65 protein-coding genes (1 of these 65 only partly in view) are annotated in these 57671 nt (G+C 33.3%); 51 read left to right on the forward strand and 14 right to left on the reverse strand.

Translation table 11 applies throughout. The annotated features are described in order from the left end of the window. The 10 genes from B4N66_RS04495 to B4N66_RS04540 all read left to right on the forward strand — a co-directional run. Positions 1-455, forward strand: partial view of a glycosyltransferase gene (locus tag B4N66_RS04495; RefSeq protein WP_291092661.1) — the 3' end only. The gene continues 484 nt to the left of window position 1, outside the view; 455 of the gene's 939 nt are visible here — the last part of the coding sequence; the start codon falls outside the window, past its left edge; it ends in the stop codon at positions 453-455. 149 nt (positions 456-604) lie between these two features. Continuing rightward, on the forward strand, positions 605-961 hold the full coding sequence (locus B4N66_RS04500; protein ID WP_291092663.1) for a hypothetical protein: 357 nt from the start codon (positions 605-607) through the stop codon (positions 959-961). Positions 962-1058: 97 nt separating this feature from the next. Next, positions 1059-1844, forward strand: coding sequence for a class I SAM-dependent methyltransferase (locus B4N66_RS04505; protein WP_291092664.1), 786 nt, complete (start codon positions 1059-1061; stop codon positions 1842-1844). Between the two features lie 46 nt (positions 1845-1890). Then, positions 1891-3150, forward strand: coding sequence for an oligosaccharide flippase family protein (locus B4N66_RS04510; RefSeq protein WP_291092665.1), 1260 nt, complete (start codon positions 1891-1893; stop codon positions 3148-3150). Further along, positions 3147-4400 carry a hypothetical protein gene (locus B4N66_RS04515; RefSeq protein WP_291092666.1) on the forward strand — a complete coding sequence of 418 codons (1254 nt, stop codon included), beginning with the start codon at positions 3147-3149 and terminating at the stop codon, positions 4398-4400. The genes B4N66_RS04510 and B4N66_RS04515 overlap by 4 nt, the downstream gene beginning before the upstream one ends. Then, positions 4393-5511, forward strand: a complete 1119-nt coding sequence (locus tag B4N66_RS04520) for a glycosyltransferase family 4 protein (protein WP_291092667.1) — start codon at positions 4393-4395, stop codon at positions 5509-5511. Before B4N66_RS04515 ends, B4N66_RS04520 begins: the two co-directional genes overlap by 8 nt. 39 nt (positions 5512-5550) lie before the next feature. Continuing rightward, positions 5551-6657: a DUF1972 domain-containing protein gene (locus tag B4N66_RS04525; RefSeq protein WP_291092668.1), complete on the forward strand. Its 1107-nt coding sequence runs from the start codon at positions 5551-5553 to the stop codon at positions 6655-6657. Further along, positions 6599-7927: an O-antigen ligase family protein gene (locus B4N66_RS04530; protein WP_291092669.1), complete on the forward strand. Its 1329-nt coding sequence runs from the start codon at positions 6599-6601 to the stop codon at positions 7925-7927. The genes B4N66_RS04525 and B4N66_RS04530 overlap by 59 nt, the downstream gene beginning before the upstream one ends. A gap of 1 nt (position 7928) precedes the next feature. Then, entirely contained in the window at positions 7929-8912 is a 984-nt protein-coding gene (locus tag B4N66_RS04535) for a UDP-glucuronic acid decarboxylase family protein (RefSeq protein WP_291092671.1), read from the forward strand. Positions 8913-8915: 3 nt separating this feature from the next. Beyond that, positions 8916-10283: an undecaprenyl-phosphate glucose phosphotransferase gene (locus B4N66_RS04540; RefSeq protein ID WP_291092672.1), complete on the forward strand. Its 1368-nt coding sequence runs from the start codon at positions 8916-8918 to the stop codon at positions 10281-10283. Here the strand turns inward: B4N66_RS04540 and B4N66_RS04545 are convergent. Genes B4N66_RS04545 through B4N66_RS04555 form a run of 3 tightly spaced genes read right to left on the reverse strand, consistent with a single transcriptional unit; the run spans position 10280 to position 13877 of the window. Then, entirely contained in the window at positions 10280-11464 is a 1185-nt protein-coding gene (locus B4N66_RS04545; protein ID WP_291092673.1) for a glycosyltransferase family 4 protein, read from the reverse strand. The two genes, B4N66_RS04540 and B4N66_RS04545, sit on opposite strands and share 4 nt — an antisense overlap. After that, on the reverse strand, positions 11464-12549 hold the full coding sequence (gene wecB / locus B4N66_RS04550) for a non-hydrolyzing UDP-N-acetylglucosamine 2-epimerase (protein WP_291092674.1): 1086 nt from the start codon (positions 12547-12549) through the stop codon (positions 11464-11466). Before wecB ends, B4N66_RS04545 begins: the two co-directional genes overlap by 1 nt. After that, positions 12546-13877 (reverse strand): phenylacetate--CoA ligase family protein, encoded by a 1332-nt coding sequence (locus tag B4N66_RS04555; RefSeq protein ID WP_291092675.1) that lies wholly within the window; start codon positions 13875-13877, stop codon positions 12546-12548. Before B4N66_RS04555 ends, wecB begins: the two co-directional genes overlap by 4 nt. A 149-nt stretch (positions 13878-14026) precedes the next feature. Here B4N66_RS04555 and purD point away from each other — a divergent pair, with 149 nt between their 5' ends. Beyond that, positions 14027-15298: a phosphoribosylamine--glycine ligase gene (gene purD / locus B4N66_RS04560; RefSeq protein ID WP_291092676.1), complete on the forward strand. Its 1272-nt coding sequence runs from the start codon at positions 14027-14029 to the stop codon at positions 15296-15298. Positions 15299-15326: 28 nt separating this feature from the next. Here purD and B4N66_RS04565 read toward each other — a convergent pair whose 3' ends face one another. Continuing rightward, positions 15327-15557, reverse strand: a complete 231-nt coding sequence (locus tag B4N66_RS04565; protein WP_291092678.1) for a DUF6341 family protein — start codon at positions 15555-15557, stop codon at positions 15327-15329. Positions 15558-15603: 46 nt separating this feature from the next. Here B4N66_RS04565 and B4N66_RS04570 point away from each other — a divergent pair, with 46 nt between their 5' ends. Further along, on the forward strand, positions 15604-16545 hold the full coding sequence (locus tag B4N66_RS04570) for a hypothetical protein (RefSeq protein WP_291092680.1): 942 nt from the start codon (positions 15604-15606) through the stop codon (positions 16543-16545). Here B4N66_RS04570 and upp read toward each other — a convergent pair. Next, positions 16540-17193: a uracil phosphoribosyltransferase gene (gene upp / locus B4N66_RS04575; RefSeq protein ID WP_291092682.1), complete on the reverse strand. Its 654-nt coding sequence runs from the start codon at positions 17191-17193 to the stop codon at positions 16540-16542. The genes B4N66_RS04570 and upp overlap by 6 nt on opposite strands. Positions 17194-17262: 69 nt before the next feature. Between upp and B4N66_RS04580 the strand changes: the two genes are divergently transcribed. Next, the gene (locus B4N66_RS04580; RefSeq protein WP_291092684.1) at positions 17263-17868 is read left to right on the forward strand and encodes a DUF4254 domain-containing protein; all 606 of its coding nucleotides are present in this window, start codon (positions 17263-17265) and stop codon (positions 17866-17868) included. A 10-nt stretch (positions 17869-17878) separates the two neighbouring features. Beyond that, on the forward strand, positions 17879-18919 hold the full coding sequence (locus B4N66_RS04585; protein WP_291092685.1) for a glycosyltransferase family 9 protein: 1041 nt from the start codon (positions 17879-17881) through the stop codon (positions 18917-18919). 27 nt (positions 18920-18946) lie between these two features. Here B4N66_RS04585 and B4N66_RS04590 read toward each other — a convergent pair whose 3' ends face one another. Next, entirely contained in the window at positions 18947-19255 is a 309-nt protein-coding gene (locus B4N66_RS04590; RefSeq protein ID WP_291092686.1) for a hypothetical protein, read from the reverse strand. A gap of 57 nt (positions 19256-19312) precedes the next feature. Further along, positions 19313-20365 (reverse strand): ferredoxin--NADP reductase, encoded by a 1053-nt coding sequence (locus tag B4N66_RS04595; protein WP_291092688.1) that lies wholly within the window; start codon positions 20363-20365, stop codon positions 19313-19315. Between the two features lie 124 nt (positions 20366-20489). On the opposite strand from B4N66_RS04595, the gene B4N66_RS04600 reads away from it, so the two are divergent. The 16 genes from B4N66_RS04600 (at position 20490) to atpG (ending at position 33987) form a co-directional block, all read left to right on the forward strand. Further along, positions 20490-20825, forward strand: coding sequence for a PadR family transcriptional regulator (locus tag B4N66_RS04600; RefSeq protein WP_112085181.1), 336 nt, complete (start codon positions 20490-20492; stop codon positions 20823-20825). Between the two features lies 1 nt (position 20826). Further along, the gene (locus B4N66_RS04605; protein ID WP_291092691.1) at positions 20827-21459 is read left to right on the forward strand and encodes a hypothetical protein; all 633 of its coding nucleotides are present in this window, start codon (positions 20827-20829) and stop codon (positions 21457-21459) included. Then, entirely contained in the window at positions 21450-22154 is a 705-nt protein-coding gene (locus tag B4N66_RS04610; RefSeq protein ID WP_291092693.1) for a hypothetical protein, read from the forward strand. Before B4N66_RS04605 ends, B4N66_RS04610 begins: the two co-directional genes overlap by 10 nt. Before the next feature lie 75 nt (positions 22155-22229). Beyond that, positions 22230-23702 carry a DUF5687 family protein gene (locus B4N66_RS04615; RefSeq protein WP_291092697.1) on the forward strand — a complete coding sequence of 491 codons (1473 nt, stop codon included), beginning with the start codon at positions 22230-22232 and terminating at the stop codon, positions 23700-23702. Between the two features lie 38 nt (positions 23703-23740). Further along, entirely contained in the window at positions 23741-24436 is a 696-nt protein-coding gene (locus tag B4N66_RS04620) for an ABC transporter ATP-binding protein (protein ID WP_291092699.1), read from the forward strand. Positions 24437-24598: 162 nt separating this feature from the next. After that, complete coding sequence (locus tag B4N66_RS04625) at positions 24599-27448, forward strand: tetratricopeptide repeat protein (protein ID WP_291092701.1); 2850 nt, start codon at positions 24599-24601, stop codon at positions 27446-27448. Between the two features lie 2 nt (positions 27449-27450). Beyond that, entirely contained in the window at positions 27451-27858 is a 408-nt protein-coding gene (locus B4N66_RS04630; RefSeq protein ID WP_291092703.1) for a bactofilin family protein, read from the forward strand. Between the two features lie 16 nt (positions 27859-27874). Further along, the gene (locus B4N66_RS04635) at positions 27875-28051 is read left to right on the forward strand and encodes an AtpZ/AtpI family protein (protein ID WP_324522812.1); all 177 of its coding nucleotides are present in this window, start codon (positions 27875-27877) and stop codon (positions 28049-28051) included. A 3-nt stretch (positions 28052-28054) separates the two neighbouring features. Beyond that, positions 28055-28441 (forward strand): hypothetical protein, encoded by a 387-nt coding sequence (locus tag B4N66_RS04640; protein ID WP_291092708.1) that lies wholly within the window; start codon positions 28055-28057, stop codon positions 28439-28441. Between the two features lie 133 nt (positions 28442-28574). After that, positions 28575-29657: a F0F1 ATP synthase subunit A gene (gene atpB / locus B4N66_RS04645; RefSeq protein WP_291092710.1), complete on the forward strand. Its 1083-nt coding sequence runs from the start codon at positions 28575-28577 to the stop codon at positions 29655-29657. 41 nt (positions 29658-29698) lie between these two features. Further along, a complete protein-coding gene (gene atpE / locus B4N66_RS04650; protein WP_023578147.1) occupies positions 29699-29899 on the forward strand; it encodes an ATP synthase F0 subunit C in 201 nt (66 codons plus the stop codon). Between the two features lie 84 nt (positions 29900-29983). Continuing rightward, on the forward strand, positions 29984-30475 hold the full coding sequence (locus B4N66_RS04655) for a F0F1 ATP synthase subunit B (protein WP_248436452.1): 492 nt from the start codon (positions 29984-29986) through the stop codon (positions 30473-30475). After that, complete coding sequence (atpH, locus tag B4N66_RS04660) at positions 30475-31008, forward strand: ATP synthase F1 subunit delta (RefSeq protein ID WP_291092981.1); 534 nt, start codon at positions 30475-30477, stop codon at positions 31006-31008. Before B4N66_RS04655 ends, atpH begins: the two co-directional genes overlap by 1 nt. Positions 31009-31014: 6 nt before the next feature. Continuing rightward, entirely contained in the window at positions 31015-31452 is a 438-nt protein-coding gene (locus B4N66_RS04665) for a hypothetical protein (RefSeq protein WP_129463690.1), read from the forward strand. A gap of 22 nt (positions 31453-31474) precedes the next feature. Next, complete coding sequence (atpA, locus tag B4N66_RS04670; protein ID WP_248436453.1) at positions 31475-33052, forward strand: F0F1 ATP synthase subunit alpha; 1578 nt, start codon at positions 31475-31477, stop codon at positions 33050-33052. A gap of 77 nt (positions 33053-33129) precedes the next feature. Then, positions 33130-33987, forward strand: a complete 858-nt coding sequence (atpG, locus tag B4N66_RS04675; protein ID WP_291092718.1) for an ATP synthase F1 subunit gamma — start codon at positions 33130-33132, stop codon at positions 33985-33987. Between the two features lie 91 nt (positions 33988-34078). Here atpG and B4N66_RS04680 read toward each other — a convergent pair whose 3' ends face one another. Next, positions 34079-34510, reverse strand: a complete 432-nt coding sequence (locus B4N66_RS04680; RefSeq protein ID WP_291092720.1) for a hypothetical protein — start codon at positions 34508-34510, stop codon at positions 34079-34081. A 311-nt stretch (positions 34511-34821) separates the two neighbouring features. On the opposite strand from B4N66_RS04680, the gene B4N66_RS04685 reads away from it, so the two are divergent. From B4N66_RS04685 to B4N66_RS04725, 9 genes are all read left to right on the forward strand, one after another. Continuing rightward, positions 34822-37161 carry a S9 family peptidase gene (locus tag B4N66_RS04685; protein WP_291092722.1) on the forward strand — a complete coding sequence of 780 codons (2340 nt, stop codon included), beginning with the start codon at positions 34822-34824 and terminating at the stop codon, positions 37159-37161. After that, positions 37162-37593 carry a GNAT family N-acetyltransferase gene (locus B4N66_RS04690; RefSeq protein ID WP_291092724.1) on the forward strand — a complete coding sequence of 144 codons (432 nt, stop codon included), beginning with the start codon at positions 37162-37164 and terminating at the stop codon, positions 37591-37593. Then, a complete protein-coding gene (locus B4N66_RS04695) occupies positions 37593-38012 on the forward strand; it encodes a hypothetical protein (RefSeq protein WP_291092725.1) in 420 nt (139 codons plus the stop codon). Before B4N66_RS04690 ends, B4N66_RS04695 begins: the two co-directional genes overlap by 1 nt. Positions 38013-38051: 39 nt before the next feature. Further along, the gene (locus tag B4N66_RS04700) at positions 38052-39506 is read left to right on the forward strand and encodes a lipopolysaccharide biosynthesis protein (protein ID WP_291092983.1); all 1455 of its coding nucleotides are present in this window, start codon (positions 38052-38054) and stop codon (positions 39504-39506) included. Between the two features lies 1 nt (position 39507). Beyond that, positions 39508-39942 (forward strand): dUTP diphosphatase, encoded by a 435-nt coding sequence (gene dut / locus B4N66_RS04705; protein ID WP_291092727.1) that lies wholly within the window; start codon positions 39508-39510, stop codon positions 39940-39942. A gap of 86 nt (positions 39943-40028) precedes the next feature. Then, positions 40029-41039: a sugar nucleotidyltransferase gene (locus B4N66_RS04710; RefSeq protein WP_291092728.1), complete on the forward strand. Its 1011-nt coding sequence runs from the start codon at positions 40029-40031 to the stop codon at positions 41037-41039. Positions 41040-41080: 41 nt separating this feature from the next. Further along, the gene (locus B4N66_RS04715) at positions 41081-42430 is read left to right on the forward strand and encodes a tetratricopeptide repeat protein (protein ID WP_291092729.1); all 1350 of its coding nucleotides are present in this window, start codon (positions 41081-41083) and stop codon (positions 42428-42430) included. Further along, positions 42430-43203: a DUF4292 domain-containing protein gene (locus B4N66_RS04720; RefSeq protein ID WP_291092730.1), complete on the forward strand. Its 774-nt coding sequence runs from the start codon at positions 42430-42432 to the stop codon at positions 43201-43203. Before B4N66_RS04715 ends, B4N66_RS04720 begins: the two co-directional genes overlap by 1 nt. Positions 43204-43213: 10 nt before the next feature. Next, on the forward strand, positions 43214-44452 hold the full coding sequence (locus B4N66_RS04725) for a murein hydrolase activator EnvC family protein (RefSeq protein ID WP_291092731.1): 1239 nt from the start codon (positions 43214-43216) through the stop codon (positions 44450-44452). A 41-nt stretch (positions 44453-44493) separates the two neighbouring features. On the opposite strand, the gene B4N66_RS04730 is transcribed toward B4N66_RS04725, so the two are convergent. Then, positions 44494-45003: an acyl-CoA thioesterase gene (locus tag B4N66_RS04730; protein ID WP_248436476.1), complete on the reverse strand. Its 510-nt coding sequence runs from the start codon at positions 45001-45003 to the stop codon at positions 44494-44496. 108 nt (positions 45004-45111) lie between these two features. Then, the gene (locus B4N66_RS04735; RefSeq protein ID WP_291092732.1) at positions 45112-46065 is read right to left on the reverse strand and encodes an SPOR domain-containing protein; all 954 of its coding nucleotides are present in this window, start codon (positions 46063-46065) and stop codon (positions 45112-45114) included. A gap of 215 nt (positions 46066-46280) precedes the next feature. On the opposite strand from B4N66_RS04735, the gene dprA reads away from it, so the two are divergent. Next, a complete protein-coding gene (gene dprA, locus B4N66_RS04740; protein WP_291092734.1) occupies positions 46281-47384 on the forward strand; it encodes a DNA-processing protein DprA in 1104 nt (367 codons plus the stop codon). On the opposite strand, the gene B4N66_RS04745 is transcribed toward dprA, so the two are convergent. Both B4N66_RS04745 and trpS read right to left on the reverse strand, forming a co-directional pair. Then, the gene (locus B4N66_RS04745) at positions 47385-47816 is read right to left on the reverse strand and encodes a hypothetical protein (RefSeq protein WP_291092736.1); all 432 of its coding nucleotides are present in this window, start codon (positions 47814-47816) and stop codon (positions 47385-47387) included. Position 47817: 1 nt separating this feature from the next. Continuing rightward, positions 47818-48789, reverse strand: coding sequence for a tryptophan--tRNA ligase (gene trpS / locus B4N66_RS04750; RefSeq protein ID WP_291092738.1), 972 nt, complete (start codon positions 48787-48789; stop codon positions 47818-47820). 135 nt (positions 48790-48924) lie between these two features. Here trpS and B4N66_RS04755 point away from each other — a divergent pair, with 135 nt between their 5' ends. After that, positions 48925-49665 carry a lysophospholipid acyltransferase family protein gene (locus B4N66_RS04755; protein ID WP_291092740.1) on the forward strand — a complete coding sequence of 247 codons (741 nt, stop codon included), beginning with the start codon at positions 48925-48927 and terminating at the stop codon, positions 49663-49665. 87 nt (positions 49666-49752) lie between these two features. On the opposite strand, the gene B4N66_RS04760 is transcribed toward B4N66_RS04755, so the two are convergent. Both B4N66_RS04760 and B4N66_RS04765 read right to left on the reverse strand, forming a co-directional pair. Then, positions 49753-51093, reverse strand: a complete 1341-nt coding sequence (locus B4N66_RS04760; protein WP_291092741.1) for an ammonium transporter — start codon at positions 51091-51093, stop codon at positions 49753-49755. Between the two features lie 112 nt (positions 51094-51205). Then, entirely contained in the window at positions 51206-51445 is a 240-nt protein-coding gene (locus tag B4N66_RS04765) for a hypothetical protein (RefSeq protein WP_291092742.1), read from the reverse strand. 211 nt (positions 51446-51656) lie between these two features. Between B4N66_RS04765 and B4N66_RS04770 the strand changes: the two genes are divergently transcribed. The 10 genes from B4N66_RS04770 to B4N66_RS04815 all read left to right on the forward strand — a co-directional run bounded on the left by B4N66_RS04770 (position 51657) and on the right by B4N66_RS04815 (position 57573). After that, positions 51657-52229 carry a Crp/Fnr family transcriptional regulator gene (locus B4N66_RS04770; protein WP_291092744.1) on the forward strand — a complete coding sequence of 191 codons (573 nt, stop codon included), beginning with the start codon at positions 51657-51659 and terminating at the stop codon, positions 52227-52229. Positions 52230-52308: 79 nt separating this feature from the next. Continuing rightward, positions 52309-52698, forward strand: coding sequence for a VOC family protein (locus tag B4N66_RS04775; RefSeq protein ID WP_248436485.1), 390 nt, complete (start codon positions 52309-52311; stop codon positions 52696-52698). A gap of 13 nt (positions 52699-52711) precedes the next feature. Continuing rightward, positions 52712-53083, forward strand: coding sequence for a DoxX family protein (locus B4N66_RS04780; protein ID WP_291092745.1), 372 nt, complete (start codon positions 52712-52714; stop codon positions 53081-53083). 170 nt (positions 53084-53253) lie between these two features. Then, positions 53254-53676: a VOC family protein gene (locus tag B4N66_RS04785; protein WP_291092746.1), complete on the forward strand. Its 423-nt coding sequence runs from the start codon at positions 53254-53256 to the stop codon at positions 53674-53676. Continuing rightward, complete coding sequence (locus B4N66_RS04790; RefSeq protein WP_291092747.1) at positions 53677-54024, forward strand: nuclear transport factor 2 family protein; 348 nt, start codon at positions 53677-53679, stop codon at positions 54022-54024. It abuts the gene before it with no gap. 4 nt (positions 54025-54028) lie between these two features. Beyond that, positions 54029-54469, forward strand: a complete 441-nt coding sequence (locus B4N66_RS04795; protein ID WP_291092748.1) for an SRPBCC domain-containing protein — start codon at positions 54029-54031, stop codon at positions 54467-54469. A gap of 30 nt (positions 54470-54499) precedes the next feature. Next, positions 54500-54892 carry a DUF1801 domain-containing protein gene (locus B4N66_RS04800; protein ID WP_291092750.1) on the forward strand — a complete coding sequence of 131 codons (393 nt, stop codon included), beginning with the start codon at positions 54500-54502 and terminating at the stop codon, positions 54890-54892. Positions 54893-54900: 8 nt separating this feature from the next. Further along, on the forward strand, positions 54901-55323 hold the full coding sequence (locus tag B4N66_RS04805; RefSeq protein ID WP_291092751.1) for an SRPBCC family protein: 423 nt from the start codon (positions 54901-54903) through the stop codon (positions 55321-55323). Between the two features lie 98 nt (positions 55324-55421). After that, on the forward strand, positions 55422-55868 hold the full coding sequence (locus B4N66_RS04810; RefSeq protein ID WP_248436489.1) for an SRPBCC domain-containing protein: 447 nt from the start codon (positions 55422-55424) through the stop codon (positions 55866-55868). A 148-nt stretch (positions 55869-56016) separates the two neighbouring features. After that, positions 56017-57573: a T9SS type A sorting domain-containing protein gene (locus B4N66_RS04815; RefSeq protein ID WP_291092753.1), complete on the forward strand. Its 1557-nt coding sequence runs from the start codon at positions 56017-56019 to the stop codon at positions 57571-57573. Positions 57574-57671 lie beyond the last annotated feature (98 nt).

A 57671-nucleotide genomic window follows, 5' to 3' on the forward strand; every position in this document is an offset into this window, starting at 1 on the left:
TTTTGTCAAGACGAGCAATTAACAGAGCATATTCTATCAGCAAAGCAATTCCATACAGAAAAGCTTTATATGCAAATAGCGGTTTAAAAATGGATTCACTTGCTTACACTCAAAAGAGGCTTTTAGATTTTAAAAGCACAAAAGAGAAAAGTGTTTTCAGAAATAAAATGGCTTTGAATTCTATTATTATCTACACTAATTTAGCTTTCCAAATTGCAATAGGTATTACCTTTTTATTGTTTAGTATTACGCTTTTTTCAGGAATTTATGCCTTTATAGTTTATTTCAGTGATCAAAAACCTATTGAAGGATGGACAACAACCATGCTTTTAATGTCGAGTAGTTTCTCAGGACTGTTTTTTATACTAGCAATAATAATAAAATATTTGTCGCTAATAGTAGAATTGATTTATAGTAAAAAGACTTATTTAGTTGAGTCGGTTGACCGTATTTGATTTTTTAAAAAACTATTGAAAATCAAATGGATAAAAGAAAAAATAATAGTATTGGAAAATAGTTGTCAAAATAATTTTTCAATTGAAAAAAAGAAATATTTTTGCACTGAAAAAAAGAAATATTTTTTGCACTGAAAAAAAGAAATAAAATGAAAAAATTAATTTACATAGTTTGTTTAATAGTAATTGTTGGTTGTAAAGAAGAAGTTAAAAAAGAAACAAATTCACCAATAGTTGAAGATGAAAAAACAATCGTTTTGAGTAATTATTCAGACGAGAATTGGAATAATGGAGTGGCAATTGAATTGAATATGTTCTTGGTTGATCTTACAGATACTAATCGGGAGTTATTAAAAGATATTAAAGAGTTGGAATTAGTTGATGGAACAATTGTAAAAGTTACCGGAACTACTGTTGCAGATCCCTTTATTCAAATAAATACGGAAGAAAAAGCAGATTTGTACAAAGAAAAAGCATCGTATCCTAATGTTATTTTTATTAGATAGAATTTTTATTAAATAAAAGCTTTAGCCACCTTATTGGTGGCTTTTATTTTATAAAAAAATATAAAGACCTATATTTGAAAAATATTAAGAACGTTATATGAACTGTAAAATTTGCAACAACAAGTCCGAAAAAATATTCAATGCCAAGGTACTTTATAAGTACGATGTCGATTATTTTCAGTGCACGGCGTGTGGGTTTGCACAAACGGAAGAACCGCATTGGTTACAAGAGGCTTATATCAGTTCAATGAATCTCTCCGACACAGGGGTAATGTACCGAAGTGAGAGAATGTCAAAAATTACAACCTCCATCATTTGCCTTTTTTTTAATAAGAAGGGTTTTTTTTTAGACTATGCGGGTGGTTTAGGAGTTTTTACACGAGCTATGCGTGATATAGGGTTTAATTATTTTTGGCATGATCCTTATACAAAAAATGAATTGGCAAGAGGGTTTGAAGGCGAATTAAACCGGAAATATGATGCGGTAACCACATTTGAAAGTTTTGAACATTTTGTAGAACCTATAGAAGAGATTGAAAAAATATTAGAACTTACAGACACTATAATTCTAACTACCGACTTAATTTCAATTCCGGCACCAAAGCATACAGACTGGTGGTATTATTGCTCGGAACACGGCCAGCATTTATCGTTTTATTCAATTAAATCATTTGAAACTATAGCCAAAAAATTTGACTTATATTATTACAATGCTATGAACATACATGTTTTAAGCAAGAAAAAACTAGGGTTATTTGGTTCTCTATTATTTAAGTTACCTATTGCTAAACACTTATTATATCTTGGGTTTTTTGTTTTTAATCCTTTTTTAAAATCAAAAGCATTTGATGATATGAATAGTTTTTACCAAAAAAAGCAGTAGTTTCGCAGTTAATCTTACAGTAACCCGTGAGGTTAATTGAATTCGCATGAGTATTTTTACAAAAAAAAAGGCGTACGATTTTTCTATTTATGGTTTTGGACAACTAATTAATTTAGCCAGTCCATTAATCGTAATTCCTTTTTTAATAACTACTTGCGGAGAAGAAGGTCTTGGTAAAATTGGTGTTGGGTTTTCGATGGCATTAATCCTAAATGCAATAATTGACTACGGCTCCTATATCATTGGTGTTCGCGAAATTGCCATACACAGAGAAAATCCAACTGTTTTAAATGAAAAAATTAATGCGATTTATGGATCAAAATTTATACTGTTGATATTTGTTTTGACCCTTTTTAGCCTATTAATTTTTATAGTACCTTTTTTTTCAAGAGAAAAAGAAATGTTTTTTTTAAGTTTAGTTATTGTCGTTGGTCAGTGTTTTAATCCAGCATGGTTTTTTCAAGGGATTGAAAATTTCAAATGGATTTCTTTTATTAACATACTTTCAAAAACTATTTATTTAGCAGGAGTTTTTTTCTTTATCAACAAAGAATCTGACTTTATATACGTGAATCTTTTTTTTGGATTAGGTTTATTAATTTCAAGTTTGATAGGTTTTTTTTGGTTAATCCATAGTTTTAAATTTAAGATTACACTATCCAATTTAAAGAAAGGAAAAACAATTATAAAAGAAGAATTTTCATTTAGCGTTTCTCAATTTTTTCTATCCATTCACCAATATTTTCCCATCGTGATTGTTAGTTATGTGTTAGGCGATTTTGCTGCAGGACAATACAGAATTATAGATCAGTTACTTTCCCTTTTCAAAACATACCTCAATATGATTTTTTATTTTGTTTATGCCAATATTTGTCACGAATTAAATAAAAGTTTACAAGGCGGACTAAAGGTTTGGAAACAGTATAACGGATTGAATTTCCTACTGCTCTTTGTGGTTTCGTTGGTTTTCTTTTTTAATTCCGATTACATCGTTTCCTTTTTTAATATTGATAGTAATGAAATAGCTCCAGTTTCTTTTTTATTAAAAATAGGTTTATTAATTCCATTTTTAATTTCATTATCTCAACCACTAAGACAATTAATTTTCGCGTTTTCAGAAAACAGATTTTATGTTAGAGTTACCATTTATAGCACTTTGCTAAATGTAGTTTTAATGCTAATTTTTTCCTATTTTTACGGACTTATCGGAACATTATACTCAATATTATTTGTTGAATTTATCGTTTTGATTTTATATTCTTTTATCCTTAAAGACCGATTTAACAGTCAAAGTACTATTTCATGAAACTAACCTTTTCTAAAGAGTTTCCTTACCAGTTTCTGTTTGCATTATGTATCATTTTGCCATATTTTAACGTATATGAAGTTACTTTTTTAGTTTGGTTAACCACTCTTTTCTTAAGTATTAAGAAGAAATATTCTATAATTGTTTTAAAATATGTTTTCTCATTTTCTGCCATTATAATTATTGCTTTTATAGTTGGCTTGAACAAAGATTACCCCCTATTTATCAAAATAAGAGATTTTACCTATCTTGTTAAACCAATTTTGGGAATTTTAATTGGCTATCAACTTTGTAGAAATCATAACTGCAAACCCTTTCAAACAATTATAGTTACAGGATTAATTATAGCAATTGTTCATTTAATTATTGTTTTTTCAAGTGTCCTGCTTTATAATGTTCGTAATATTCATCAATTAAGACATTATGGAGGTTTCTTTAGTGATTATGAAGTTTATGCTTTAGTAATTGTGCTTTTTTATAAAAAATTTGAACTCCAATTAAGTCGAAAGGAGTTTTTTACAGTGGCTATAATTATTGGTTTATCCAGTTTTTTATATCTTTCAAGAACTAACTTTATTCAGTTTGCTATATTGATTTTAGCAATGAAAGGTTATTTTGTTTTAAATAAAAAATCGTTAACTGTTATTGGAGCTTTTCTAATTGCAGTAATAATTGGTTATAGCTATATTTATAGCATGAATCTTTCTAGAAATGGAACAGGAATGGAAGCACTTTTGTATAAGATTAAAAATGCTCCGATAGAAGCATTTAAAACAAAAGTTGACAAGGATGATTGGCAAGATTTTAATGATAATTATCGATCATACGAAAATATAATTACAGTCAGACAAGTCAAGAGCGAGGGAATAACCGGGATTCTATTTGGTAAAGGGATGGGTTCAACAATTAAACTTGGAAAAAAAGTTTGGACAAATGACGGTACCTATATTACAAAAGCAGCAATTTTACACAATACATATTTTACCATATTTTTGAAATCTGGATTAGTTGGAGTATTCTTTTGTTTTTATTTTATTTATTTATTATTAAAACAAAACAAAACAGATATTGAATTGGTTAAAAACATTAATTTATTGTTAATTGGAACAGGTGTCTTTTTGGTTTTAGCAAATTGGGTTTTACTTGGCTTGTATTTAAAACTTGACAACAAATCAATTTTACTCGGATTCATTCTAGCCTATAAAGAACTAATTTTAAAAGAAGAAAAAGCTTTAAATAAACATGAGTAAAAAAAGTATATTCATTGACTGTCATATTTTTGATGGTGGTTTTCAGGGAACAAGAACATACATTCAGGGACTGTATTTGGAAATGATAAAAAACAATGATATTCATTTTTTTTTTGCAGCTCACGACATAGATAATCTAAGTTCAATTTTTGGGTTTCAAAACAATATAACCTATCTGAAATATAATTCCCAAAGCAAATTTTATAGGTTATTGATAGATATACCCATGTTAATTAAAAAGCATAAAATTGAATATGCTCATTTTCAGTATGTAGTTTCACCTATTAAATCATGTAAATATATAGTTAGTTTACATGATGTTTTATTTTTAGATTATCCTTCCTATTTTCCATTTTTTTACAGATTTTTTAAAAGGATCCTTTTTAGATTTAGTGCAAAAAAATCTGACATAGTGCTAACGGTTTCAGAATATTCTAAATCAAGAATTAAGCATCATTTTAATGTTGAAAGAATATATGTCACACAAAATGCAGTTGAAAATGTTTTTTTTGAATCTTTTGACAAAAAAAATGCCATAAATGAAGTGTACAATAAATTTAATGTTTTAAACTATTTTCTATTTGTTAGTAGATGGGAGCCAAGAAAAAATCACCTTTTACTTTTAAAAGTTTTTGTAGAAAAAAGATATTATCAAAATTATAATCTAGTTTTTATTGGTAATCACGCTTTAGATGATAAAGAATATAAAAAATATTTTAATTCGCTTTCTGATGAAATAAAAGCTACTGTTTTTAAATTCAGTAATATAAGTTTTCAGGATTTATTGCTTTTTAACAGAGGTGCTACTATCTCTGTGTATCCATCAATTGCAGAAGGTTTTGGAATACCTCCACTGGAATCAATAGCTTGTGAAGTCCCAACAGTGTGCTCAAACACTACAGCAATGGCTGATTTTTATTTTAACCAAGATTGTTCTTTTAATCCTTTAGATGCTAATGGGTTGGTTCGAGCTATTGAAAATGCTTTGAATGAAAAGAATATTATGAAGAAAAAGAAAGCTGTTTTAGAAAGATATAATTGGTGTTTTGCGGCAAATCAATTTCAAAATGCTTTAGAAGAAAATAGTAGCAAGCGAAAAAAAGCGAAATAATTTTTTTACATTTGTTAAAAAATTTTACCAAAAAGCTTGATGAAAATAGCAATACTCGGCACCCGAGGCATACCAAACTATTACGGAGGATTTGAACAATTTGCAGAATTTTTTTCAGTATATCTGGTTCAAAAAGGGCACGAGGTATATTGCTATAACTCGCACAATCATAAATTTCAGGAAAAAACATTTCATGGTGTAAACATCATTCACCAACACGATCCTGAATACAAATACGGTACTTTTGGTCAGTTTATTTACGATTATAATTGCATAAAAGATTCTCGTAAAAGAGATTTTGACATTATTTTACAATTGGGCTACACCAGTAATTCCATTTGGTATTTTCTTCTTCCAAAAAAGCCAATTATTATAACTAATATGGATGGTATCGAATGGAAACGTTCCAAATATAGCCGACCGGTGCAACAATTCTTGCGTTTTGCAGAACGATTAGCAGCAATTAGTAGTGATTATTTGGTTTCTGACTCATTGGGAATTCAAACTTTTTTAAAGAAAAGATACAAAAAAGACTCTACCTATATCGCTTATGGAGCTCATCCGTTTACCAATCCAAATGAAGCTATTTTAGAGCAATATCACGTTGAAAAAGAAAATTTCAACATGATTATGGCCCGATTTGAACCCGAAAATAACCTTCAAATGGTGTTAGATGGGGTTGTAAAAAGTAAAGACGAAACACCAATTCTTGTTATCGGTAACCACAACACCAAATACGGAGAATATTTAAAAAATAGATACCAAAATAATGCTTCCATCCGATTTATGGGAGCCATTTACAACTTGGAACATCTTAATAACTTACGCTATTTCTCAAAACTTTATTTTCATGGTCATTCAGTGGGCGGAACAAACCCATCTTTGCTAGAAGCAATGGCGTCCAAAGCATTGATTTTAGCTCACAACAATGATTTTAACAAAGGAATAATCAAACAAAACGGTTATTATTTCGCTAATGCCGAAGAGGTAAAAAATTTACTGCTCACTATCAAAAAAAATGATAACTTGCAATTTATTCAAAACAACTTTGAAGCCATAGTAAACGAATTTAATTGGGATAAAATAAATGGAGAATACCTCAGTCTTTTTGAGCAATGTATGGCACGATCTAAAACAGGAAAATAAAGAACATTTTTCATTTATTCCTTTTTTACTTTTACTTTGTACCATTTCAATGCCATTAGGTATAAATAATGTATTTTTAGGTATATTTTTGTTCTCTGTTCTTTTTAAATTCAAAACTTTTAAATTTCAGTACTCACTTTTAGTAGTTAGTGCACTTTTCCTTTTAATGGCAATCTCCTATTTCTGGAGTATTGATGCTAAGGCAACCCTAAAAGCTATTCCCAAAGAAATTGGGTTGTTACTCATTCCAATGTGCTTCATGATTATGAAACCGTTTACAAAAGAACAACGACAAAAAATAATTAAATACTACAGTTATGCCATTGTACTCTATGTAGTTTTTTACTTAATTAAGGCCATTGTAAGGTTTTTGATGACCGGCGATACAAATGTGTTTTTTTATCATGAATTAGTAACCAAAGAGGTAAACGCCATTCACGTTTCAGTATATGTATCTATTGCATTTTTTTACTTTTTTATAAAAGAAATCAAATCTAAACTAGAAACAAGTTTTGCTTTATTACTTTTTGTATTTGTATTTCTTTTGTCTTCCAAAAACATCATTATTGTTTTTATTCTTTTAGTTTTAATTGAGTTTTTCTTTTTTTCAAAAAGCGGTCATAAAATGAGATTGCGAAATTTAATTGTACTTGGATTGATTGTCAGCTCGTTTTTATTTATTGGAAAAATCAAGGATAGATTTAAAGCAGAATTTCAATCAAACACAGAAAAAAGCATCAGCCATACAGTATTAGACATAGATAAAAGTTTAGAAGGTATAAATGTATTAAGTATTAAAGAAGCTTGGACAAACGAAAAGTTTTCACCCAACGATTTTTTCCCTGGAACGGCTTTCAGGGTATATCAAGCGAGAATGTTTCTTGAACTTTTTCAGGAAGAAAGTGTTTTTTGGAAAGGATATGGTTTAAATGCTTCCTATAAAAAATTGGAAGAAAAAGCAATTCAATATGATGTTTTTAGAGGAAACGAAAGCCAAGAAGGTTATCAAACAAAGAACTTTCACAACCAATATATTCAAAATTTTGCAGAATTAGGCGTATTTGGTTTTTTGATTTTAATAATTTTAATTGCTTTAAACTTAAAAAACGCAACAAAAAACAAAGATTTTGTTCAAATTGCTTTCGCAATTCTGATGATAAGTTTATTTTTGACAGAATCTTTTTTGTGGAGACAAAGAGGCGTGATGTTTTTTACATTGTTCTTTTGTTTGTTTAACTCAAAAGAGTATTTGCCCCTAAAAAAAATGTAATATGAAAAGAATACTAATAACAGGAGCAGCCGGATTTTTGGGCTCGCATCTTTGTGACCGTTTTATCGCGGAAGGATATTATGTTATCGGAATGGATAATTTAATTACCGGTGATTTAAAAAATATTCAACATTTATTCAAAGAGAAGAATTTTGAATTCTATCACCACGATGTTACAAAATTTGTATTTGTTCCCGGTAAATTAGACTATATTCTTCATTTTGCATCACCAGCTAGTCCGATTGATTATTTAAAAATTCCTATTCAAACTCTAAAAGTAGGGTCATTAGGAACACACAATCTGCTTGGTTTAGCTCGTGTAAAAAGAGCAAGAATTCTAATTGCTTCCACTTCTGAAGTGTATGGAGACCCACTAATTCATCCACAAACAGAGGAATATTACGGAAACGTGAATACTATTGGACCCAGAGGAGTGTATGACGAAGCTAAACGCTTTCAAGAATCAATCACAATGGCATACCACACTTTTCATGGTTTAGAGACTAGAATTGTCCGAATTTTTAACACCTATGGTCCAAGAATGCGATTAAACGATGGTCGTGTAATTCCGGCATTTATTGGCCAGGCTCTTCGTGGAGAAGATTTAACTATTTTTGGTGACGGAATGCAAACCCGATCTTTTTGTTATGTAGATGATCAAGTAGAAGGAATTTACAGACTACTTTTATCAGATTATAATTTGCCGGTAAACATTGGAAATCCAGACGAAATCACTATCAAGGATTTTGCAGAAGAAATTATAAAACTAACAGGAACAAAGCAAAAAGTGGTTTATCTCCCTTTACCAATAAACGATCCTTTACAAAGACAACCGGATATTACAAAAGCTAGGGAAATACTAGGATGGGAACCAAAAATTTCTCGATCAGAAGGGATGAAAATCACTTATGATTATTTTAAAACCCTTTCAACCGATGAACTTTTAAAAGAAGAACATAAAGACTTCTCAGGATTCATTCATTAAAAAATGGTAGCAGCTCAAAAAGGAAGATATTCTAAATACATCCGACCAATAAGTGTTTTGTTAGACTTATTTGTTGTGGTTTTTTTATCTTTACTTTTATTTGAAGAACTACGTGTAGATTTTTTTCTTTTTGAACCGTATTTAATAATTACTTGGTTAATAATTTCATTTTTTGTAGGTTTTTACGAAGTATATCGGTTTACAACTCCGGTGGAAATACTCTCCAAAATTCTTAAACAATTTGTTGTTTTTTGTTTAGTAATCATAGCTTATTTTCCTTTTGCTAAAGAATCTATTTTTAGCGGAAAAGCCATTGCTATTTTTATGACAATTAGCTTTGTTCTTGTTGTTTTATTAAAGTATTTACTTTTTTACTATCTAAAAAAATATAGAATCATTACTGGTAGCAATTACCGAAATGCCATCATTATTGGCTATACCCAAGAAGCTAAAAACCTAAAAGAGCTTTTTGAAAAGCGAAATGACTACGGATATCGGTTTTTTGGTTATTTTTCAGATAAAAAAACAAACGAAGAAGTAAGAGGAAAAGTAGCAGATATCAAAAACTATGTAATTGAAAATAAAATAGATGAAATTTATTGTTCACTTAATGAAATTACAAATGAACAATTAAAGGATTTAGTTGAATTTGCAGACGAAAATAACATAACAATAAAATTTATTCCGGACACTAAACAAATTTTTTCTAAAAATCTTAAAATTGATTATTACGAAATGTTTCCGGTTCTTTCTTTGCAACGAACCTTATTGCACGAACCAACAACCAAAGCTTTTAAAAGAGTGTTTGATATATTGTTTTCACTTTTTGTTATTGTTTTTTTGTTGTCTTGGTTAATGCCAATTTTAGCAATTTTGATTAAATTAGAATCAAAAGGACCTGTTTTCTTTAAACAAGGAAGACCTGGTTTAGATGAAGAAGAATTTTTTTGTTACAAATTCAGATCAATGCAAATTAATCAAACAACAGAAAGAGAAGCTTCTAAAAATGATCCTAGAGTAACCAAAATAGGCCGTTTCTTAAGAAAAACCAGTTTAGACGAAATGCCACAATTTTTTAATGTTTTGGTCGGTGATATGTCGGTTGTTGGTCCTCGACCACATCTTTGGTCACAAAATAAAGCCTATGGTAATAAGGTAAAAAAATACATGGTTCGTCATTATGTGAAACCGGGAATCACTGGCTTGGCTCAAGTGAAAGGTTTTAGAGGCGAAATTGAAACCGATGAAGACATGATTAACCGTATCAAATTTGATGTATTTTACATCGAAAATTGGTCTTTTGTGTTAGATATTAAAATCATCATTCAAACGGTAGTAAACATTTTTAAAGGAGAAGAAAAAGCATACTAAAAAACTTTTTTTGAAAGTAAATCCGCTATTTGTTTATCTAAATTGAATGAAGTTTTAGAGTTTTGAAATAAATCAGTTTTCATTTCACTAAAATTCTCTTTTGGCAATTCAGAAATGAGTTCAAGTTCTTTATTTAAAGCTTCATAATCGCCAACAGGTGCAATCCAGCCCATATTATTTTCTTTCACAATATCTTCTCCCTCTCCTCCTCCAAAATATAAAACAGGAAAACCCAGCGAACCATATTCAAAAATTTTTGAAGGAACAGATCCGTAGATTCTCGCTTTTAAAGGAACCAAAGCAATATCAAACGTTGTAAGTTTATTTAACAATTGATTTCTTTCCATCATACCGTGAAAAATGATTTTCTTTTCCGAATTATTTTTAATGAAATCTTCAATTTGCTTTTTTTCTGCTCCGTCACCAAAAATGTGAAGTTCTATATTTAAATTATTCAATTTTAGCTGTTTGCACAATTCAAAAACACCTTGAGCTACGCCTAAAAGTCCCGCATAAAAAATTTTAATCGGTTCATCTGAAGTAGATGATAACGTAAATTCAGATGTTTTGTGGTCCGGAAAGTTTCGATATAAAAAACAACTTTTTTCAGGGACAATCGATTTCACGTGGTCAATAATTTCTTTTGATTGACCTAAAATCAGTGTAGATTTTCTATAAATAAATCGTTCTAAAAAGCACGAAACTTTATGTGACAATGAATTTGCTTTCATCGCTCCCAATTCGATTGCCGCCAATGGCCATAAATCGGAAACATTTAAAATGATTTTTTTCGATTTGAATGAAAGTATAAAAACAGAAATAAATGATAACAGTAAAGGTGGTGATTGAACAATTACTTTTTTAGGTGTTTTTTTTAGCAACAAAAAGAAAAAAAGACAAACTGAAAAAGATAAAATGGAGAAAATTCGAATGATAAAATTTTTACTATTGCTGGGATAAATCCACAATCTTTTGACATTGATATCTTGACGCATTTCTGTTACTGAAAACTTTCCTTTATATTCAGGAAAAAGCTCTCCTTTTGGGTAATTTCCCAACGGACAGACCACTGTAACGTTATACTTATTTTGATTTAATTTTAAAGCCAACTGCTCAATTCGATTAGCAGCAGCCCCTTTTTCCGGCGGATAATAATTGGATATGATTAGGATTTCTTCCATTACTTTTTCAAAAGTATTTCAACAATTCGTTCAGATGCTTTTCCATCCCATAATTCAGGAATTCCCGATTCTTTTTTACCGTTTTTCAAAAAATCAGCATACACATTTCTTAATTTTTCGATTGATGTTCCAACCAACGTATTAGTTCCAATTAATTGTGTTTCAGGTCTTTCTGTATTATTTCGTAACGTAAAACAAGGAATTTTTAAAACCGTTGTTTCTTCAGAAATTCCACCACTATCCGTTATCACCGCAAAACTATTTTTAATCAAAAACATAAAATTCAAATAACCTTGAGGTTCTACAAATACTATGTTTTTTAAATTCAATTCATAATCGGCCAAAATTGTTTTCGTTCTGGGATGGATTGGAAAAATTATTTTTTTGTCTTCAGCCATTTCATCAATTCCTTGCAATAAGTCAATCAAGGATGCCGCTTCGTCAACATTGGAAGGTCGATGCAGCGTAAGAACCACATAATTATTCTGTTCCAATTGATATTCGTTCCAAAACGAGGGAGCAGAAATTCGGTTGAGATTTTGATATAAAGTGTCAATCATCACATTTCCCACAAAATGAATATGATCAGGGTTCGCTCCATAAATTTTTAAATTTTCGGTTGCGGTATTTGAAGTTGTAAAAAAATAATCGGTAATGCTGTCTGTTACGATTCTATTAATTTCCTCCGGCATTGTCATATCTCCGGAACGAATTCCGGCTTCTACGTGACAAACTTTTACATTCATTTTTTTGGCCACAATCGCACAAGCCATTGTTGAATTTACATCGCCAACCACCAAAACTAAGTCACACGGGTTTTGAATTAGTTCCTGCTCAAAAGCAACCATTATCGCTGCAGTTTGAACCGCTTGCGAACCGCTTTTTACATCCAAATTACAATCAGGTTTTGGAATGTTTAGTTCTTCAAAAAAAGTATCACTTAAATTTTTATCATAATGTTGACCAGTGTGCACCAACCGATGAGAAATGTTTTTTCCTTCCGATTTTTTCTTTTCAATTGCTCTGATAATAGGTGCAATTTTGATGAAATTAGGTCTCGCACCGGCGATTATTGTAATCTTCATAAATTCTGATTTACGAGTGATTTGAATTGTTTTAATTTTCCGCTTTTGCTGCGTTGCAATTTTTCTTTTCGAATAAAGGTAAATGTCAAACCTTCTTCAAGATAATCGGTTAATTTTCTTTCGAAATAGACTATTCTTTCCTTAGATAGTGGCTTTTCACTAACATATTCAATCTCAAAAACATTTTTTTCTGTTTGGGTAATAACAAATTCTTTCAAATTTCCGTCTTCTTCCATCACGGTCTTTGTAATGGAATAAAAAGTCATTCCCGGAGCCTTCTTTCCACTAGGTAAAAAAGCAAAATCATTTGTTCTCCCGGTTAATTTTTTTAAAATTATTTTTTTGGAAGATTTTTTTTCAAGAATACCAATATCGCCAATTTTATAACGAATAAACGGATGAGCCTTGTTGTACAAAGAAGTCACAACGATATTTCCTTCTTCTCCAAATGGTACCGGATTATTTTGATCATCTAAAATTTCTACAAACAGATTTTCATTATTTACAATCCATTCATCTTCCTTATTTTGAAAAGCAATGATGTCAAGTTCAGAAGCACCATATTCGTTTACGACAGGAACACCAAGTTGCTTTTCTAATAAAATTTTATCATCATCAAAAAGCATTTCCGAAGTAACAATACAAACTTTTAAAGTAGGACAAATAGTTTTTAAAACGATACTTTCTTTTTCTAAATATTTAGCCATCATCACAATAGAACTAGTATAACCATTGATGTAATGAAATTTTTTTGATTTAAAAGTAGCTACAAATTTTGCCAATGCTTCATCCGATAAATCAAAAATGGGAAGACGGTATCGATTACTTAAAAAATCTTTTAATTTAACTTTATACTTATTCAAAAACTCCAAAGGATAGCCATAAAATCGTGCTTGATAAGCTTTGTTCAAATCTAAACCATACCAACCAAAACGATGATAAATTGAACTCCAAACCAAGGCATGACAGAATTTATCTTTAGCAAAATCAAACGGATCGCCACTTGAACCGGAAGTTCGATTTATGTAAACATTTTTGATGTTGTAATCAGAAGATAATCTTTCAGAAAGCGGTTTTTGAAAATCAGTTTTGGTTAAAACGGGTAAATCTTCCCAATTTTCCAACTTAAAATCAACGCTTTTATTTTTTACTAAATTTTGATAAAATATATTTTTGGACAAATGATAGGATACAATTTCTATCCTTTTTTGATTTGTAAAAGCCTCAAATTCATTTTCTGGAGTAGCAACAATCGTATTAAAATAAGCTTTTGCTTTTTCTAACGGAAAACCATTTAATTTAAGAGATAAATCAAGAATATTAAACACTGTAAACTATTTTGTTCAAAAATAGCAAAACCATCAACCGAAAACCAAAATTGGACACATTTTTTGCCACTTCGTTTTAACTTCTGTTCAAAACGAGTTATTTTTGCACAACTAAAACTGAATTTGTTCAGCTCAAACAACAACACAACATGACAATTTTACTTCTTGGATCGGGCGGTCGCGAACATGCGTTGGCTTGGAAAATGCTTCAAAGCTCAAAATGCTCCAAACTTTTTGTGGCACCCGGAAATGCGGGCACGGCTTCAATTGCAACAAATGTTTCAATGCAACCAACTGATTTTGAATCGATTAAAAAGTTTGTATTAGAAGAAAAAATTGAAATGGTTGTCGTTGGTCCGGAAGATCCATTAGTAGCAGGTATTTTCGATTTCTTTAAAAACGATGATGATTTAAAATTAGTTCCGGTTATTGGTCCATCACAAGAAGGAGCAAAATTGGAAGGAAGTAAAGAATATGCCAAAGAATTTCTAATCAAACATAAAATTCCAACTGCGGCTTATGATAGTTTCACTGCTTCAACAGTTGAAAATGGATGTAAATTTTTAGAAACTTTATCGCCACCTTATGTTTTAAAAGCAGATGGTTTAGCGGCCGGAAAAGGAGTTGTGATTTTAAATGATTTGGACGAAGCGAAAACCGAATTGCGAAATATGTTGGTGCATCAAAAATTTGGAAACGCAAGTTCAAAAGTCGTTATCGAAGAATTTTTAGACGGAATCGAACTAAGTTGTTTCGTTTTAACCGATGGCAAAAATTATAAAATTCTTCCCACAGCCAAAGATTATAAACGAATTGGCGAAGGCGATACAGGTTTAAATACAGGCGGAATGGGAGCCGTTTCGCCCGTTCCTTTTGCAGACGCTGTGTTGATGGAAAAAATCGAAACACGTATCGTTAAACCAACAATAGAAGGTCTTCAAAAAGACGGAATCGAATACAAAGGTTTTGTTTTTATCGGTTTAATTAATGTGAAAGGCGAACCAATGGTGATTGAATACAATGTTCGAATGGGCGATCCGGAAACCGAAGTGGTTATGCCAAGAATAAAATCAGATTTAGTTGAATTGTTTTTGGCCGTAGCCAACGAAAAATTAGACGAAGTTTCAGTTGAAATCGATTCTAGAAGTGCCACAACAATTATGGTCGTTTCAGGTGGTTATCCCGAAGATTTTCAAAAAGGTAAAACCATTACCGGAATTGAAAATGTGCAAGATTCCATCGTTTTTCATGCCGGAACAAAATTTGATAATGGGAATATCGTTTCAAACGGAGGTCGTGTTCTAGCAATAACTTCCTATGGTAATGATTTTAATGAAGCCATAAAAAAATCTTACCAAAGTATAGAAAAACTACATTTTGATAAGATGTATTATAGAAAAGATATCGGGTTTGATCTTTAAAAAAATAAGAATTTACAAATTTTAACTCCTATTTAAAAAAAGAATGAGCCGTTGTATCTTGGTTTTCTTCGTTGTTGTCTTTGTGAATTTTTAATTGTTTTGCCCAGTAAACTAAAGCAACAAAACAAATAATCATGAATAAAAAGTTAATGATGTTTGCACCAAACCAACTTGATAATTCTAATCCTCTCAAAGCGTCCAATGGAGCAAAAAGTATATCAACAAACAAATATTGAATTCCTTCAAAAAAGTCTTTCATGGGATAAAGTATTATATTTACAGTCACAAAAGTATAAAATATCCTTATGATTGCAAGCGTTTTTAGTAAATCAAGACCATTTAATTATATTTTAGTTACCGTTTTATTGGTTTTGTGTTATTTTATCTATCAATTTCAATCTGCCGGAACTGCTTCTGGTGCTTCTTTTTCATGGTTTGAAGTTATTCAAAAGGGTGTGATTTTATTACTTTTAGTTGCTTCACTTTTTATCACAAATTTTATCGCAAAACGAAACGGATTAAGCAAAGACAATAGTTATTCGGCACTCTTTTTCGTTTCATTTCTGTTATTTATTCCTTCTGCGTTTGATAACTTCAAGATCGTACTATCATCTTTTTTTATTTTACTAGCCATGCGAAGGTTGATTTCGATGAAATCATTACTCACTCCAAAAGAAAAAATATTCGATGCTTCGCTGTGGATTTTCATAGCCGCATTGTTTCATTTTTGGAGTATTTTGTTCATTTTTATAGTTTTTGTTTCCATTATTTTCCACGTTTCAGGCGATTATCGAAATTGGGTACTACCGTTTATCGCTTTTTTTACGGTGGGAATTCTTTTTATATTCTTTTCGTTATTAATTGATAAAGAATGGTTAGATGTGGTGTGGAATCAAACAGGAACTGATTTTGAATTTTATTATTTAGAAAAATCAGCAAGCAACGCAGCCTTGGTTTTGTATGCACTTTTTTCAGTAGTTTTTTTACTTTCAATGATTTTCACCATGTCTAAACGCCCAATAATTATGTTGGCATCCTATAAAAAAGTGATTTTTATCTCTTTAATAAGTGTGCTGATTTATATAATTTCTCCCGAAAAGTCTAATTCATTACTTCTTTTTGGATTGATGCCAATTTCAGTTTTGGCAACAGGATTTATTGAAATTAATAAAGATTCGGTTTTAAAAGAAATTGTGACTGCAACTGTTTTAGCTTGTGGTGTTCTGCTTTTTATTTTCCAACTATAATTTTACGCCATAAGCCAAATCGCCCGCATCACCTAGACCGGGAACGATGTAATTTTTCTCATTTAATTTCTGATCCAAAGCCGCAACCCACAAATGACAATTGGCAGGAAGATTTTTTTCTAGATAAGCAATGCCTTCAGGAGCAGCAATGACGACCGCAATATGAATTTCTTTCGGTTTTTGTTCCAAATGCAATTTATTCAAAACCGCCACAATCGATTGACCGGTGGCTAACATTGGATCAATTAAAATTAATGTCTTATTTTCAAAAGAAGGTGCGGCTTGGTATTCAACCAAAATATCAAAATAGTCATCATTGTTCGGATGATGACGATAAGCCGATACAAAACCGTTTTCGGCATTATCAAAAATATTCATAAAACCGGTGTGCAACGCCAAACCTGCTCTCAAAATGGAGCATAAAACCACATGATCTTCTAAAGCGGTTGTTTTCTTGATGCCAAGTGGCGTTTGTACTTCAATATCAATATAAGGAAGAGTTTTACTCAACTCATACGCCATGATTTCGCCAATTCGTTCAATATTTTTTCGGAAACGCATACTGTCGTTTTGCACGGAAACATCACGAATTTGTGCCAAAAAATGATTAAGAATGCTATTTTGTTCCGAAATATAATGAAGGTGCATAAACGTTTTAGTTTTGAATTAGTTTGATAAAGGTATAAAAAGTATATTTGTATTTTAAAATTTAATAGTATGTTTTCACAACTTGCCTTTTCTGTTTTTGAACAAAGTATAGCCGATTATCACTTGCATGATAATGTATATCAACCGGTTAACAACCCCTATCCAAAGGATAAAATCGAGCATTTATTATATGCAAAAAATTGGGTTGACACGGTGCAATGGCATTTTGAAGATATTATCCGTGATCCGCAAATTGATCCGGTAGCTGCTTTGGATTTAAAACGAAAAATTGACGCTTCCAATCAAGTTCGTACTGATATGGTGGAATATATTGATAGTTATTTTCTTCAAAAATACAGTTCTGTTTCGGTTAAACCGGAAGCAAAAATCAATACCGAAAGTCCTGCTTGGGCAATCGATAGACTTTCTATTTTGGCTTTAAAAATTTATCACATGAGCGAAGAAGCTAATAGAATTGAAGCTTCCGCAGAACACAGAGCCAAATGTCAAGAAAAATTAAACATTTTATTGGAACAAAAAAGCGATATGTTTTCGTCCATTGATCAATTGTTGAAAGACATCGAAAGCGGTGATAAATTCATGAAAGTGTACAAACAAATGAAAATGTACAATGATGAAGAATTGAATCCGGTTTTGTATCAAAATAAAAAATAGTCATCAATTGATGTCTAAACCAAAACATATATTGGTAATAAGGCTTTCAGCCATGGGAGATGTCGCTATGACAGTGCCTGTGTTGAGAGCCTTAGTGTTACAAAATACAGAAGTAAAAATCACAGTCGTATCCCGACCGTTTTTTAAACCGTTTTTTGAAGGAATTCCGAATGTTGATTTCTTTGCAGTTCATTTACAAAATCGCCACAAAGGATTTTTCGGATTACTTAGATTATTTTCGGATTTGAAAAAATTGAAGATTGATGCTGTCGCCGATTTGCATAATGTTCTTAGATCTAAAGTTGTCAGAGTCTTATTCGCTTTAAGCGGAAAAAAAGTAGCGTTCACAGACAAAGGAAGAGCAGAAAAAAAAGCCTTAACAAGTTTGACAAACAAAGTTTTTAAACCCGTAAAATCAATGGTTGAAAGACATACGGAAACGTTTAAAGAACTTGGGTTTTCAATTGATTTAACGAATCCACAATTTCCAACTAAAGCTGTTTTGTCAGATGAAATTCTAAAAATTACCGGAAATAAAAATCAGAATTGGCTCGGAATTGCACCTTTTGCTCAATATCAGAGTAAAGTTTATCCCTTAGATTTAATGCAAAAAGTGATTGATGAATTGGCTACAAATAATTCAATCAAAATTTTCCTTTTTGGTGGTGGAAATGAAGAAATTCAGAAATTAAACCAACTTCAAAATAATCATTCTAACGTAATCGTCTTAGCCGGAAAATTGAAATTCAATCAAGAATTAGAAGTGATTTCTAATTTAGACGTAATGCTTTCTATGGATTCAGGAAATGCACACATTGCTGCGATGTTGGGTGTAAAAGTCATCACACTTTGGGGAGCTACACATCCTTATGCCGGATTTTCTCCATTTAATCAGCCGTTGGAAAATTGCCTTGTTTCTGATAGAGAGAAATTTCCGCTTTTACCAACATCCATTTATGGAAATAAAAAAGTGGAAGGTTATGAAGATGTGATGCGAAGTATTTTACCGGAAAAAATAGTGTTCAGTGTTCATTCGTTGCTGGGAATTTAGTTTTCAGTCGCAGTCACAGTTTTCAGATTACAAGTAAATTTTATTGTCTTTGCAAATTTCTAAAATGTATGTTTTTAGATTTGAAATCGCTTCAGCATAATTAGGAGCTTCAAAACCAAATCGTTCATGTTCAAGTTGCTCTTTTTCCATTGCGTTGCAACCTTTGATTACCTCGCGAATCATATCGAGCATAATCAATTCTTTGTTGTTGGTCTTTTCAAATTTAAAATCTACTAATTCATCTTCCAAACGGTCACAATACTCCAAAAGCTCTTGCACTTCCGGTTCATCCAAAAGGTCTTGAGCTTTTTTAAATATCTCCAGTTTGTTTTTCATTTTAATTGATTTCTATTCGCAATCAAAGTAACCAACAACCGACAACGGATAACCGATTTAAACATCATCATAATCCACAAAAATTTCACTCGATGTCGGATGAGCTTGACACGTTAAAATCAACCCTTCGGCAATTTCACCATCAGTTAAAATGGTGTTCTTTTTCATTTCGGCAGTTCCTTTAGAAATTCGAGCGATACAGCTGCTGCAAATACCACCTTGACAAGAATACGGAGCATCTAAACCTTGTTTTAAAGCGGCTTCCAACAAGGATTGTTTTTGCGACATTTCAAAAGAAGTTTCATCACCATCAACTAAAACAGTAATTTTTGTGTGACCTTCCAACGATTTTTTAATTTCATTTTCTGACGATGAAGCCGAGAATAATTCGAATTTAATATCTTTTTCTTTGACGTTATTTTCTTTTAAAACATTGCTCACAGTGTTAATCATTTCTTCCGGTCCGCAAAGGTAAAATTTGTCAAATTCCTTTTCTTTATGCTTGTTTTTCAAAACAAAATTCACGGTTGATTTTTCAATTCTTCCAAACAATTGATCATCGGCTTTTTGTTGGCTAAAAACATAATGCACGAAAAATCGTCCGACATATTTCAACTGCAAATCGTGCAATTGGTTGTAAAAAATGGTTTCATTACTCGATTTATTTCCATAAACCAGTACAAAAGTACTGTTAGGTTCTTTTTCCAAAACAGTTTGCAAAATCGACATTACTGGAGTAATTCCACTTCCGGCGACAAAAGCAGCATAATTTTTTAATCGTGCGGCATCGGGTTCAAATGTGAATTTTCCTTCGGGAGTGCCAACTTCTAGCACTTTTCCAACCGTTAATTGCTCATTCGCAAACTTAGAAAAATAGCCATTTTTGATAGATTTAATGGCAATTCGCAACTCACCACTTTCCGGTGTAGAACAAATGGAATAGGCACGACGAATTTCGTTTCCGTCTAAAGTGAGTTTTAAGTTAATATATTGTCCGGCCACAAATCGATAGTTGGCTTGAAGTTCAGCAGGAACTTGAAATAGAACAGAAACGGCTTCCGGTGTTTCACGAGTGATTTCTTTGACCGCTAATTTATAGAAAGTTGACATGGATTAATTTTTTACAAAGGTAATAAACCACAGTTTTTGAAAACAGCATATTTTTTAAAAATTTATACATAAGAGTTTTATGTATAAGAAAGTTATGTATATTTGTGTTTCAAATTTGCATTAAATGAAAAACTCATCACTATACAAAGGAAGTCTTAACACAATAATAATGAAGCTTTTGGAAGAAAAGGGCAGAATGTATGGCTATGAAATCACGCAGAAAGTAAAAGCCATTACATTGGGTGAATTAAACATTACTGAAGGTGCTTTGTATCCCGCGTTGCACAAATTGGAAGCCGAAGGTCTGTTGGAAGTGGAAGTAGAAAAGGTAGATAACCGCTTGCGGAAATACTACAAACTTACTGAAAAAGGTAACAAAGAAACCGTAAACCGATTGGCTGAGTTGGAAGAATTTATCAAGAATATGCAAAACATTGTTAATCCGAAATTGAGTTATTAAGATGAAAACATTAACCACACAAAATCTCAAATTCATTGATAATTATCTCAAAAAAAGTGAAATTATTTATGACGATATTCGTATGGAACTCACCGATCATATCGCTTCAGCTGTTGAAGAAAAAATGCAAACTGAAAACATTGATTTTTATGATGCTTTTAAAAGTTTTATGATTTTGAATAAGAAAGAACTTTTAAAAAAATTCTCCGGTAGCGGATTCAAATCTTTTGAACCTATTAAAAGTTTTGGACTGTTTTTATTGAAACCTCATGTGATTTTATTTGCTGCTTTTTTCTTTTTTGGAATTTTCTTTTTTCAGCTTCAAATTGATAAATCTTATTTTGTTAAAGAGTTTCATCATTATTGGCTTTTGTGTTTATTTATGTTTGGAATTTTCCATTTCAGTTATTTTAATTTTATAAAGAAGAAAAGATTTTTTGCTGTTGAACAATCTTTTTTTGTTCTTTCAATTATTTATTATGTTTTTATTCCTTTTTCAAACCCAACTCACGTAGAAGATTATAATCTTATTTTCTGGACTGATATTTCAATACTTTTTTTCTCGATAGCTTTTCTATTATTTTATGTTAATCGTATCAAAAAATACTATAACAATAAGCATATATGGAACTAAAAGTCAACCAAGAGCAAATAGATCGTTTATACCGATTCACTCGTGAACATTTTGTAGAACATTACGATTTGCAAACCGAATTGGTCGATCATCTTTCCAATGCCATTGAAGAAGAATGGAAAGAAAATCCGAAATTATCATTTGAAGAAGCCTTGCAAAAAGAGTTCAAAAAGTTTGGTGTTTTTGGGTTTATGGATGTGGTAGAAAAGAGGCAATCGGCTTTAAGTAAAAAATATCATTTACTAATTTGGAAACATTTTAAAGAATTTTTTACCATTCCAAAAATTATTATTACTATTTCATTTGTGGTTGGCTTATTTTATTTTTTTAAATACATTTTCTTTTATGAACTTATGGGAATCGGAATGATTCTTTGGTTTGTTTTGTTGATAGCTGCCTTAGTTTATGAGAAGCGAAAAATGAAAAAACGTAAAAATCAAACCGGAAAAAAATGGATGTTTGAAGAAATTATTTATGGATATGGCTCTTTTTCAGGGGTCTTTGCTTTGCCTCTTCATTTAATTAATGTTTTTTCAAATCATGGAAACGGATTGCCAAATGATTATGTTCTTTTTGGAATTAGTTTTTTCTTGGTTTCGGTGTTTTTAGCAACTTTTATAGTTACAAAAATTATCCCCTCCAAAGCCGAAGAATATCTAAAACAAACGTATCCTGAATATGCTTTTTCAAATTAAGATGTAACAAAACGTTAAAAGTGTAGTCAAACATTCAAACCATAGTAGATAAATAACCACCAAACGAACCAACTTATGATAAAACGTTTTCTCTCACTCGAATGGAAGTCTTTTATAAGATCTGCATCTTTTCAAGCCAACTTGGCAATTAAAATTTTAATGATTTTTGGAGCCTTGTATTTTATGGTAATGTTCTTGGCGTTAGGAGCAGGTTCTTATTATATTATCGAAAAAGCTACAGAATCTGAGCCATTTCAATTGATAAACCGATTTATACTTTATTATTTTGTATGCGATTTGGTTTTTCGGTTTTTTCTACAAAAAACACCGGTTATGAATATTCGACCGTTGTTGTACATCAACATCAAAAAAGATACAATTGTCAATTATACGTTAGGAAAATCGGCGTTATCTTTTTTCAACATAATGCATTTGTTCTTTTTTATTCCGCTTGCTGTAGTTTTATTGATTGAAGGATTTGATGTTTTAGGAGTAATCACGTGGCTGGTTGGAATGATTGCAATGGTATTAATCATCAATTTTTTAAACATTTTGATCGACAAAAAAGACGCTGTTTTTTATGCTGTAGTAGTCATTTTTGCAGTTTTAGGAGCTTTACATTATTATGATTTATTTGACGCAACCAATTATACTGTTCTGTTTTTCAAAGGATTGTATGATTATGTTTGGATGGTAATTGTACCAATTGCGACTTTAATTTTAGTTTATAAAATTGTACACAGTTTTTTCAAAAGTAATTTATACCTCGATGCCGGATTATCAACCACACACGATATTGCCAAAACGCAAAATTTCGAATGGCTTGATCAATTTGGAACGTTAGGAACATTTCTTAAAAATGATATTCGTTTAATCACCCGAAATAAAAGAGCAAAATCGGTGATTATTATGAGTGTTTTGTTTCTTTTCTACGGACTTTTGTTCGGTTCTGGTGCAATTGAAGTGTATGATGGACCGGTTTGGCAAGTGTTTGGAGGGATTTTTGTCACCGGTGGATTCATGTTCAGTTTCGGGCAATTTGTGCCGAGTTGGGATAGTTCGTATTATAATTTAATGATGAGTCAAAACATTCAATACCGCGAATATTTGAGTTCAAAATGGTGGTTAATGGTCATTGTCACACTAATTGCAGCCGTTTGTGCCAGTTTCTACCTTTATTTTGGATGGCAATCGTACTTATTGATTTTAGTAACAGCGGTTTACAATATCGGAATTAATGCCTACATCGTTTTGTTAGCAGGTGCTTTTACCAAAACACCGATCGATTTAATGAGTAATAAAAATGCATTTGGCGACAAAAAAGCATTCAATTTTAAAACGTTGTTGTTAGTTATTCCGCAAATTCTGGTTCCGTTGGGATTATATTATTTAGGAATTTTGTTTTTTGATGAAGTCATCGGACTTGGATTTATCGCTTTAGCCGGAATTTTAGGATTTGCTTTTAAATCAAAAGTGTTCAATTGGATTGAAAATATCTACAAAACACAGAAATACGAAACCATCGCAGCATACAAACAAAAAAACTAACCATTTACCCATTACCAATCACCCATAACCATATAATTATGATACAAGTAAAAAATCTTACCAAAACATACAACGGAACAACCGTTTTAAACATAACTAATTTAGACATTCCAAAAGGTCAAAGTTTTGGATTGGTGGGAAACAACGGTGCCGGAAAAACCACTTTTTTCAGTTTGTTATTAGATTTGATTCAGCCTTCAACCGGAATGATTACAAGTAATTCGATTCAAATTAGCCAAAGCGAAAAATGGAAACCATTCACTTCTGCTTTTATCGATGAAAGTTTCTTAATTGGTTATTTAACACCGGAAGAATACTTCTATTTTATTGGCGAACTCCGCGGATGGAACAAAGCCGACGTAGATAGTTTTTTAGTGAAATACGAAGATTTTTTTAACGGAGAAATCTTAAAAAACAAAAAATATTTACGCGATCTTTCCAAAGGAAACTCTAAAAAAGTGGGGATTGTTGCCGCTTTAATCGGAGAACCGGAAGTGATTATTTTAGACGAACCATTTGCGAACTTAGACCCTACCACGCAAATCCGATTGAAAAAAATCATCAAAGAATTAGCCGATGATACGAATGTGACCATCTTGGTTTCCAGTCACGATTTGCAACATACGGTAGAAGTTTCAAACCGAATTGTCGCTTTACAAAAAGGCGAAGTTGTTCTCGATTTAGTTCCTTCCTCAGAAACTTTAAAAGAATTAGAAGCGTTTTTTGCTGCCTAAATCAACAAAATAACACATCATTTCACGTTAATTTTTTCGTGAAATGATGTTTCATTGCAAAAAAACCGCAATATTTTTCTCTATTTCAAAAAGAAACGTATTTTTACCCTTGCTATATACTAAAATCAGTAGTTTTTAGTTATGCCTTTAAACGTTTTTATTTTGAAATCCATTACTCTAAAATATTTTATTTTCTTTATCGCCGCTACTGTTCTGATAGCTTGTTCTACCAAAAAGGATAAGTTTATGAACCGTAATTTTCATGCGGTCAACACAGAATACAACGTCTTGTTTAATGGTGAGTTGGCTCTTCAGGCCGGTTTAAATGAAGTTCGAGACACCTACAAAGACAATTTTTGGGAAATTCTTCCGATAGAACGTATGCAAACGGAAGAAGAAGCAATCTTACCCGGACAAAAAGCCAAAAATGCCAATTTTGAAAAAGCAGAAGAAAAAGCAACTAAAGCCATTCAAAAACGTTCCATGCTCATTGGCGGAAGTGAAAAAAACCCTCAAATGGATGAAGCTCACTTACTACTCGGTAAATCAAGATATTACGACCAACGGTTTATTCCGGCTTTAGAAGCGTTCAATTATATTTTGTATAAAAGTCCGGCCAGTGATAAAATTTATGAAGCTAAAATTTGGAGAGAAAAAACCAATGTTCGACTTGAAAGTGATGCGTTGGCGGTTAATAATCTTACCAAGCTTTTAAGTGAAATTAAATTTAAAGACCAAATTTTTGCCGATGCCAATGCTACTTTAGCCCAAGCTTATTTAAATTTAGAACAAAAAGATAGTGCTATTTCTAAATTGAAGTTGGCCACAAAGTTTACTAAAAAAGACGAAGAAGAAGCCCGATACAAATTCATTTTAGGACAATTATTTGAATCGATTCAAGAAAAAGACAGTGCTTTTGCGTATTATCAATCGGTTATTGATATGAAAAGAAATTCGCCAAAACGATATACTATTCAGGCTCACGCAAAGCAAATTCAGCAGTATGATGTTACCAAAGGTGATACGATTGTTCTTTTTGAAAAATTCAAAAAATTGTTAGAAGACAGAGAAAACCGTCCGTATCTTGATGTTTTATATCATGAAAAAGCATTGGTTTATGAACGACTGAAACAACCGGATAATGCGGTAAAAAACTATAATAAATCACTAAAAGCACAATCATTAGACAATTATTTGTTGGCTTCAAATTATCGAAATTTAGGTGAAATCTATTTCTACAAAGCCAAATACCAAACCGCGGGACATTATTATGATAGTACTTTAGCTTTACTAAAACCAAGAACGCGTGAGTTCAATGCCTTTAAAAAGAAAAGGGATAACTTAGATGATGTTATCAAATATGAAGGAATTGCTCAACGTAACGACAGTATTTTAAATGTAGCTTCACTTTCAGTCGCTGATAAAATTGCATTTTTTGAAGATTATATTACTAAACTTAAAAAGAAAGAGGAAGAAGCTGAAAAGTTAGCCTTAATTCAAGCTGAAAAAGCTGAAATAGCCGCCTCAAATCTTCAAAATTCTAGAGATCTTTCTATCAGCAATCGAAATAGTATTGGTAATCCGGCAGTAAATTCTGCTGGAGCCGGATTTTCAGGAGATTCAAAATTCTATTTCTATAACCCAACTACTGTAGAATTTGGAAAAAGAGAGTTTGCTAAAACATGGGGAAAAAGAAACCCTGATGGAAATTGGCGATTGTCTTCCAATAGGTTGACACAATCTACAAAAGAAGAACCCGAAGAACAAAAAGAAGAAGAAGTTGTAGCAGCAAAAGAAGCTGATCCAAAATATTCACCTGACTTTTATATTTCACAATTACCAACCGCAAAAGTAGAATTGGATAGTATTGCCAAAGAAAGAAACTTTGCATATTATCAATTGGGTGTGATTTATAAAGAAAAATTCAAAGAATATCAATTAGCTTCAGACCGTTTAGAGATTTTATTGCGAAGCAAACCCGAAGAACGTTTGGTATTACCGGCAATGTATAATTTGTTTAAAATTTACGAAATCACTGATCCTGCCAAAGCTTTGGCAATGAAAGACAAAATTATTACGCAGTTTCCGGATTCCCGCTATGCACAAATACTTTCAAAATCGGGAACTTCTGCAGAAAATTTGATTGACGATCCTGAAATTGTGTATAAAAATCTTTATAAATCCTATGAAAAGGGAGAATATAGAGAAGTTTTTGCTAACACAGATTTTGCAATAGAAAAATTCACCGGAGATGAAATCATGCCAAAATTAGAGTTGCTAAAATCTAAAATTGTAGCTAAAATTAAAGGATTGGCAGAATATAAAAAAGCATTAAATTATGTAGCCTTAACCTATCCAAATTCAGATGAAGGAAAAGATGCCGAAGAGTTATTGTATGATAACATTCCGTATTTAGAAAGTTTATATTTTGATCAGGTGGAAGCAACCAGTTATAAAGTACTTTATTATGCTGATAATTTAGAAGATAAAAAAGTAAAAACGTTAATTGAAAAGATTACGAAATTCATCAAAGAAAGAAATCAATCGCAATTAACCACTTCGATCGATTTGTATACGATGGATAAAAACTTCTTTGTAATTCATGGATTGCGAGATGAAGAATATGCCAAAGGAGTTGTTTCTATTTTAAAAGAGTTTAAAGATTATAAAATTACAGAACAAGCCATCGTTATTTCTTCTGAAAATTATAAAGTGGTTCAGATGAAAAAGAATTTAGAAGAATACCTCGATCCGAGTTTGCGAGTTGTTCCGCCACCGTATAGTCCAAAACCTAAAAGAGCAAAACAACAGCAAGAACGACCACAAGTGGTTATTCCAACACAAAACCCAAAATTACCACCTACACAAAGTAGTGGAAGTATGCAACCCCCATCGGGTAACGATCCACAAACTGCACCCAAAAGCAATACGAGGGATAGCAGAAACAACACGCAAGAAGCCAGATCGGCTATTATGCCACCTTCTGAAGGTGAAAGACCAAAAAAAGGATAGTTATGTTTAAAAAAGACTCTAAATCATATACAGACTTACTCGGAAAAACGAACAGAATTGTAGAGGGAACAATTATAAAAGGTGATATTACTACATCTGCAGATTTCAGATTAGACGGTCATTTAATTGGAAATTTTCACTCCAAAGGAAAAATCGTGATTGGACCAGGCGGAATTGTAAAAGGAGATATAGTTTGTAAAAATGCTGACATTGAAGGTAAGTTTGAAGGGAAAATACAAGTAAGTGAAATCTTAAGCCTCAAATCAAAAGCAATAATTCATGGTGAAGTGATTTGTGGAAAACTAGCCGTAGAACCCGGAGCAGAATTCAGTGCTTCCTGTGTCATGAAGCCCAACGTGAAAACTTTACCACCGCAAAATGAATCAGGAATCGAAGAAAAAACCGCTTAATAAATGGTTGGTTTTAATGAACATTCCATTTCAAATGGGCGTGATTATTTTTGCCGGAGTATATTTTGGTAATTGGCTCGACGAAAAACAACAAAATAAAAATTCACTTTATACTATTATTTTTTCATTGTTAGCTGTTTTTATAGCTTTGTACAATGTGATTCAACAAGTGAAAAATCTTAATAAAGAATAATGTATGAAAGAAAAATTACTGCCTTTTATCAAACAATTCATACCCTTTTCCGTCCTTTTGTTTGTTTCTCAATTACTAATTACTCGTTTTTTGTTTGCCGAAACACCTTTTTATTATTCGCTATATAGCATTTATGCTTTCCATTTTATACTCACTTTTTTGTTGTATTTGTTTCTAGTTTTTGTCAATGTCACTTTTTTTGATAAAACCGGATATACTTTTCTAGCCACCGGAATTCTGAAGATGGTGGCATCGGTAGTGTTTCTTCTTCCATTAATTCAATCTGATTTTGAAGATAAAATTCCGGATGTTGGAGCTTTTTTTATTCCCTTTTTTCTTTTTTTATTATTTGAAACCATTCATTCTGTGCGACTATTAAACGCAGAATGATTGAGTAATCCGTAAAAAAGGACCTTCAATTACACCTTTATTTAAAAATTGTGTTTATATATTTTCGTTTATTAATAAAATATGTACCTTTGCACGAAATTTTAACGACATTAAATTCTGCTAAATTTTAAAAATGAGAATAGCAAAAAGTACCATTCAGTTCATTGCGGTTTTATTAGTATCACTGTTACCGATTTCCGGTTTTGCAGGAGGATCACATTCAGAAGATAAAGAGTTTAATGCCACAGACTTAATCAATTCGCATATTGGTGATTCGCATGAATTTCACATTGCCGACTGGGATGGTCATCCAATCACATTTTATTTACCTGTTATTTTGTGGACAGAAAACGGATTGAAAGTGTTTTCATCCTCAAAATTTCACCATGATAACGAAGGGATAGAAGTGGTTGAAATTGATGGAGAAAAATTCGTTCGTTACAAAGAAGTAATTTATTATGCTGATAAATTTGCTGAAATTACTGATGAGTCAGACAAAAGCGGATTAAATTTTGCCGCAAGACCGTTGAACTTTTCAATTACCAAATTGGTTTTCTCGATGTTGATGTCAGTTATCATATTGTTTTTATTGTTTACGGCAGTTGCTCGTTCATACAACAAAAATAAAATGGCTCCCAAAGGATTAGCCGGTTTCTTAGAACCATTGGTTTTGTTCGTTAGAGACGATATTGCGATTCCAAACATCGGACATAAAAATTATGCAAAATACATGCCGTATTTGTTAACCATCTTTTTCTTTATTTGGATTAACAACTTAATCGGATTAATTCCTTTCTTCCCGTTTAGTTCTAACTTAACCGGAAATATTTATTTCACTTTCGTTTTAGCATTCATTACCTTTTTAATCACTACATTTAGTGCTAATAAAAACTATTGGGGACATATTTTTGCTCCACCGGTTCCAAAAGCATTATACCCGATTATGTGGCCGGTAGAGATTATCGGAATGTTTACTAAACCTTTTGCATTGATGATTCGTCTTTTTGCTAACATTACAGCGGGACACATTATTATATTGAGTTTAATTTCATTAATCTATATTTTCAAAACAGCATGGATTTCTCCTGTTTCGGGAGCATTTGTATTGTTCATGAGTGTCTTGGAAATGTTGGTTGCGGCTCTTCAAGCGTATGTATTTACCTTGTTGTCTGCCTTGTTTATCGGTCAAGCTGTAGAAGAGCACGACCACCACTAAAATTGAGTTTTTTTAATTATTAACTATATAAATTTAACATTATGGTATTAGCTGGAATCGGTGCTGGATTAGCTGTTATTGGAGCAGGAATCGGTATTGGAAAAATTGGTGGATCTGCTATGGACGCTATGGCAAGACAACCAGAAGCTGCTGGAAAAATTCAAACTGCTATGATTATTGCTGCTGCTCTTATTGAGGGTGTTGCACTTTTCGCAGTAGTTGTTGCTTTAATTGCAAAGTAATTTTCAAAAAAAAGAACACGTTTCGCAACGGTTGGTTGCGAAACTGTTTTTAAAAAAGTAAAACAATTTTAATCTATATAAAACATGAACTTAACTTCACCGGAAAGTTTAATTTTTTGGACAACGATCATCTTTGTGGTTTTCTTTTTCTTAATGAAAAAGTTTGCTTGGAAGCCTATTTTAGGAGCTGTTAAAAGCAGAGAAGAATCAATCAACAATGCATTAGCTGCTGCTGAAACAGCAAAATTAGAAATGCAAAACTTGACTGCTTCTAATGAACGTTTATTAGCCGAAGCCAGAGCAGAAAGAGATGCTATGATGAAAGAAGCTCGTGAAATCAAAGAAAAAATGATTAACGATGCAAAATCTGAAGCTCAAACGCAAGGCGAGAAAATGATTGCTCAAGCAAAATCAGCTATTGAAAGCGAGAAAAATGCAGCCATGGCCGAATTGAAAAATCAGGTTTCAACGTTGTCAATTGAGATTGCAGAAAAAGTATTAAAAAGCGAATTAGCCAACACAGAAGCTCAAACCAAATTGGTAGAGAAAATGTTAGGCGATGCTAAATTAAATTAATCCGTATGTCAAGAGCTGCGATTAGATATGCCAAAGCAATTATAGAAAATGCTGTTTCCAACGGAAGAGCCGATGCGGTGAATCAAGATATGAAATTGATTAACGAAACGGTAAATTCTAATGAGGAATTAAAGCTTTTTTTAGTTAGTCCTGTTGTAAAACCGGAAGCAAAATTTGATGCCTTGTCTGAAATATTTGCATCCGTTCAAAACGATACCAAAGGATTATTTTTATTGCTAAAAGAAAACAAACGTTTCGAGATTTTAGGAGAAATCGCAGAGCAATATAATGCTCAACACGATGTGTTAAACGGAATCGAAGTGGCAAAAGTGACCACTGCTTTCCCAATCAATTCAGATTTAGAAGCAAAAGTTTTGGCAAAAATAAAAGAGTTTTCAAATAAGAAAATTACGTTAATCAACACAGTAGATCCATCCATCATTGGAGGATTTATTTTGAGAATTGGCGATCAACAATACAATGCATCTGTAGCAAACAGATTGCAACAATTAAAGAGAGAATTTTCAAACTAATTTGATATGAAAAAAATTATTACAATTCTATTTTTATTCTTTTCTTTTTTAGGGTTTTCTCAAAAGGTAAAATTCAAAAAGGGAGATGTTATTGTTGATGATGTTGTTTGGATGAAATATACAGACTGTGGGACTTTTGATTCAACATGTTCATTATATAATTTAAAAGACGAAGAAATTATTTTTTTTAAATATATATTTATTGAAGGAGCTGTTCCAAAAACACAAGCTAATCCTCAAGGAAGATTTGGTTATGTTGAAGTAAATTTCATTGGTTTGAAGAAAAGTTTTGAAATTCAGGAAACAAACAAGAACATTATAGAAATTTTATACAAATCCAAAATTTTTAATTCTGAAGGAGATTTAGACGAAGAAAAAGTAGATCGGTTAGTACAAAAATACGGAAGCGATTTTTCACCTCGATTTAAGAATTACGGAAATTAATTAGATAAAAAATAATTAAACAATGGCGGAAATTAAACCTGCTGAAATTTCAGCAATATTAAAAAAACAATTATCTGGTTTCGAATCAGGTGCATCGTTAGAAGAAGTAGGAACAGTACTTCAAGTGGGTGATGGTATTGCTCGTGTTTACGGGTTATCAAATGCTCAATACGGAGAGTTAGTACAATTCGACAACGGATTGGAAGCAATCGTATTAAACTTGGAAGAAGACAATGTTGGGGTAGTATTGTTAGGTCCTTCAACAGGTATTAAAGAAGGTTCTACCGTAAAAAGAACACAACGTATCGCTTCCCTAAAAGTAGGTGAGCAAATGGTAGGTCGTGTCGTTGATACATTAGGAAATCCAATCGATGGGAAAGGACCAATCGGTGGAGATCTTTATGAAATGCCATTGGAAAGAAAAGCTCCCGGAGTAATTTTTCGTCAACCGGTTACTGAACCGTTGCAAACAGGAATCAAATCAATTGATGCGATGATTCCGGTTGGAAGAGGTCAACGTGAGTTAGTAATTGGTGACCGTCAAACGGGTAAAACGACCGTTTGTATCGATACCATTTTAAATCAAAAAGAATTTTACGATGCAGGTCAACCTGTGTTTTGTATCTATGTAGCCATTGGACAAAAAGCGTCAACGGTTGCAGGAATCGCTAAAACATTAGAAGACAAAGGAGCAATGGCTTACACGGTTATCGTGGCAGCAAATGCTTCAGATCCTGCACCAATGCAAGTATATGCTCCGTTTGCCGGAGCAGCTATCGGAGAATATTTCCGTGATTCAGGTCGTCCGGCTTTAATTATCTATGACGATTTGTCTAAACAAGCAGTTGCTTACCGTGAGGTTTCTCTTTTATTAAGAAGACCACCGGGACGTGAGGCTTATCCTGGAGACGTTTTCTACCTTCACTCAAGATTATTAGAAAGAGCAGCAAAAATTATTGCTGATGATGATATCGCTAAAGACATGAACGACTTACCGGATTCTTTACGTCCAATCGTAAGAGGTGGTGGTTCATTAACCGCTTTACCAATCATTGAAACACAAGCGGGTGACGTTTCGGCGTATATCCCAACCAACGTAATTTCGATTACAGATGGTCAGATTTTCTTGGATGGTGATTTATTTAACTCTGGGGTTCGTCCGGCAATTAACGTAGGTATTTCGGTATCACGTGTAGGAGGTAATGCTCAGATTAAATCAATGAAAAAAGTATCAGGTACGTTGAAATTGGATCAAGCTCAATTCCGTGAGTTGGAAGCGTTTGCTAAATTTGGTTCAGATTTAGATGCGGTTACATTAAACGTAATTGAAAAAGGTAGAAGAAACGTTGAAATCTTGAAACAAGCCGTAAACGATCCGTATACAGTAGAAGATCAAGTTGCAATTATCTATGCAGGTTCTAAAAACTTGTTGAGAAATGTTCCTGTAAATAAAGTAAAAGAATTCGAAAGAGATTACATCGAATACTTGAACAACAAACACAGAGATACATTAAACGCTTTAAAAGCCGGTAAATTCTCAGATGAGATTACTGATGTTTTAGACCGTTCAGCGAAAGAAGTTTCAGCAAAATATAATTAATTAGTCAATTAGACAATGTGTTAATTAGACAATTAATTGACACATTGATAAATTGACACATCGACTCATTATAGAAAATGGCAAATTTAAAGGAAATCCGTAATAGAATTAGTTCCGTTTCATCCACGATGCAAATCACATCGGCGATGAAGATGGTTTCTGCCGCAAAGCTAAAAAAGGCTCAAGATGCCATTACAGCCATGCGACCTTATGCCGAAAAATTAACCGAAATTCTACAAAGTTTAAGTGCTTCGATGGAAGGCGAAATTGGTGGAGAATTCACAACTCAACGTGAGGTAAAAAAGGTTTTAATTGTGGCCATCACTTCCAACAGAGGTTTGTGTGGTGCTTTTAATACCAATGTTATCAAACAAGTGAAAGTATTAGCCGATTCGTATGTGGGTAAAAAAGTAGATGTTGTTGCCATTGGTAAAAAAGGAAATGATGTTTTAGGAAAAACCTGCTCTGTTATTGCCAATAAAAGCGAAGTTTTTGATGCGTTGACTTTTGATAATGTAGCAAGTATTTCTGAATTATTAACAGAAAAATTCATTTCAGGCGATTACGATAAAATCGAAATTGTGTACAACCAATTCAAAAATGCGGCGACACAAATCGTTCAAACAGAACAATTTTTACCGTTAGCTCCGGTTGTTGGTGCTGCTGTAGCAAGTTCAGATTATATTTTTGAACCATCCAAAGAAGAAATTGTGTTAACCTTGATTCCAAAATCATTAAAAACACAATTATACAAAGCCATTCGTGATTCATTTGCTTCTGAACACGGAGCTCGTATGACCGCAATGCACAAAGCAACGGATAACGCAACCGAATTGAGAAATCAGTTGAAATTAACTTATAACAAAGCCCGTCAAGCAGCGATTACTAATGAAATTTTAGAGATTGTTGGTGGAGCAGAAGCGTTGAAAGGATAATCAAAATATTTTAATGCAAATTAAAGCTGTCTTTATGGACGGCTTTTTTTGTGGGATGGATTTTCGAAAAAGTAATCAATTTTGGACTTTACTAATTATTCAACATTATTTGAGCGTTATTAATAGCAGCTTTCATAGTGTGAGATATTTCATTTTTTTGACCTAGATAAAACATATACTTATCATCTTTTTTTATTGGAGCAATAATTTTATTATCAACTTCAATAATAAATGGACTTCGATTCAATTCTCTAGAAAAAACTATATCAATAATTTTACCTTCGATTACTTCATCATTAAAATTAAATTTGACTGATTTAATAGGTGACTTTGAAATATTTTCTCGTTCTGTTTTGTTGTTTAGATATAAATAAACTTCTTCATTTTTATTAATATAAAAAACAAAGTTTTTAATATAATATACATTGTTTTCAAGAGTTGTGAAAACAAATTCATTTGTACTTTCACTACATCCTACAAGAAATAAAAGTAAAAATATTTTAAGATAATGTTTACTATTCATAATTCTAGGCTCAATTGAATAAAATAATCAAACTGAAAAACTATTAATAACAGTTTAGAAAGTTAATATATCAAATCTACAAAATTATTTCATAAACTAATGTAGTATTTCTTTTTACGATGAAGTCTGAACAAAACGTTACAAACATAAGAATTAAAAAAAAACGCAATAACCTCCAAATAAGATTAATTCATTTTTCTTTGTTGTAACAGAAGCGTTGAAAGGATAATCAAAATAACATATATTTAAGAAAGTCACGTAAATAGCGTGACTTTTTTATTTTATATCTTTGAGAATCTAATTTTTTAAAGATGAAATATTACTTTTCTTTTTTTGCATTTATTCTGATTCAAATTACTTTTTCCCAAACATTATCCCTTTCAGAAATCATGAAAGGCGACGAATTTATCGGACATCAACCCGAAAATCACCGTTGGTCGATTGATGGTTCTGTGATTTGTTTTGATTGGAATCCGAAAAACGAAAAAGGAAACAGCACTTACTTCTGGAAAAAAGGAATGAAATCACCGGAATTACTTCAAAAGGATATTTCCTTTACGGAAGAGAATTTCGACAATCAAAAGCAATTTAATGAAGTGTATTATACCCAAAATGGTAATTTGTTTTCGTATGATAAAAAGGCAAAAACCCATAAAAAAGTAATTGTTTCATCGGGTCGAGTTTCGAATGTTCATCGAAGTAATAATCCAAAATTGATTTTCTTCCAACAAAATAATAACATTTTTCAATTGAATTTGACTGATTTTTCGATGATTCAACTCACTAATTTCAAACAAGGAAAAGACTCGGAAAAGAAAGAAAAAGAGAACTTTTTAAGCAATCAACAAAAAGAATTATTTCAATTTGTAAACGATCAGGAAGCTTTAAAAGAATGGAATAAATCAAAATCCGAATCAGATGAAAAAGCATTTCCAAAAGAATTTTTTTATGATAAAGTTTCGATGGAACAAATTACGCCATCACCAAATGGAAAATTTGTCACATTCAGGCAATCAGATTATCCAACATCCAATCCAACCAAAGTAGAACAATTTATTACCGCCGATGGTTATACCAAAAACACTAATGCACGTGCAAAAGTATCAACAGCAAATTTTTCCAAACATAAATTAGGTATTTATTCTGTTGAAAAAGATTCTGTTGTTTTTGTTTCATTTTCTAATTTAACCGGCATTTCAGAATTCCCGGAATATTACAAAGAATATGATGATTTAAAAGACAAAGAAAAAGCAGAAAAAGCCATTGTCATGCAGGCTCCAATTTTTAACGAAGATGGAAGTTTAGCCGTCTTAGAAATCCGAAGTCAAGACAACAAAGACCGATGGATTGTGCAATTGGATTTGAATTTGGCAACCATCACTGAACTCGATCATCAACACGACGAAGCGTGGATAGATGGTCCGGGAATTCCGGGTTATGCCTTCAGTCGAGGAACTTTGGGGTTTTTGAAAGATAATCAAACCATTTATTTTCAATCGGAAGCCTCTGGTTTTTCGCATTTGTACATGATGAATTTAAAAACCAAACAAAAAACCCAGTTAACCAAAGGCAAATGGGAAGTTCGAAATGTCAAGCTTTCCAACGACGGAAAATCATTTTATATCACCACAAACACAACACATCCGGGCAATCGAGAATTCTATAAATTAGATATCACTTCCCAAAAAATGACTCCAATTCTAACCAAAGAAGGAGCTCACGAAGTAGAAATTTCTCCCGACGAAAAAACCTTGCTGATTCGTTATTCTTCTAAAAATAAGCCGTGGGAATTGTATGTCGCTGATAACAAGCCGAACACGACTTTGCAGCAAATTACCTTTTCAACCACTAAAACGTTTGATAATTATCCTTGGAAATCACCTGAAGTTATAACGTTCAAAGCCAAAGACGGAACAGATGTTTTTGCTAGAATTTATGAACCAAAATCGGAAAACAAAGACAAAGCAGCGATCATTTTTGTGCACGGAGCAGGTTATTTGCAAAATGCTCATAATTTTTGGAGTAGCTATCATCGCGAATATATGTTTCACAATTTGCTGACCGATTTGGGTTATACTGTTTTAGATATCGATTATCGTGGAAGCGATGGTTATGGTCGCAATATCCGAACCGGAATTTACCGTCACATGGGCGGATTAGATTTAGAAGATCATTTAGACGGAAAACAATTTTTGGTTTCACAAAAAGGTATTGATTCAAGCCGAGTTGGCATCTATGGCGGTTCGTACGGTGGTTTTATCACCTTAATGGCGTTACTCACTCAGCCCGGCAAGTTTAAAGCCGGAGCAGCTTTGCGTTCGGTAACGGATTGGGCACATTACAACCACGGTTACACCGGAAATATTTTGAATTTTCCTGAAACTGATCCAAAAGCCTATCAAAAAAGTTCACCGATTTATTTTGCCGATAAATTGCAAGATAAATTATTGATGATGCACGGAATGGTGGACAATAATGTGCAATTTCAAGACGTTGTTCGCTTATCGCAACGATTTATCGAATTAGGAAAAAAAGATTGGGATTTGGCCGTTTATCCAGTAGAATCACACGGATTTAAAGAAACCTATTCGTGGGTAGATGAATACACTCGAATTTTGAATTTGTTTAATGAAACTTTATTAAAAGATTAAATGATAACGCTGAAAGAACTTTCTACGAAAAATGAAATGCTTCAACAATTGCCTTTAATTCAGCAATTGTATCCTGAATTTACCGAACAAATTTACGGTGATTTGTTAGACGAAATGCTACCCAACAACTACAAACAATTAGTTGCTTTTGAAAACGAAATAGCCGTTGGACTTTCCGGTTTTTGGGTAGGAACTAAATTATGGTGCGGAAAATATTTAGAATTAGACAATGTGATAGTTCATCCGAATCATCGTTCCAAAGGAGTTGGCAAATTATTGACAGAATATTTGAATCAGAAAGCCAGTGATTTAGATTGTAAAGTAGTTGCTTTAGATGCGTATACGAATAATTTCTCGGCTCATAAATTCTATTTTAATCACGGATTTGTGCCGAAAGGATTTCATTTTGTAAAGTTTTTGGAGGAGAAGTGATGAAAAGTTATTCAATTATAGTTTTATTAATTTTGTTGGGATGTGCTTCAAAAGAAACCTTCCAAACCCAATTTCCCATTTCAATTTCTGATTATTTTTATCAAATAAAAGGTAATCAAACTCATTTTGTCATTGAATTTCAACAATCCATTTCAGAAGACATCAAACTTGAAAAACTTTATTTCAGAAACCAAACCGCAGCAATTAAAATGATTTCCGGCAAAAAAGCAGAAGCCATTTTCATTAAACCCGATTTAATTTTAGATGCCAATCCTGAAAATGAATATGGAAATCTACCACCTATTCCTCAAAAACAACGATTTCAATTAAATTCTAACGAAGCCGTTTTAGAATTCACTCAAAACGGCAAAATAAAACACTACAAATTCACCAACATAACGGAAAAGTCAAATAAATAGTTAATTTTGCTTGATTGCAAAATAAATTCATCAGCCGCTTTGGGACTTTACAAATCACTTTTTAAACAAACTGCCATTTATGGGCTGGCCACTGTGCTTCCCAGAATGTTGAGTTTTTTGTTGGTTCCGCTTTATACTGATATACTCAACCCCAGTGAATACGGAGAAGTTTCAATTATTTTTTCGTGGTTGGTATTATTTAATGTGATTTTGGCCTACGGAATGGAGACCTCTTTTTTCCGATTTTACAATTCTCACGACGATAAACGAGCCGTCATTGGAACATCGACAATTTCCATATTTTGGACAACAATTGTATTCTTAATTGGTTCACTTTTATTCCGAAATACATTAGCAAATCTTTCCGGAATTGATGTCGAATATATTACCTACACCATTTGGATTTTGGTCTTGGACGCATTGGTTATCATTCCGTTTTCAAAACTGAGAGCCTATCAACGCTCAATTGTTTATGCCATTATTAAAATTGGAAATGTCGCCATCAACCTAGGTTTGAATGTTTTCTTTTTACTGTATTTGCCTAAAATTGCGGTAGCCAATCCGGATAGTTTTTTAGCCAGTTTGTATGTAGAAAACTTTCAAATTGGGTATATTTTTGTTGCGAATATAATTGCGAGTTTACTAACCTTAATTGTTCTTTCGCCCAATTATTTTCATATTCAATGGTATTTTGATGCTCAATTGTGGAAGAAAATGCTTCGCTATGGTTTCCCAATTTTAATTGCCGGATTAGCGTTTGCCATCAATGAACATTTTGACAAAATTTTGCTGGAAATTTTCAACATCAGCAAATCTGAAATTGGTGCTTATTCCGCATGTTACAAAATCGGTTTGTTTATGGTACTGTTCAGAACCGCTTATTCATTGGGAATTGAACCATTTTTCTTTAGCTATGCTAAAAACGAAAATGCACCGCAAACCTATGCCGATGTCACCAAATATTTTGTGATTTTTGGTTCGTTAATTTCATTGTTTGTCATTGTATTTGCCGATCTTTTAAAATTATTTTTGATTCCGAATGAAACCTATTGGTCAGCAATGAAAGTTGTTCCGTTGATTGTGTTAGCGAATTTCTTCTTAGGAATTTATACCAATCTTTCTGTCTGGTATAAGTTGACAGATCGAACCAAAATGGGAGCTTATATTTCAATTGTTGGAGCAATTATCACCTTAACAATCAACTTTTTGTTGATAGAAAAATTCAGTTATATGGGTTCTGCGATTGCAACAATTGCGGCCTATGGAAGTATGATGGCCATTTCTTATTATCTCGGAAATCGTCATTATCCAATCCCGTATGATAAAAATAAAATTGGCGGCTATCTTGGCCTTTCCATCCTGTTTTCTTTTGTGTATTTTTACGGCTTCAGAGAAAACTACTTTGTTGGAATCGGATTTTTACTCCTCTATTTTTATTTTATTTACAGAAATGAGAAAAATGTACTTTTACGAATATTAAAAAAATCATCTTAAAATGAACATCAAAATCATCAATAAATCACAACATCCATTACCTAACTACGAAACAATTGCTTCTGCCGGAATGGATTTAAGAGCCAATTTATCAGAACCAATTACCTTAAAATCATTAGAAAGAACCATCGTTAAAACCGGTTTGTTTATTGAACTACCAATTGGTTACGAAGCACAAGTTCGTCCACGTAGCGGATTAGCTGCCAAAAAAGGAATCACCGTGTTAAATTCACCCGGAACAGTTGATGCCGATTATCGTGGTGAAATCGGGGTTATTTTAGTAAATTTATCCCCTGAAGAATTTGTCATCGAAAATGGTGAACGAATCGCCCAATTAATCATTGCCAAACACGAAAGAGCCGAATGGATAGAAGTGGAAGCATTATCTGAAACATCACGTGGTGTAGGCGGTTTCGGCAGCACAGGAGTTAAATAGCCGTTGGCCTCAGCCATCGGAATAAAATAAAAACAGATAAATTACCGTTGGCTTTAGCCATCGAAAAAAAACAGATATAAAAAAATATGAAAATAATAGTTCCAATGGCCGGTCGCGGCTCACGATTAAGACCACATACTTTAACAATTCCAAAACCATTAATTCCCGTTGCCGGAAAACCAATCGTACACCGATTAGTCCAAGACATTGCCGGAGTTTTAAACCAACCGATTGATGAAGTCGCTTTTATCATTCACGAAAGTTTTGGTAAAAAAGTGGAAGATGAATTAATCGCTATTGCTCAAAAATTAGGTGCAAAAGGAACTATTTATTATCAAAATGAAGCTCTTGGAACAGGTCATGCCATTATGTGTGCTAAAGATTCATTGAGCGGACCTGCAGTAATTGCGTATGCCGATACGTTAATTCGTGCCGATTTTGATTTGGATACATCAGCCGATAGCGTGATTTGGGTAAAACAAGTGGATCAGCCGGAAGCTTTTGGCGTTGTAAATTTGAATGATAATGGAGAAATTATCGAATTAGTTGAGAAACCAAAAGAGTTTGTGTCCGATTTAGCAGTCATTGGAATATACTATTTCAAAGATGTTGCCGTTCTTAAAAAGGAATTGCAAGCTGTTCTTGATAATAACATCATTCACGGTGGCGAATACCAAATTAATGATGGAATTAAGCAAATGATGGCAAAAGGCATGAAATTTGTACCAGGAAAAGTAGACGAATGGATGGATTGCGGAAACAAAGATGTAACCGTTGAAACCAATACAAGAATGCTAGGTTTTTTACATAACGATGGAGAAAATTTAGTAGCTGCTGATGTTAAGTTACAAAACGCAACAATTATTCCTCCTTGTTATATTGGAGAAGATGTAGTTTTGATTAACACAACTGTTGGCCCAAATGTATCATTAGGAAAAGGTTGTCATGTGATTGATTCAACCATCAAAAACAGTTTGGTTCAAACACATGCCCATATTAAGAATGCCAATTTAGACAATGCAATGATTGGAAATCACGCTTCGTTTGATGGCAAATTTACCAGCATTAGCATTGGAGATTATTCAGTTTTAGAATAAAATTTTAAAAATTACTGCTCTCGGGAGGGATAAGGTAAAAAATGATAAAACGTACTTTACATACTTTGATTTTCCTTGGAATCCTCTTCCAATCCATAACCGCATTCTCCCAAGTAGAGCCGGAAGATATTGCATTGGAAACCGATGAATTTCAAGTGGCTTTTTACGAATCTTTGCGTGAAAAAGGCATCGAAAATTATGACAAAGCCGTAACCGCTTTGCAAAAATGCTTAGCATTAGAACCAAATAATCCGGTAGTTCATTTTGAATTAGGTAAAAATTATCTTTTTCAAAAGGATTATAAAAATGCGTACGACAGTTTTGAAAAAGCAACTCAACTTGACTCAAAAAACCGTTGGTATTGGGTTGGTTTGTATGATGTCTCACATGCAACTCGCGATTATACTAATGCGATTGTTATCATGAAAAAACTCATCGAGTTTAAAAAAGAATACAAAGAAGATTTGGTTTCGTTGTATATGTTTACACAGCAGTATGATGAAGCTCTAAAATTAATTGATGAGTTGACGGAAACTGTTGGCAAAACGGAGATAAGAGAACAATTCCGAAGTCAAATCATGACAACTACTCGATACCAAGGTCAAGAAACGGAAAAGTTAATGCAAGCCATCAAAAACAATCCCAAAGTAGAAGACAATTATGTGGCTTTGATTTATTTGTATTCTGAAAATAATCAAGAGGAAAAAGCACTTGAAATTGCCAAAATGTTGGAAAATGAAATTCCAAATTCCGATTGGGCACAAGTAAGTTTATTCAAATTCAACATTGATAAAAATGATGGGAAAAATGCAGCTTCGGCGATGCATAAAATTCTAAAAAGCCCTAAAATTGATCGAAAAATAAAACACAGAGTTTTTAATGAATTTCTAATTTTCACTAAAAATAATCCCAATTTTTCTTCTGATTTAGAAAGTGCAATTGCTTATTTTAATGACGATAGAGAAGTAAAAGTTGCCAAAGAAGTGGGTAAATTCTATCAACAAAAAAGTGATTGGGCTAATGCGGCTAAATATTATGAAATGCATACCAAATCAAATCCGGATGATATAGAAAATGTACTTTTGCTGTTTAATGCATACGGAAAAAATAATCAATTTGAAGTTTTAGCAAAAAAAGCGGAAGAAAAATTAGAATTGTATCCGCTACAACCCGACTTTTATTATTACGCCGGTTTGGCCAATAATCAATTGAAAAATTTCAAAAAAGCAAAAGATCAATTAGAATCAGGTGTAGATTATATTGTTGATAATAAAACCTTAGAAGCCAATTTTTATATCCAATTAGGAGAAGCATACAATGGGCTTGGCGATACCAAGAAAAAAGAAAGTTATTTTATCAAAGCCGATAAACTAGTAAAAGAAATTAAATAATGAAACAGTTTTTATTCGTCTTGATATTTATTTTCACACTAGTTGGATGTAAAGCCACAAAAGGAATTTCGGAAGGGAAGGCTTCCGATGATTTGGCAACTCAAAAAATAATCGAAAACCATTATGATGTCAAGAAAAATTTTTCAACCGCATACATTCGAGCAAATGCTAAGTATAAAGACAAAAATCAATCATTGAGTTTTTCTGCAGAAATTAGAATTAAAAAAAATGAAATGATTTTGGTTAGCATCCGTTTTTTAGGAATAACGATGGCGAAAGGTTTGATTACACCAACCGAAGTGAAATATTATGAAAAAAGTGGTAACAAGTTTTTTGAAGGCGATTACACCACTTTAAGTAATTGGCTCGGAACCGACTTAGATTTTTTCAAAGTACAAAATATGCTAATAGGTCAAGCAATGGATGATTTGAGAAAGGGAAAATATTCAAATACAATTGAAGATAAATTATACAAACTGAAAGACATCAACGACAAACAAAACGTAAAGTCATTTTATTTTGAAGCTTCCAATTTTTTAATAAAAAGACAAGAAATTGAACAAGTGGCAAAAAATAGAAAATTGAACGTTTTTTATCCAAATCATAAAGAATATACCGAAGCCATTTTGCCATTAAATATTCTCATCGAAGCCATTCATGAAAATGAAAAAAACACCATTTCGTTAGACTATAATTCGGTTACTTTTAATGAAGAACTATCGTTTCCGTACAGTGTGCCGGGTGGTTATGAACAAATTTTTATAGAAAATTAAAGCTCCAAACATGATAAAGTCGGTATTGACATTTTTGCTTATTCTCTCGACCACATTTCTTTTTGCTCAATCGGAAGCTCAAAAGAAATTAGAACAGCGAAAAGAGCAATTGTTGGAAGAAATAAAAATGAATGAACGTATTCTGCAAGAAAACAGAAGTAAAGAAAAATCTGTTGTGAACGTTATTCAACAGCAAAAAGCAAAAATTGAATTGCGTGAAAAACTTATTCAAACGAATGAAAAGCAAGCAAAATTGCTTAATGATGATATTTATACCAATCAATTAAAAATAAATAAATTAAAACGCGAATTAGAAGTTCTCAAGGAAGACTATGCCAACATGATTGTCAAGTCATATAAAAGCCGTTCAGAACGAAGTAGAGCGATGTTTCTCCTTTCGTCTAAAGATTTTACGCAAGCCTACAAACGGGTGCAATACATGAAGCAGTATGCAGGTTATAGAAAAAGTCAAGGCGATGATATAAAAGTAAAATCTACAGAATTAGAAGCTTATAACGTAAAATTAGGAGCTTTAAAATCCGAAAAAGAAAAGATTATTCAAGAACAGGAAAAAGAGAAATTAGTACTTGTTAAAGAGAAACAAGAACAAGAAAAACTTGTCAAATCAATCAAAAAAGATCAAAAGAAAATTGTTGCCGATATAAAGAAAAAGCAGCAAGAAGCGAAAGATATAGACAAGAAAATTCAAAAAGCAATTCGTGATGCAATTGCAGCTGAGAATAAAAAAACCGCTAAAAAAGGAGGAACAAAGACAGCTTCTACCGGAACTTCATCTTCAAAAATTGTATTAACTGCCGAAGGCAAAATAGAGTCGGATAATTTTAAATCCAACAAAGGAAAATTACCTTGGCCGGTTGAAAAAGGATTCGTTTCATTAAAATTCGGTAACCAACCCCATCCGGTTCAGCCAAGCCTAACTATTCATAGTAATGGTGTAGAAATTACAACAGAATCAGGTTCATCAGCCCGATCTGTTTTTGCCGGAGAAGTGATGTTGATTCAGGTTTTATCGCCTATAAACAAAGCAGTTTACATCAAACACGGAGATTTTATTACGGTTTATCAAAACTTAAGTACAGTTTCTGTAAACAAAGGAGATAAAGTAGGTATAAAACAAGCCATCGGTAGAATCCGAACCAACGAATCATCCGGAAAAACAGCAATTAAGTTTTCGGTTCTGCAGAACGATTCGTTCTTAAATCCGCAAAGCTGGTTGTATAATATGTAAATAATTAAAGCCTGAAAATTAAAACTTTCAGGCTTTTTTATTTAAACAAACAACGCTTTTAATTCCGTTGCATCATGCGGTTTCATTTTTCCGGCTAATACTAAACTTAATTGTTTTCTCCGTAAGGCTGCATCAAATCGTTGCTTTTCCAATTCCGTTTGTGGTTCAATTTGTGGAACCGGAATGGGATTTCCGGTTTCATCTACCGCAACAAACGTGTAAATTGCTTCGTTTGCTTTGGTTTTATTTCCCGATTCACGGTCTTCAATCCAAACATCAATATAAATTTCCATCGAGGTGTTAAACGCTCTGGAAACTTTAGATTCAACCGTAACAACACTTCCTAACGGAATGGCTTTGTTAAAAGCAACGTGATTCACAGAAGCCGTTACACAAATTCGTCTGGAATGTCGTCTGGCAGAAATACTGGCCGCTCTGTCCATTCTGGCTAATAATTCACCACCAAAAAGATTGTTCAACGGATTGGTTTCACCAGGCAAAACAACGTCGGTTAACGTAGTTAAAGAATCGGAAGGATATCTTACTTGCATTTTTATTTTTTTGCAAAGGTAGAAAAACAACACCGATTCTTTTGGCGTTAGAGCAAATAAAAAAAGCCTCCATGAGAAGCTTTAATCAAGATTGTATGGGCAAAGGGTTTATTTTTCTAATGATAAAACAAGCATCCAAGCATCTTTGTTGTGCGATTGTTTAATGGATTGTAATGCAGTTTGAGCTTCTTCAATCGAAGGATAACTACCGTAAAGAACAGGATGTAAACCGTATTTGTTTGGAGCAATTTTTTTAGCATTATAACCTAAATCTTTTAATGATTGCAAGGCTCTTTCTGCATTTCTTACTTCTTTAAAAGCTCCGGCTACAATATGATAATTAAAAGAATTATTGTTCTCTTCTTCCACATTCATAGTAACAGAAGGAATCGGACTTTCGATAAAAAAAGTCGCTTGTTGAATTTTATCCTCTACTTTTTGTTGAACATTTTTTTCAACTAATAATGTTTCAGTCGCAATCTTCTTTTCATACCATTGATTGCCAAAATAACCGGTCATTCCGAAACCAATCGCAAAAATGGCCGCATATTTCATCCAAGAATTAGATTTGCTTCTTTTTTCAGGTGTAAATTGAATTGGAGCCTTTTCTTCTAATTGTTCCACTTCTTTTTTAAATGTTTCACGTTTAATTTGTGGAGAAACAAAAGAGGTAAGACCAAAAGAATGCGTAGAATAATTCAAACTGTCTGCCGGTTCAAAAACCAAACTACTTTCACTATTTAAAGAAAGTTTTCCAATGTTTTTAAGTAAAATAGATTCACTTTTTTGAATGGTATATTTCCAAGAAGTTACTTCTTCTTCAATCAAAGAAATCGCTTTTTCATACTCAATTTTCTCAGCAAGAGCGATATGATTAGCCAAAAGACCGTCATTATTCTTTAAATGAAAATTAAAAGAAATAACTTTCTTTGGGGGATAAAACGTGTTCGTGTCTTCAGAAAGACTTGCCGAACGGTTTTCAGTTAAAAACGCACCAAAACCAGGAACCGTAACACACTGGTATCTATATAATAATTGGGATATATATTGCTCAATTCTCATAGCAACAAAGAAAAAATATTCAACCGCCGAATCAAAATTTTATCCACAAATTTTATTAACAATTTCAGTCAAAATGATAACTATTTCGGGCTCATTGAATTAGATTTCTTACATAGTTTCACAAATGGTAGCAAAAGCATTTTTTGAGTAATTTTTTTGTCAAAAATTTTTAAGAAATATAAAAAAGATGTTTCTTTGAAATTCAATTATACGCCATGACAAAATCTGAATTATTTTATACGCTTGCGTTACTACAAGTAGAAGGAGTGGGTGACATTGTTGCCAAAAAACTCATCAACCACTGCGGCTCAGCAGAAAAGGTTTTTCAATCTAAAAAAAATAAATTAGCTTCTATTGATGGAGTTGGCGAAGTTTTGATTATAAAACTGAAAGATACATCTGTTTTTAAATTAGCCGAAGAAGAAATTAAATTTATTGATAATGAAAATATTGATTTTTGTTCTTTTTTAGATGAAGATTATCCTGAAAGATTAAAACAATGCATCGATGGACCAACGGTTGTATTTTCTTCTGGTGAGATTGATTTAAAATCCAAACGAACAATTAGTATTGTTGGAACTAGACAAATCACGAGTTACGGAATTGACTTTTGCAAAAAACTAATCGAAGATTTATCACCGTTAAATCCTGTAATCATTAGCGGTTTTGCCTATGGAGTGGATATTATAGCTCACCAAACAGCAATGGAGAATGACTTGCAAACAATTGGTGTGTTGGCTCACGGTTTAAATCAAATTTATCCCAAAACGCACAAAAAGTTTATTTCCAAGATGGAGAAAAACGGCGGTTTTTTAACCGAATTTTGGAGTTCTTCTAATCCCGACAAAGAAAATTTTGTCAAGCGAAACCGCATTGTTGCCGGAATTTCTGAAGCTACGATTGTGATTGAAAGTGCAGACAGAGGAGGTTCACTCATTACTGCAACGATGGCAAGCGATTATAACCGCGATGTGTTTGCTGTTCCGGGAAGAACAACAGACAAATATAGTTTGGGTTGTAATAATTTGATTAAAACCCAACGGGCTCATTTGCTCACTTCGGCAGCCGATTTGATTTATATTTTAAATTGGGAATTGGATTCAAAACCCACCAAATCTGTTCAAAAACAATTGTTTGTTTCGTTGGATGAAGAAGAGCAAAAAGTCTATGATTACCTTTTGAAAAAAGGAAAGGAATTGATGGATATAATCGCATTGGAATGTGATTTTCCAATCTTTAAAATATCCGGAATTTTGTTGAACATGGAACTAAAAGGAGTCGTTCGTCCGTTGCCCGGAAAATTGTTTGAAGCGATTTGATTATTGCAATTTTTCCCAAACCACTTCATATTTGGCATATTGCCCGTTTTCGATGGCTTCGATAATGTAAATTTTAGGAAAAAGTTGGTTGATATCTTTTTTAAATTCCGATTCTTCTTCTTTGGAAATCATTTCGTCTAACGTAATCATTTTATAATTAGCTACGGCCGAACCATCCACCGTTTCAAAATGATTTTTTTTGAATTCAAAAACAAAAATATTTCTACACAAAATAAACCGAGTGATGTTGATTTTTCGATGCCTTTTTTGCGAATAATCCAGTTTAATTTTTTTAACCGGAGCTATTCTTCTGACTGGAAATTGACAAGTAGCCGTTTCATTTTGGTTGAATAAAATATACACTGGTTCTTGCTTCTGACTAAATCCGAATGCGAAAAATAAGAGAACAAAAACCGTTATATACTTCTTCATCTTATAAAAATCCTAATTTGTTACGCACACGCTTCAAAACACCATCGGCAATTTTTCCTGCTTTGGTGGCTCCTTCCGCTAAAGCTTTATCCACTTCCGCTAAGTTTGTCATATAATAATGATATTTTTCTCTTTCTGTTTTAAAACGCTCCAAAACCAATTCAAACAACGCTTGTTTAGCATGACCGTAGCCATAATTTCCGGCCAAATAATTCGCTGTCATTTGCTGAACTTCTTCTGCGGAAGCAACTAATTTATAAATAGCAAAAACCTTGCAAGTTTTCGGATCTTTAGGTTCTTCAAGCGGTTTACTATCGGTTTCAATCGACATAATTTGTTTGCGTAAAGCCTTGTCATCCAAAAAGATATTGATAATGTTTCCTCTGGATTTACTCATTTTATTTCCGTCAGTTCCCGGAATATACATGGTTTCTTCCTGGATTTTTGCTTCGGGAAGCACAAACGTTTCGCCCATTTGATGATTAAATCGAGATGCAACATCTCTTGTAATTTCCAAATGTTGCAATTGGTCTTTTCCTACCGGAACTACTTCGGCATCATACAACAAAATATCGGCAGCCATCAACATCGGATACGAAAAAAGACCTGCGTTCACATCTTCCAAATGATCGGCTTTGTCTTTAAATGAATGAGCTAATGTCAATCGTTGAAACGGAAAGAAACAACTCAAATACCACGACAATTCTGCCGTTTGAGGCACATCGCTTTGACGGTAAAAAATTACTTTAGTGATGTCTAATCCGCAAGCAAGCCAAGTAGCCGCCACACTGTAGGTGTTTTCACGAAGGCTTTCGCCGTCTTTAATTTGTGTCACGGAGTGCAAATCGGCAATAAACAAAAATGATTCGTTTTCCGGTTTGTTTGCCATTTCAATCGCAGGCAAAATCGCTCCTAATAAATTTCCTAAATGGGGTGTTCCGGTGGCTTGAATTCCGGTTAATATTTTTGACATAGTATACTTTTTCGAAAGATACAAAGTTCGCAAAGTTGTGAAAGTTTGCAACCTTAATTATTCTTTTTTTTAAATTAGTTTACAAAGTTAACTTTATGATTTTAAAATCCCAATCCTTTCCTTACATTTGGCTTCATGAAAATTTTTAAACTACTTTTTTGGATTCTTTGGCGGGTATGGTTTTATATCCTGATGGGTTCGATCATCATTATACTTTTTCCATTATTAATTATTTCTATTTTGAAAGAAGAATGGTATCCGCTCTTTTTCAGATTAGCACAACTTTGGTCCAGAGGGATTTTGTTTGGGATGGGTTTTTACACTAAAATTGAACGCGAACAGAAGTTTAAAAAAGGCGAAAGTTACATGTTGATTGCCAACCACACTTCGATGACGGATATTATGCTGATGCTCGTTATTGCCAAAAATCCTTTTGTTTTTGTTGGAAAAAAGGAACTTTCTAAAATTCCGTTATTTGGATTTTTCTATAAACGAACTTGTATTTTAGTTGATCGAGATAGTCCGAAAAGTAGATTGGCCGTTTTTGAAAGAGCCCAAAAAAGATTAAATCAAGGGTTAAGTATCTGTATATTTCCGGAAGGATTAGTGCCGGATGATGAATCAATTGTGTTGGCCGATTTTAAAGATGGTGCGTTCCGATTGGCGATTGAACATCAAATACCGATTGTTCCAATTACGTTTTACGACAATAAAAAGCGATTTTCCTATACTTTTTTCAGTGGAAGTCCGGGCTTGATGCGAGCCAAAGTCCACGAATTTATTCCCACTGCCGGATTTACTGTGGATGACAAAAAAGCCATCCGCGATAAAGCATGGGATGTGATTTACAAAGAATTAACCAAAGAAAACAATTAAATTTTTAACCATATAAGTCATATAAGTTTGAAAAATGTTTAAACTTATATGACTTATATGATAAATTAATTATCCATTTTTTCGGTATTAAAACTTCTCATCATGTTGCGACAAATCTAAACCAATTAATTCAGATTCTTCCGAAACACGAAGCGGTATAATAAAATTGGTGACTTTATAAAGTAACATAGATCCAAAGAAAGTAAACGCAGCTACTAAAACTAACGCAATCATATGGTGACTAAAAACACCCCAGCCACCGTGAAGCAAACTCGCATTTTCACCTTGTGCAAATATAGCGGTTAAAATCATTCCCATAATTCCACCTACACCATGACAAGCAAAAACATCTAAGGTGTCATCAACTGATTTGAGTCTTTTCCAATACAACATTTTGTTGGAAACGATTGCGGCAATAAATCCAAAAAAGATACTTTGCGGAATAGTTACAAATCCGGCAGCAGGTGTAATCGCAACCAACCCAACAACAGCACCAATACAAGCTCCCATGGCTGAAACTTTTCTACCATTTAATCGGTCAAAGAAAATCCAAGTCAGCATAGCCGATGCCGAAGCTACTGTTGTGGTTGCAAAAGCCATCGCCGCTGTTGCGTTGGCTGCCAAAGCAGAACCGGCATTAAATCCGAACCAGCCAAACCAAAGCATTCCGGTTCCAAGTAACACAAACGGAATGTTGGTTGGGATATGATCGCTGTTTTTTCGTTTTCCTAATACTAAAACACCGGCCAATGCGGCAAAACCTGCACTCATGTGAACTACGGTTCCGCCCGCAAAATCTTTCACACCAAAATAGCTGCCTAATAAGCCACTCGGATGCCAAACCATGTGACAAAGTGGAGTATAAATGAATAAAGTGAATAAACAAATGAATAATAAATAGGAAATAAACCTAACTCTCTCCGCAAAAGAACCGGTGATAATGGCCGGAGTAATCACGGCAAATTTCATTTGAAACAAAGCAAAAAGGATGAATGGAATGGTAGAAGCCATTTTTGCATGAGGTAAAACACCTACTTGATCCATAAATGCGAATTGAAACGGATTTCCGATTAGGCCGTAATGTGTTCCGTTAATTGTAAAACCGTATGAATCGCCAAAAGCCAAACTAAATCCCACAATTACCCATAGTAGGGAAACTACACCTAAACAGATGAAACTTTGTAACATGGTGGAAATCACATTTTTTTTGCCCACCATGCCGCCATAAAAAAATGAAAGACCGGGTGTCATCAATAAAACTAAGCATGAGGAAGTGAGCAGCCAAGCCACATCGGCTGTGACAATTGTATCGGCTGAATTAAAAATGGCTGATTCAGTGGCGGCGGGAGTACTTTCCCAAAACAATCCACTAATGGCAGCGATGCTGATTAAGACAAAAGAAATTATCCAACGTTTTTCTATTTTCATAACTAACCCTATTTTTATAGGGGTAAAAATAATAAAAAAGTTAAATAATAAAACTTATACCCTTAAAAAATTAAGGTATTTGTTTAAAAATATAAAAAATAATAATTTTAGTTTACTTAAACCTACTGCCGGAATTTTCATTATCTATGTCTTGACGATGATCAGGATATGATTTTCTGCGAAAAGACCGTCTGAAAAAACGGGTAAAAAATGGAGTACTTTTTTTCTCGGACGGAATGGTATTATCTACCGTGAAAATCCAAAATAAGATGCCAAATATTACCACTAAAATAACGGCTAATACAAACCACCAAGCGGCAGGATAATCTTCTAAAAATTGAAATGTTTCCATAATAGTATATTTTTAAGTCCAATTATAAAATTAAGTTGTTTTTTGTAAAAATGCTTTATACAATTTAACAGAAGTGTTACATTATTCTCATGTTTTGATTTTGAATGGTTTAATTTGAGAGATGAAATCAATAGATTTGTTAATTAGATGAGTAACGAAATTTTCCATTCATTTTTTAATTAAATTCGCTTGTATCTTTTCCAATAAAATCATGAACAAACAACTTTTATCGCAAGTCTACAAACACCCACTCATCAATCAGGAAGAACTCGACAGATTAATTAAATCACACTATAAAGTAACGTTTAAAAAAGGAGATGTTATTCTTAAAAAAGGTGAAATTTCCCAAGGATATTTGTTAATCGAAAAGGGTTTGATGCGGTCATTCGCCCTTGATTATATTGGAAATGATATTACGACCGACTTTTATTCAAAACATGAAATTGTAATAGAAGTTTTGTCCCTGTTTCAACGTATTCCGAGTCAGGAAACCATTCATGCTCTAACAGATTGCGAATGTTGGATGCTTGATTTTGCTATTTTTCAAGAACTGTATCATTCCATTCCCGGTTTTTCAGAATGGGGACGACTTTGGATGACCAACCGACTCTTTCATTTTAAACAACGGTCGGTGGAAATGGTCACCATTTCTGCCAAAGACCGCTATTTACAATTAATTAAAGAGAAACCGGAAGTAGTTTTGCAATCACCTTTAAAATATATCGCCAGTTATTTGGGAATAACCGATACTTCCTTCAGCAGAATCCGAAAAGAAATTAGCTAGTTTTTTTCTTGTCATAAGGCAAGTTTCTTCTAAAAGTTACTTCTTATATTTGTTATTCAACCTTTTAAACAAATAAATAATGAATACAAATGTAATCTGTTGGTTTGAGATTTATGTGGATAATCTTGAACGTGCAAAAAAATTCTATGCATCGGTTTTGGGAACATCTTTTCATGATATGGACTCTCCGGATGGTAGCGAAGATTTTAAAATGTCCTGCTTTTCTTCTTCTGAAAACCAAGGAGTCAGTGGTGCTTTGGTCCAAATGAAAGAAGCCCGAACCAATAATCCTGCGAACACTTCCACTATTGTTTATTTTCCTTGTGAAGATTGTAGTGTAGAAGAAAGTCGTGTTGAAAAAGCAGGTGGAACAGTGCACTGTCCTAAAATGTCAATTGGCGAACACGGTTTTATCAGTTTGTGTATTGATTCTGAAAACAATACGTTCGGATTGTATTCCATGCAATAATCAATTGTTTACCATGAAAATAGTAAAATTAGTTTTATTCACGTTATTCGGATTGATGTTTATCAATGCCGGTTTAGACAAATTTTTACACTACATGCCCGTTCCACCGTTGGAACCCGAAGTAGTGAAAGCAGGCGAAGCCTTCATGACAATCACATGGTTAATGCCACTCGTAGGAGCTGTGGAACTTCTTGCAGGACTATTATTCATTTTCCCAAAAACACGTTTTTTGGGAGCTTTAATGATTTTTCCGGTGATGGTGGGAATCATGCTTCATAATGCCGTTTATATGCCTTCGGGCTTAGCAATTGCAGGCGTTTTTTTCCTCATCAATCTTTGGGTATTTTATGAAAATAAAGAGAAGATAAAAGGAATTGTTATTTAAATCACTTTATTTTTCAATAGTAAACCACATAGATACATAGTAAAAGAAGGTTTCATAGACCAATTCTTGGTTCGCATAGCTATGATTTACTATAATAAGAGAATCGTCTTTTCATTTTTCTAATCCTATGTTTCTATGTGGCAAAAAAAGTATAAACAAAATATATAATCATGCTGTTAAATCCCTATCTAAATTTCGACGGAAATGCCGAAGAAGCTTTCCGATTTTATCAAACCGTTTTTGGTGGAGAATTATTTCTTTCTAAAATGAGTGAAGCTCCCGGAACAGAAAATTTACCCGAAAACGAAAAAAACAGAGCCATGCACGTAGCACTTCCCATCGGGAAAGGACAACATTTGATGGCTTCCGATTGCTTGCCAAGTGCCGGACACGTGCTCAAAGTTGGTAATAACAACTATATTTCCATTACACCAGATAGTCGTGAAGAAGCCGACCGCTTGTTCAACGGATTATCTGCCGGCGGAAAAGTAGAAATGCCAATGGACGACATGTTTTGGGGTGATTATTTTGGTTCTTTTGTTGATAAATTTGGCGTATGTTGGATGATTAATTTCACCACTCGACCAGCATAAATGAACATAAAAAGTCTAGCACAAGCCTTTTCAAATGGAGAATTTCAATCCATTTTTCCGTATCTTGACAACGATATTGTTTGGCAAGTGGTGGGTGAAAGTGAATTTCTCGGAAAAGAAGCCGTGATGCAGCAGTGTTTGCAAGTGAAAGCCTATTTCAATTCGTTAACCACCCATTTTGAAACAATCAATTGTCTTGTAGACGGAAATAAAGTTGCCATCAACGGAACAGCGGCGTTTCACATCAATCAAAAACCGAAAACGTTTGTTTGGGCTTGTGACTTATACGAATTTAATGAAGAAAATCAATTGCAAAGAATTACATCGTATTGCATTACAAAAAAATAAAAACATGAAACTCATCATCCAAGCTAAAATTCAAATTCAGAAACCCATTGAAACGGTTTTCGAAAACATCGTTAATCCGGATAAAATGATCAATTATTTTATCGGAAGCAGTTCCGGAAGAATGGAAGAAAACGCAGAACTCATTTGGACATTCCCTGAATTTGAAGAAAAATGCCCATTAACTGTTACCGAAGTTATTCCGAATAGTAAAATAGCATTTGTTTGGGATCCCGAAACGGTGGTAACCATTCAATTAACCGAACAAAAAGATAAAAGTACTTTAGTTCACGTAACCGAAGACGGTAAAGAAAACACCGAAAAAGGCATCAAATGGTTTGGCGGAAACACCGAAGGCTGGGCTAATTTTTTAGCGTGTTTGAAAGCTTTTTCAGAATATGATATTAATTTAAGAAAAGGAGCTTTCGACTTTCTAAAAATCCAATAATCAAACAATCGAACAATCGAACAATCTAACATGGAATCTATCAAACATTACATCGCCCAACTTCCCACCGAAACCGACCAAGCCATTGGCCAACAGCTCGCAGAATTAATTGATGCTCATTTGTCATTTACCGAAAGAAAAATCTGGCATGCTCATCCTGTTTGGTTTATCGATGGAAATCCGATTGTGGGTTTCAGCAAACAAAAAGCCGGCATCCGATTGATGTTTTGGAGTGGTGCCGATTTTGAAGAAGAAGAGTTGAAAGCCAGAGGAGTGAAATTCAAAGATGCATCCATTTTTTATAATTCGGTTTCAGAAATTAATTCAGATGATGTGAAACGGTGGCTTCAAAAGTCAGAAACAATTCAGTGGGATTATAAGAATTTAATTAAAAGGAAAGGGGTTTTGGAACGTCTAAAATAAACAGAAAGATGAAAGCAATACAAATCACGATTGATGTTGCAGTAACTCAATCACCTGAAATCGTTTGGGATCATTATACCAACCCAAAACACATTGTCAATTGGAATTTTGCTTCCGAGGATTGGCATTGTCCAAAAGCAGAAAACAACCCAATTGTGGGCGGAACCTATTTTTCCCGAATGGAAGCCAAAGACGGCAGTTTTGGTTTCGATTTTAAAGCGGTGTACGAGGAGGTAATTCCAAATGAAAAATTGGTTTATACCTTAGAAGATGGACGAAAAGTGACGACATTATTTGAAAAAACAGGCAACACAACCAACGTTATCACCGTTTTTGAAGCAGAAAATCAAAACCCGGTTGACATGCAAAAAGCAGGTTGGCAAGCGATTTTAAATAATTTCAAAAGTTATGTTGAGGGAAATAAAAGTTAACTTTAACAAAACCTAACTTCAAAACAGTAAAAGTATAAATCCGTTTAATCCGTGGCAAAAAACCAAGGAGTGTAACGACTTAATAAATCAAAAACGAAATGAAAAAACTAAACTATTCAACAGAAATTAAAGCTCCGGCAGCAAAAGTGTATACCACCATGATTGCCAAACCTACGTATGAGCAATGGACTGACGCATTCAATCCAGGGTCAACGTATGAAGGTAGTTGGAACAAAGGCGATAAAATTTATTTCATCGGATTTGGTGAAGATGGAAAAAAAGGCGGTATGGTTTCCCGAATTGCCGAAAACATCCCAAATCAATTTATCTCCATTCACCATTTAGGTATCTTGGATGGCGACAAAGAAATCCTCGATGGGCCCGAAGTCGAAGGTTGGGGCGATGCATTAGAAAATTATTCTTTTTCTGAAAACAATGGCATAACGACTGTGTCCGTTGAAATGGATACGAAAGAAGATTATGTAGATTATTTTAATGAAACGTGGCCAAAAGCTTTGAACATTTTAAAAAAACTTAGTGAGTAAAGAGGCTGAGTTACTGAGTTACTGAGAAGTTTTGCGAATTTCTCAGCAACTCAGCCCCTCAGCCCTCACCCAAAAATTTTTCCCTTCCCAAAGCAACCTTTTTATCATTTTTTCATCTTACCTTTATAACCTAACCAGCTGTAAACCAATGATAAAAAAACTACTTCCGCATTTTTTGATTTTAACTTTTTTTTCAGTCAACGCACAGACGGTAGAATGGGTAAAAACTCCTTCCTCCACAGTTAATAATTTTTCTACCTCCGGATATATTTCAACCACAGACCCAATGGCGAATGTTTATTTTGCAGGGTTTAAAGACAATCCGGTTCCGTACACCGAAATGTTCGGGAATTTATTCTACCAAAAATACTCGCAATCAGGCGAACTCTTGTTTTCTAAAACCATTACCGCAACTGCCGTGATGCATCAGCTAACGAATGATGCGGAAGGAAATATTCTAATGGCAATTGAGCATTTAGATGAACTGATTTACGAAGGTTTTTCCATTCCAAATACAACCGAATTGCCACAAAACATTCTACTCAAAGTAAACCCTTCGGGAGAATTGCTTTGGCACAAAGTGTTGTCTACACCTGAAGCAATTGTAAATACATTTAAGGCGATTGAGGTGGATGCGTTAGGCAATATTTATTTAGGTTATGACAATTTTTTTTATTGCTATATTGAGAAACTAAGTCCGAACGGTGATCCGTTGCTGTTAATTACACAAGAAAATGTAAATCGTTTAACGTCATTAGCAGTGGATAGTGCCGGAAATATTTATGCATCGGGATCGTGTGCTAATATAGGTTCAATTTATGCCGGAATAGAGCAACCGACCAGTTTTGATTATAGTGTTTATTTGGTGAAATATTCGCCGGCAGGTGTTTTTCAATGGATTAAATATGCCGAAGACATTACGTGCTCTTCCTCCATGGTAAAAGTGATGGGAACAGATAGCGTTTATTGGGCAGCAGAAACATTTATTCCGCTACAATTGGATGGATTTACGACAGAAGGCCCTTCTGCCGGCGGAATTGATTTTTTTCTAGCCAAATTAAATGCAAATGGTGACTATTTGTGGGTAAGAGAAGTTCCGGGTAACGGTTCGGTGGAATTAGGTAAAAAGAACTTTTTAGCGGTAGATGGTGTAGGAGGAATTTATCTTTCGGGCACTATTTCCGGCGGAATAACCCAGTGGAATGATCAAGTCACCACTAATACAACCACTTTTAACAACCACGAAGCTGTTTTGCTTCATTACTTAGATAACGGACTTCTCCTTTTTGCGTTTACAGCAGGCGGAGAAGCAATTGATTCTGCCAACAGTGTCACCACAGATGTAAACGGAGATATTTACCTAACCGGAATGCTTCAAGGAAACGCCTCGCTTGGTTGGTATAACCACTCCAACAACGACGAGTTTGGACTTTCTCCTTTTTTGGCTAGAATTTCTCCCGTAACCTTGTCGTTACCGCAACCGGAAAAGAATACTATTGTAGTTTACCCCAATCCGGTGACGAACTTACTCACGGTGCAAACCTCTGAAACGATTGTGAATCTAACGGTTTATTCGTTGAATGGCCAACGGATGCAACTTCCTCAAAATGGAGACCAACTTGATTTTAGTGGGGTGGCTACTGGTGTGTATGTGGTGGAGGTTGTGATGGAAGATGGGGTTGAGAGGGTGAAGGTGGTGAGGTAATGTGGCAATTGGGTAATGTGGCAATGTGTCAATTGGGTCTATTTGACATAATGTTTTTCATACACTACTCATGCACTATCCCTACTTCGGATAGGGGG

The sequence above is a fragment of the Flavobacterium sp. UBA2787 genome, from assembly GCA_002352205.1.
Taxonomy (GTDB): Bacteria; Bacteroidota; Bacteroidia; order Flavobacteriales; family Flavobacteriaceae; genus Flavobacterium.

What these genes read in the sequence shown, in the direction of transcription:
- B4N66_RS04570 (WP_291092680.1), top strand. Translation starts at nt 15,604, where the DNA reads ATGATTGCAAGCGTTTTTAGTAAATCAAGACCATTTAATTATATTTTA.
- B4N66_RS04780 (WP_291092745.1), top strand. Translation starts at nt 52,712, where the DNA reads ATGAAAATAGTAAAATTAGTTTTATTCACGTTATTCGGATTGATGTTT.
- B4N66_RS04725 (WP_291092731.1), top strand. Translation starts at nt 43,214, where the DNA reads ATGATAAAGTCGGTATTGACATTTTTGCTTATTCTCTCGACCACATTT.
- B4N66_RS04815 (WP_291092753.1), top strand. Translation starts at nt 56,017, where the DNA reads ATGATAAAAAAACTACTTCCGCATTTTTTGATTTTAACTTTTTTTTCA.
- B4N66_RS04715 (WP_291092729.1), top strand. Translation starts at nt 41,081, where the DNA reads ATGATAAAACGTACTTTACATACTTTGATTTTCCTTGGAATCCTCTTC.
- B4N66_RS04770 (WP_291092744.1), top strand. Translation starts at nt 51,657, where the DNA reads ATGAACAAACAACTTTTATCGCAAGTCTACAAACACCCACTCATCAAT.
- B4N66_RS04765 (WP_291092742.1), bottom strand. Translation starts at nt 51,445, where the DNA reads ATGGAAACATTTCAATTTTTAGAAGATTATCCTGCCGCTTGGTGGTTT.
- B4N66_RS04720 (WP_291092730.1), top strand. Translation starts at nt 42,430, where the DNA reads ATGAAACAGTTTTTATTCGTCTTGATATTTATTTTCACACTAGTTGGA.
- B4N66_RS04540 (WP_291092672.1), top strand. Translation starts at nt 8,916, where the DNA reads ATGGTAGCAGCTCAAAAAGGAAGATATTCTAAATACATCCGACCAATA.
- B4N66_RS04790 (WP_291092747.1), top strand. Translation starts at nt 53,677, where the DNA reads ATGAACATAAAAAGTCTAGCACAAGCCTTTTCAAATGGAGAATTTCAA.
- B4N66_RS04585 (WP_291092685.1), top strand. Translation starts at nt 17,879, where the DNA reads ATGTCTAAACCAAAACATATATTGGTAATAAGGCTTTCAGCCATGGGA.
- B4N66_RS04630 (WP_291092703.1), top strand. Translation starts at nt 27,451, where the DNA reads ATGTTTAAAAAAGACTCTAAATCATATACAGACTTACTCGGAAAAACG.
- B4N66_RS04735 (WP_291092732.1), bottom strand. Translation starts at nt 46,065, where the DNA reads ATGAGAATTGAGCAATATATATCCCAATTATTATATAGATACCAGTGT.
- B4N66_RS04580 (WP_291092684.1), top strand. Translation starts at nt 17,263, where the DNA reads ATGTTTTCACAACTTGCCTTTTCTGTTTTTGAACAAAGTATAGCCGAT.
- B4N66_RS04690 (WP_291092724.1), top strand. Translation starts at nt 37,162, where the DNA reads ATGATAACGCTGAAAGAACTTTCTACGAAAAATGAAATGCTTCAACAA.
- B4N66_RS04510 (WP_291092665.1), top strand. Translation starts at nt 1,891, where the DNA reads ATGAGTATTTTTACAAAAAAAAAGGCGTACGATTTTTCTATTTATGGT.
- atpG (WP_291092718.1), top strand. Translation starts at nt 33,130, where the DNA reads ATGGCAAATTTAAAGGAAATCCGTAATAGAATTAGTTCCGTTTCATCC.
- upp (WP_291092682.1), bottom strand. Translation starts at nt 17,193, where the DNA reads ATGCACCTTCATTATATTTCGGAACAAAATAGCATTCTTAATCATTTT.
- B4N66_RS04795 (WP_291092748.1), top strand. Translation starts at nt 54,029, where the DNA reads ATGAAACTCATCATCCAAGCTAAAATTCAAATTCAGAAACCCATTGAA.
- B4N66_RS04620 (WP_291092699.1), top strand. Translation starts at nt 23,741, where the DNA reads ATGATACAAGTAAAAAATCTTACCAAAACATACAACGGAACAACCGTT.
- B4N66_RS04685 (WP_291092722.1), top strand. Translation starts at nt 34,822, where the DNA reads ATGAAATATTACTTTTCTTTTTTTGCATTTATTCTGATTCAAATTACT.
- atpA (WP_248436453.1), top strand. Translation starts at nt 31,475, where the DNA reads ATGGCGGAAATTAAACCTGCTGAAATTTCAGCAATATTAAAAAAACAA.
- B4N66_RS04655 (WP_248436452.1), top strand. Translation starts at nt 29,984, where the DNA reads ATGAACTTAACTTCACCGGAAAGTTTAATTTTTTGGACAACGATCATC.
- B4N66_RS04785 (WP_291092746.1), top strand. Translation starts at nt 53,254, where the DNA reads ATGCTGTTAAATCCCTATCTAAATTTCGACGGAAATGCCGAAGAAGCT.
- B4N66_RS04610 (WP_291092693.1), top strand. Translation starts at nt 21,450, where the DNA reads ATGGAACTAAAAGTCAACCAAGAGCAAATAGATCGTTTATACCGATTC.
- B4N66_RS04755 (WP_291092740.1), top strand. Translation starts at nt 48,925, where the DNA reads ATGAAAATTTTTAAACTACTTTTTTGGATTCTTTGGCGGGTATGGTTT.
- B4N66_RS04800 (WP_291092750.1), top strand. Translation starts at nt 54,500, where the DNA reads ATGGAATCTATCAAACATTACATCGCCCAACTTCCCACCGAAACCGAC.
- B4N66_RS04525 (WP_291092668.1), top strand. Translation starts at nt 5,551, where the DNA reads ATGAAAATAGCAATACTCGGCACCCGAGGCATACCAAACTATTACGGA.
- B4N66_RS04635 (WP_324522812.1), top strand. Translation starts at nt 27,875, where the DNA reads ATGAACATTCCATTTCAAATGGGCGTGATTATTTTTGCCGGAGTATAT.
- trpS (WP_291092738.1), bottom strand. Translation starts at nt 48,789, where the DNA reads ATGTCAAAAATATTAACCGGAATTCAAGCCACCGGAACACCCCATTTA.
- B4N66_RS04530 (WP_291092669.1), top strand. Translation starts at nt 6,599, where the DNA reads ATGGAGAATACCTCAGTCTTTTTGAGCAATGTATGGCACGATCTAAAA.
- wecB (WP_291092674.1), bottom strand. Translation starts at nt 12,549, where the DNA reads ATGAAGATTACAATAATCGCCGGTGCGAGACCTAATTTCATCAAAATT.
- atpB (WP_291092710.1), top strand. Translation starts at nt 28,575, where the DNA reads ATGAGAATAGCAAAAAGTACCATTCAGTTCATTGCGGTTTTATTAGTA.
- atpE (WP_023578147.1), top strand. Translation starts at nt 29,699, where the DNA reads ATGGTATTAGCTGGAATCGGTGCTGGATTAGCTGTTATTGGAGCAGGA.
- B4N66_RS04695 (WP_291092725.1), top strand. Translation starts at nt 37,593, where the DNA reads ATGAAAAGTTATTCAATTATAGTTTTATTAATTTTGTTGGGATGTGCT.
- purD (WP_291092676.1), top strand. Translation starts at nt 14,027, where the DNA reads ATGACAATTTTACTTCTTGGATCGGGCGGTCGCGAACATGCGTTGGCT.
- B4N66_RS04535 (WP_291092671.1), top strand. Translation starts at nt 7,929, where the DNA reads ATGAAAAGAATACTAATAACAGGAGCAGCCGGATTTTTGGGCTCGCAT.
- B4N66_RS04745 (WP_291092736.1), bottom strand. Translation starts at nt 47,816, where the DNA reads ATGAAGAAGTATATAACGGTTTTTGTTCTCTTATTTTTCGCATTCGGA.
- B4N66_RS04515 (WP_291092666.1), top strand. Translation starts at nt 3,147, where the DNA reads ATGAAACTAACCTTTTCTAAAGAGTTTCCTTACCAGTTTCTGTTTGCA.
- dut (WP_291092727.1), top strand. Translation starts at nt 39,508, where the DNA reads ATGAACATCAAAATCATCAATAAATCACAACATCCATTACCTAACTAC.
- B4N66_RS04590 (WP_291092686.1), bottom strand. Translation starts at nt 19,255, where the DNA reads ATGAAAAACAAACTGGAGATATTTAAAAAAGCTCAAGACCTTTTGGAT.
- B4N66_RS04775 (WP_248436485.1), top strand. Translation starts at nt 52,309, where the DNA reads ATGAATACAAATGTAATCTGTTGGTTTGAGATTTATGTGGATAATCTT.
- B4N66_RS04500 (WP_291092663.1), top strand. Translation starts at nt 605, where the DNA reads ATGAAAAAATTAATTTACATAGTTTGTTTAATAGTAATTGTTGGTTGT.
- B4N66_RS04680 (WP_291092720.1), bottom strand. Translation starts at nt 34,510, where the DNA reads ATGAATAGTAAACATTATCTTAAAATATTTTTACTTTTATTTCTTGTA.
- B4N66_RS04595 (WP_291092688.1), bottom strand. Translation starts at nt 20,365, where the DNA reads ATGTCAACTTTCTATAAATTAGCGGTCAAAGAAATCACTCGTGAAACA.
- B4N66_RS04710 (WP_291092728.1), top strand. Translation starts at nt 40,029, where the DNA reads ATGAAAATAATAGTTCCAATGGCCGGTCGCGGCTCACGATTAAGACCA.
- B4N66_RS04600 (WP_112085181.1), top strand. Translation starts at nt 20,490, where the DNA reads ATGAAAAACTCATCACTATACAAAGGAAGTCTTAACACAATAATAATG.
- B4N66_RS04805 (WP_291092751.1), top strand. Translation starts at nt 54,901, where the DNA reads ATGAAAGCAATACAAATCACGATTGATGTTGCAGTAACTCAATCACCT.
- B4N66_RS04665 (WP_129463690.1), top strand. Translation starts at nt 31,015, where the DNA reads ATGAAAAAAATTATTACAATTCTATTTTTATTCTTTTCTTTTTTAGGG.
- B4N66_RS04615 (WP_291092697.1), top strand. Translation starts at nt 22,230, where the DNA reads ATGATAAAACGTTTTCTCTCACTCGAATGGAAGTCTTTTATAAGATCT.
- B4N66_RS04520 (WP_291092667.1), top strand. Translation starts at nt 4,393, where the DNA reads ATGAGTAAAAAAAGTATATTCATTGACTGTCATATTTTTGATGGTGGT.
- B4N66_RS04810 (WP_248436489.1), top strand. Translation starts at nt 55,422, where the DNA reads ATGAAAAAACTAAACTATTCAACAGAAATTAAAGCTCCGGCAGCAAAA.
- B4N66_RS04640 (WP_291092708.1), top strand. Translation starts at nt 28,055, where the DNA reads ATGAAAGAAAAATTACTGCCTTTTATCAAACAATTCATACCCTTTTCC.
- B4N66_RS04565 (WP_291092678.1), bottom strand. Translation starts at nt 15,557, where the DNA reads ATGAAAGACTTTTTTGAAGGAATTCAATATTTGTTTGTTGATATACTT.
- B4N66_RS04505 (WP_291092664.1), top strand. Translation starts at nt 1,059, where the DNA reads ATGAACTGTAAAATTTGCAACAACAAGTCCGAAAAAATATTCAATGCC.
- B4N66_RS04760 (WP_291092741.1), bottom strand. Translation starts at nt 51,093, where the DNA reads ATGAAAATAGAAAAACGTTGGATAATTTCTTTTGTCTTAATCAGCATC.
- B4N66_RS04730 (WP_248436476.1), bottom strand. Translation starts at nt 45,003, where the DNA reads ATGCAAGTAAGATATCCTTCCGATTCTTTAACTACGTTAACCGACGTT.
- B4N66_RS04545 (WP_291092673.1), bottom strand. Translation starts at nt 11,464, where the DNA reads ATGGAAGAAATCCTAATCATATCCAATTATTATCCGCCGGAAAAAGGG.
- B4N66_RS04605 (WP_291092691.1), top strand. Translation starts at nt 20,827, where the DNA reads ATGAAAACATTAACCACACAAAATCTCAAATTCATTGATAATTATCTC.
- dprA (WP_291092734.1), top strand. Translation starts at nt 46,281, where the DNA reads ATGACAAAATCTGAATTATTTTATACGCTTGCGTTACTACAAGTAGAA.